The organism is uncultured Winogradskyella sp. (assembly GCF_963975125.1).
Taxonomy (GTDB): domain Bacteria; phylum Bacteroidota; class Bacteroidia; order Flavobacteriales; family Flavobacteriaceae; genus Winogradskyella.
Window position 1 is genome coordinate 1 of record NZ_CAXBGB010000011.1, and the last position, 44,927, is coordinate 44,927.

Annotated in this window: 36 protein-coding genes; 4 read left to right on the top strand and 32 right to left on the bottom strand. The window is 33.7% G+C overall.

The window, feature by feature from the left end:
* The coding region (locus AAC053_RS02935; protein WP_339752585.1) for a mechanosensitive ion channel domain-containing protein at positions 1–647 on the top strand (647 nt) is incomplete at its 5' end.
* On the opposite strand, the gene tsaB is transcribed toward AAC053_RS02935, so the two are convergent.
* The 15 genes from tsaB to cyoE form a co-directional block, all read right to left on the bottom strand.
* Positions 644–1,315, bottom strand: coding sequence for a tRNA (adenosine(37)-N6)-threonylcarbamoyltransferase complex dimerization subunit type 1 TsaB (tsaB, locus tag AAC053_RS02940; RefSeq protein ID WP_339752588.1), 672 nt, complete (start codon positions 1,313–1,315; stop codon positions 644–646). The genes AAC053_RS02935 and tsaB overlap by 4 nt on opposite strands.
* Before the next feature lie 18 nt (positions 1,316–1,333).
* A complete protein-coding gene (locus AAC053_RS02945) occupies positions 1,334–2,635 on the bottom strand; it encodes an efflux RND transporter periplasmic adaptor subunit (protein ID WP_339752591.1) in 1,302 nt (433 codons plus the stop codon).
* Positions 2,636–2,637: 2 nt separating this feature from the next.
* Positions 2,638–3,960, bottom strand: a complete 1,323-nt coding sequence (locus AAC053_RS02950) for a TolC family protein (protein WP_339752594.1) — start codon at positions 3,958–3,960, stop codon at positions 2,638–2,640.
* Between the two features lie 48 nt (positions 3,961–4,008).
* Positions 4,009–5,172 (bottom strand): HlyD family efflux transporter periplasmic adaptor subunit, encoded by a 1,164-nt coding sequence (locus tag AAC053_RS02955; RefSeq protein ID WP_339752596.1) that lies wholly within the window; start codon positions 5,170–5,172, stop codon positions 4,009–4,011.
* Positions 5,173–5,201: 29 nt separating this feature from the next.
* Positions 5,202–6,461 carry an ABC transporter permease gene (locus tag AAC053_RS02960; protein ID WP_339752599.1) on the bottom strand — a complete coding sequence of 420 codons (1,260 nt, stop codon included), beginning with the start codon at positions 6,459–6,461 and terminating at the stop codon, positions 5,202–5,204.
* 1 nt (position 6,462) lies between these two features.
* On the bottom strand, positions 6,463–7,707 hold the full coding sequence (locus AAC053_RS02965; RefSeq protein ID WP_339752602.1) for an ABC transporter permease: 1,245 nt from the start codon (positions 7,705–7,707) through the stop codon (positions 6,463–6,465).
* Positions 7,700–8,401, bottom strand: a complete 702-nt coding sequence (locus AAC053_RS02970) for an ABC transporter ATP-binding protein (protein ID WP_339752605.1) — start codon at positions 8,399–8,401, stop codon at positions 7,700–7,702. The genes AAC053_RS02965 and AAC053_RS02970 overlap by 8 nt, the downstream gene beginning before the upstream one ends.
* A gap of 115 nt (positions 8,402–8,516) precedes the next feature.
* Complete coding sequence (locus AAC053_RS02975) at positions 8,517–8,759, bottom strand: hypothetical protein (protein WP_339752608.1); 243 nt, start codon at positions 8,757–8,759, stop codon at positions 8,517–8,519.
* Positions 8,760–8,761: 2 nt separating this feature from the next.
* The gene (locus AAC053_RS02980) at positions 8,762–9,307 is read right to left on the bottom strand and encodes a DUF420 domain-containing protein (RefSeq protein ID WP_339752610.1); all 546 of its coding nucleotides are present in this window, start codon (positions 9,305–9,307) and stop codon (positions 8,762–8,764) included.
* A 70-nt stretch (positions 9,308–9,377) separates the two neighbouring features.
* On the bottom strand, positions 9,378–10,142 hold the full coding sequence (locus AAC053_RS02985; RefSeq protein WP_339752612.1) for an SCO family protein: 765 nt from the start codon (positions 10,140–10,142) through the stop codon (positions 9,378–9,380).
* Positions 10,135–10,854, bottom strand: a complete 720-nt coding sequence (locus tag AAC053_RS02990; protein WP_339752613.1) for a hypothetical protein — start codon at positions 10,852–10,854, stop codon at positions 10,135–10,137. Before AAC053_RS02990 ends, AAC053_RS02985 begins: the two co-directional genes overlap by 8 nt.
* A gap of 156 nt (positions 10,855–11,010) precedes the next feature.
* Positions 11,011–11,457 (bottom strand): cytochrome C oxidase subunit IV family protein, encoded by a 447-nt coding sequence (locus tag AAC053_RS02995; protein ID WP_339752615.1) that lies wholly within the window; start codon positions 11,455–11,457, stop codon positions 11,011–11,013.
* Between the two features lie 19 nt (positions 11,458–11,476).
* Positions 11,477–12,478, bottom strand: coding sequence for a cytochrome c oxidase subunit 3 (locus AAC053_RS03000; RefSeq protein ID WP_339752616.1), 1,002 nt, complete (start codon positions 12,476–12,478; stop codon positions 11,477–11,479).
* A gap of 36 nt (positions 12,479–12,514) precedes the next feature.
* Positions 12,515–13,114, bottom strand: coding sequence for a cytochrome c oxidase subunit 3 (locus tag AAC053_RS03005; protein WP_339752617.1), 600 nt, complete (start codon positions 13,112–13,114; stop codon positions 12,515–12,517).
* Complete coding sequence (gene cyoE, locus AAC053_RS03010) at positions 13,115–13,990, bottom strand: heme o synthase (RefSeq protein WP_339752672.1); 876 nt, start codon at positions 13,988–13,990, stop codon at positions 13,115–13,117.
* A gap of 168 nt (positions 13,991–14,158) precedes the next feature.
* Between cyoE and AAC053_RS03015 the strand changes: the two genes are divergently transcribed.
* Positions 14,159–14,371, top strand: a complete 213-nt coding sequence (locus tag AAC053_RS03015; protein ID WP_339752619.1) for a hypothetical protein — start codon at positions 14,159–14,161, stop codon at positions 14,369–14,371.
* A complete protein-coding gene (locus tag AAC053_RS03020; RefSeq protein WP_339752622.1) occupies positions 14,353–15,039 on the top strand; it encodes an MBL fold metallo-hydrolase in 687 nt (228 codons plus the stop codon). Before AAC053_RS03015 ends, AAC053_RS03020 begins: the two co-directional genes overlap by 19 nt.
* A gap of 3 nt (positions 15,040–15,042) precedes the next feature.
* Here AAC053_RS03020 and AAC053_RS03025 read toward each other — a convergent pair whose 3' ends face one another.
* The 8 genes from AAC053_RS03025 to AAC053_RS03060 form a co-directional block, all read right to left on the bottom strand.
* Positions 15,043–17,148: a gliding motility protein RemB gene (locus tag AAC053_RS03025; protein ID WP_339752625.1), complete on the bottom strand. Its 2,106-nt coding sequence runs from the start codon at positions 17,146–17,148 to the stop codon at positions 15,043–15,045.
* A gap of 107 nt (positions 17,149–17,255) precedes the next feature.
* Positions 17,256–18,047 (bottom strand): energy transducer TonB, encoded by a 792-nt coding sequence (locus AAC053_RS03030; RefSeq protein ID WP_339752627.1) that lies wholly within the window; start codon positions 18,045–18,047, stop codon positions 17,256–17,258.
* A 116-nt stretch (positions 18,048–18,163) separates the two neighbouring features.
* A complete protein-coding gene (locus AAC053_RS03035; RefSeq protein ID WP_339752629.1) occupies positions 18,164–18,892 on the bottom strand; it encodes an energy transducer TonB in 729 nt (242 codons plus the stop codon).
* Between the two features lie 65 nt (positions 18,893–18,957).
* A complete protein-coding gene (locus AAC053_RS03040; RefSeq protein WP_339752630.1) occupies positions 18,958–19,302 on the bottom strand; it encodes a VanZ family protein in 345 nt (114 codons plus the stop codon).
* Between the two features lie 10 nt (positions 19,303–19,312).
* Entirely contained in the window at positions 19,313–19,693 is a 381-nt protein-coding gene (gcvH, locus tag AAC053_RS03045) for a glycine cleavage system protein GcvH (RefSeq protein WP_339752631.1), read from the bottom strand.
* Positions 19,694–19,753: 60 nt separating this feature from the next.
* The gene (gene sprA / locus AAC053_RS03050) at positions 19,754–27,073 is read right to left on the bottom strand and encodes a cell surface protein SprA (RefSeq protein WP_339752632.1); all 7,320 of its coding nucleotides are present in this window, start codon (positions 27,071–27,073) and stop codon (positions 19,754–19,756) included.
* Positions 27,073–27,654 (bottom strand): Holliday junction branch migration protein RuvA, encoded by a 582-nt coding sequence (gene ruvA, locus AAC053_RS03055; RefSeq protein WP_339752634.1) that lies wholly within the window; start codon positions 27,652–27,654, stop codon positions 27,073–27,075. The genes sprA and ruvA overlap by 1 nt, the downstream gene beginning before the upstream one ends.
* Before the next feature lie 77 nt (positions 27,655–27,731).
* The gene (locus AAC053_RS03060; RefSeq protein ID WP_339752638.1) at positions 27,732–30,014 is read right to left on the bottom strand and encodes an NADP-dependent malic enzyme; all 2,283 of its coding nucleotides are present in this window, start codon (positions 30,012–30,014) and stop codon (positions 27,732–27,734) included.
* A 109-nt stretch (positions 30,015–30,123) separates the two neighbouring features.
* On the opposite strand from AAC053_RS03060, the gene AAC053_RS03065 reads away from it, so the two are divergent.
* Positions 30,124–32,493 carry a DUF5686 family protein gene (locus tag AAC053_RS03065; protein ID WP_339752641.1) on the top strand — a complete coding sequence of 790 codons (2,370 nt, stop codon included), beginning with the start codon at positions 30,124–30,126 and terminating at the stop codon, positions 32,491–32,493.
* Positions 32,494–32,497: 4 nt separating this feature from the next.
* Here AAC053_RS03065 and queG read toward each other — a convergent pair whose 3' ends face one another.
* The 9 genes from queG to AAC053_RS03110 form a co-directional block, all read right to left on the bottom strand.
* On the bottom strand, positions 32,498–33,424 hold the full coding sequence (gene queG, locus AAC053_RS03070) for a tRNA epoxyqueuosine(34) reductase QueG (protein WP_339752644.1): 927 nt from the start codon (positions 33,422–33,424) through the stop codon (positions 32,498–32,500).
* 39 nt (positions 33,425–33,463) lie between these two features.
* Positions 33,464–34,486 carry a Holliday junction branch migration DNA helicase RuvB gene (gene ruvB / locus AAC053_RS03075; protein WP_339752648.1) on the bottom strand — a complete coding sequence of 341 codons (1,023 nt, stop codon included), beginning with the start codon at positions 34,484–34,486 and terminating at the stop codon, positions 33,464–33,466.
* Positions 34,487–34,675: 189 nt separating this feature from the next.
* Positions 34,676–36,469, bottom strand: a complete 1,794-nt coding sequence (locus AAC053_RS03080; protein ID WP_339752651.1) for a cbb3-type cytochrome c oxidase subunit I — start codon at positions 36,467–36,469, stop codon at positions 34,676–34,678.
* Positions 36,470–36,506: 37 nt separating this feature from the next.
* Positions 36,507–37,571, bottom strand: a complete 1,065-nt coding sequence (locus AAC053_RS03085; protein WP_339752654.1) for a cytochrome c oxidase subunit II — start codon at positions 37,569–37,571, stop codon at positions 36,507–36,509.
* Positions 37,572–37,595: 24 nt separating this feature from the next.
* Complete coding sequence (locus AAC053_RS03090) at positions 37,596–38,939, bottom strand: quinol:cytochrome C oxidoreductase (RefSeq protein ID WP_339752657.1); 1,344 nt, start codon at positions 38,937–38,939, stop codon at positions 37,596–37,598.
* 22 nt (positions 38,940–38,961) lie between these two features.
* Positions 38,962–39,522 (bottom strand): cytochrome c, encoded by a 561-nt coding sequence (locus AAC053_RS03095; protein WP_339752660.1) that lies wholly within the window; start codon positions 39,520–39,522, stop codon positions 38,962–38,964.
* A gap of 1 nt (position 39,523) precedes the next feature.
* Positions 39,524–40,060 (bottom strand): DUF3341 domain-containing protein, encoded by a 537-nt coding sequence (locus tag AAC053_RS03100; protein ID WP_339752663.1) that lies wholly within the window; start codon positions 40,058–40,060, stop codon positions 39,524–39,526.
* Between the two features lie 8 nt (positions 40,061–40,068).
* Positions 40,069–41,811, bottom strand: a complete 1,743-nt coding sequence (gene nrfD, locus AAC053_RS03105) for an NrfD/PsrC family molybdoenzyme membrane anchor subunit (protein ID WP_339752666.1) — start codon at positions 41,809–41,811, stop codon at positions 40,069–40,071.
* Positions 41,812–41,839: 28 nt separating this feature from the next.
* Positions 41,840–44,927 (bottom strand): TAT-variant-translocated molybdopterin oxidoreductase (locus AAC053_RS03110; RefSeq protein WP_339752669.1); only part of this gene is annotated, 3,088 nt, incomplete at its 5' end.

Genomic DNA, 44,927 nt, shown 5'->3' on the forward strand with positions numbered 1-44,927 from the left:
AAAAGTTTTTATTAAATCTTGTTAATTGGATTTTAAAAATTGTTTTAATTGTAGTTGTGTTAGGTACTGTAGGTATTGAAACAACCTCATTTGCTGCTATTCTTGCCGCAGCAGGTTTGGCTATTGGACTAGCGCTACAAGGCTCTTTAGGGAATTTTGCAGGCGGAGTCTTACTTATGATTTTCAAACCAATTAAAATTGGAGATCTTATTGAAGCACAAGGAGAATTAGGTGTTGTAAAAGAGATTGAAATTTTTACCACTAAGCTATTAACTCCTACAAACAAGGAGGTTATAATACCAAATGGAGCTTTATCTAATGGAAACATCGTTAACTATAGCACAGAAGGAAAACTGCGAGTGGACTTAACTTTTGGAGTTGGTTATGATTCTGATATAAAACAAACAAAAGACGTTTTAATGACTGTTTTGACATCTAACGCAAAAATTTTAAATGATCCTGCTCCAACTGTAAATGTTTCAGAATTGGCAGACAGCTCTGTAAACTTTGCTGTAAGACCTTGGTGCACTGTTGCAGATTATTGGGATGTTTATTTTGAAACCCACGAAAATGTGAAGAACGCGTTAGATGCAGCTGGAATAGAAATTCCTTACCCTCACGCAGTCGAAATACAAAAAAAAGGCTAAACCTTCTTTTTTAAGGCTATAAAATCCTTTAAATAATAAGGTTCAAAATAAGCGACATCTTCGATGTCGCTTATTTTATGTTTTAATTCTGACAATAAAGCCATTTCGTTTGCAGATGGCAATTTACCTTCTATAAAAAAGGCATTTGGATGCTGTATTAGACTTTTTGTTTTTTCTACACCACTACCAATAAAATATACTTTACTGCTTTTTAATAGATTTCTATAACTTACTTCGGTTAAAATTTCTGCTTTAATCTCTCTGTGCAACTCTAATTTAGAGTTATATATAGCTGAATATACTTCCATACGTCTAGCATCAAGCATTGGTATTATATAGCCTTCTTCAATTTTTATTTGATAGGCTAAACTCTCTAAAGTATCTACAGCAATTAAAGGTTTATTTAATGCAACGCATAAGCCTTTTGCTGAAGACACACCAATACGTAAACCTGTATAAGAACCAGGCCCTTTGCTCACTGCAACAGCATCAATCTCAGTAGGATTTAATTTTGAAACTGTAAAAACCTCATCGATAAACAGATGTAAAGTTTCAGCATGAGAATACCCAGAGCTATTATCTTCTTTTAAAACTAAAGTCTCTCCATCTTTAGATAGAGAGACTGAACAATTTGTAGTTGCTGTTTCGATATTGAGCACTAATGCCATTAGCAATTATGTATTAGACTATTCTTCTTTGTCTGAAGGTTCTGTTTTTTTATTTTTTTCTTCTATAAGGTCGCCTGGTTTAAGTGTCTTAGAGACCATATTATAAGGACCTGTTATAATTTTATCATCTTTACTTAGTCCTGAAATAATTTCAATATTAGTATCATCTTGAATGCCTGTTTCTACCACTCTTAACTTAGCCTTACCGTTTTCATTTACAAAAACACATTCAAACTTTTTTTCCTCTTTTGGTAAATCATTTTCTTCAATTTCAGACGTCTTACCATAAGGCTTTTTCGTTGAACTTGTATCTGTTTTAATGACAATTGCACTTATTGGAACCGAAATTGCATCTTTGCGTGTTTTTGTAATAATATCTACTGTAGCCGTCATTCCTGGTCTAAAAGGGGAATAGGTTTCAGGTTTTCCTTCTGTTAGGTCCTTATAAGACTCTTCTAAAATTCTAACTTTTACTTTAAAATTGGTAACCTGATCTGCTGCTAAATTTCCGGCGGCTGAATTTGCAATCTCAGTAACAACACCACTAAACTCCTTCTTTAAATAAGCATCTACCTCAACAATTGTTGTATCTCCTATATTAACTTTTACAATATCGTTTTCATTTACGTCAACTTCAACCTCCATATTATTAAGATTAGCAACACGCAAAATTTCAGTACCAGCCATTTGCTGTGTCCCAACAACACGCTCACCCAATTCTACACTTAAAAGCGAAATTGTTCCGCTCATTGGTGCGTATATAGTTGTTCTGTTTAAATTATCTTTTGCTTCGTTAACTGTAGCGGCTGCACTTTGCACACTATAATAAGCAGAACTTTTACCTGCAACTGCTGTTTCGTAAGTTGCAATTGAACGGTCCCAATCGGATTTAGAAATAACACCTTTATTAAATAGAGACTTATTTCTATCGTAATCTGCTTTTGCTTGTTTTAAACTTGCTTCTGCCTGCTCTAAACCTGCTCTAAAATTTTGATAAGACGCTTGAGATCTACTAACAGCCGATTGAATTAAATCTGGATTTACTCTAACAAGTAAGTCTCCTTTCTTAACTTCCTGACCTTCTTTAAATGGTAATTCTAAAATTTCTCCTGAAACTTCAGATGATATTTTCACTTCTACTTCTGGTTGAATTTTACCTGTAGCAGATACGGTTTCAACAATATCTTTTAGAGTGACTTCCTTAACAGTAACTTCTTTAAAATTTCCTTTTTTACCAAACCACCCCATTTTAGAGCCTGCAACTAAAACGATAAGTGCAAGAATGACAACTCCTATAATAATTTTTACTGTTTTGCTCATAATTAAAACTTTAATTCAGTTGCAGGAATTCCGAAATATAATTCGAGAACCTTTAGCTTAAAAATATAATCGTATTTAGCACGATTTAATTCAATATTTGCATTATCAAATCTGAGTTTTGATTGACTAAAATCAAAGGCATTTGTTAACCCAACATCGTAACGATCCTTAGCATAATCGTATGCCAACTCTTGCGATTCTAATGCTATATTTGCTGCTTCAAAAGATTTTAGAGCTCCTTTAGCATCAACATAAGCCTGATATACTGTAGATTCTAAATTTAATTCTTCTTGCTCTAATTGAAACTTAGAGCGTTCAAGGTTAATTTTATTTCGTTGCACATTTCCTCTTACAGAAAAACCATTTAATATTGGAATATTAAGACTCAATCCATAACCAATACCATCATTTAAATAAATTTGTTCATTAAAAGGTATTGTATTCCCATCTGTATAACGCGTATCGTATCCTAAAAAGGCTCTAAGTGTTGGCCAATAAGATCCATTTGCAAGTTGCACATCCTTTTCTGCTAAAGCTACGTTTTGTTCTGCTATTTTAATCTCCGATCTATTTGCTTTAGCACTTTCAATTATCTCAGTTACTGACTTACCAGAAATTCCTTCATCTACAATATCATAACCTTCATCTTCAATATTAAAATTCTCGTAATCTTTAATAAGAAGTAATTGTGCGAGACTAATTAATGAAATCTGAATTGTATTTTCTGCATTTACGATAGCTTGTTTTTCACTCGCATCCGTTGCCTGTATTTCTAACAGATCACCTCTTGGTAAAGCACCTGCCTCCACTAATTTATTAGTCCGTTCTATTTGTTCTAATGTTACGTTGTTTTGAGATATTAAAACCTCTAAATTTGCCTTACCTAATATGACTTGAATATATCCATTTGCCACAAAAAGTGATATATCGTCTTTCATTTTTGACAAATTATAATTTGCCGCCAATTTTGAAATCTCTGCTCGTTGAACTTGTCTAATATTTCTTAAACCATCAAATAAGTTATATCCAATATTTACATTACCAGATGCCGATAAAAATGTTGTAGTAGATGTGTTTCCTGTTGTAGGATCGAAACTTAAACCCGTATTCTTAGATACACTTCCACCAGCACTTATTGTTGGTAAAAAACCACCAACTGCTGTAAGTTTTTCTACATCTGTAAGTTGTACATTTAATTCACTTTGCTTAACGGAAATATTATTCTCCAATGCATATTCAACGCACTCCTTGAGCGTCCATTTTTTGTTTTGACCTTGCATTAAAAACCCAAAAAGTAATAATGCTATGATGATTGATTTTTTCATAATGCTTATATGTCTCTATAAATCTCTATGTGTTACACTAAATTTTAATTAATTACGCCCTCCGTATTTTGGTAGGCCTTGCAATTGATTCCAAACTTTAATTTCATCCGTTTTTGAAATACCATTTTTTACTTCAACAAAGATACCATTGCTTAAACCTAATTCTACATTACGTCTTTCAAATTTCTGGTCTCCAATAGCCACTTCAACAAAAGGTTTTTTGGTTTTAGGATCGTATTGAACTAAAGCTTCTTTTATCGCTAAAACATTATCTACCCTATCTAAAATAATTGAAGCGTTTGCGCTTAATCCTGCTCTAATAAAAGTAGAGTCAATATTCTTTAAAGATCCTTTTATTTCAAATTGAATAGCGCCATTTTCAGCAACTCCCTTTGGAGCTATATAATCTAATATCGCATCGAACTTTAAATTTTCAATCGCTCCAACAGTTATTTCTAGTGGTAAACCTTCTTTTATTTTACCAACTTCACTTTCGTCAATTTTTCCTTCAAATATCATTTTTTTGATATCTGCTAAGGATGCAATAGAGGTTCCTTCATTAAAATTATTAGCCTCAATAACCTGATTTCCTTCTTTAATTGGGACATCTAATACCATACCGGATACTGTTGCTCTTACTTGAGTTTGCGCAATGTTTCCTAAACCAGACGTCGTACCTGTTTTAATAATATCATAGTTTTGACGAGATTGTGTCACATCAATTCTAGATTGTTCAACACTTTGCTTTGCTTGTAAATAGGTGTTATTTACTTGGTCGAACTCGTTCGCGGCAATTACTCCCTTGTCAAAGAGATCTTTTTGACGATCATAAATAGCCTTTTGAGTCTTAAAATTAATCTCAGCTGTTTGTAATGCATTTTGGTTAGATGCAATATTATTTTTCGCACTAGTTAGAGAAGACACATTGGGAATAACTCTAATTTTCGCAATTAAATCGCCGGATTTCACATATTCACCTGCTTCAATAAATACTTCTTCAATAACACCAGAAATATTAGGTTTAATTAATATTTCTTCTTTTGGGACAATACTTCCCGTAGCCATAGTCTTTAGGACGATATTCTGATTTGATGCCATCTCAGTGGAATATGTAATTGGGTCCTCTTGGTTTTTCTGCCAAAGATAAATTAATGCCGTTGTAAAAGTTGCCACAATAACTAAAAGTATAATAACTGTAGTTGTACGTTTCATTAGTTGATACTTGTTTTAGTAATATTTATTTATTCAATTCTTAATGCGTCTACGGGTTTCATTTTAGTAGCACTATTTGCAGGAATTAATCCTGCTAACAGCCCCGAAACCACTAAAATTGTAAGTGCAATAAACACAACCTGCATTCCAACGCTTGGGTTGGCAAAATTTTCAACAGGACCGTTATTCTCTAAAATATAATTTGCTAACCAAATTATTCCTCCAGCAAATGCTACACCTGTCATACCTGATAGTATTGTTAGAATCAAACTTTCCTGAAGTATTTGACCTTTTATATTCCAAGGTGTTGCGCCAAGAGCTCTTCGAACTCCTATCTCTTTAGTTCGTTCTTTTACTACAATAAGCATAATATTACTTATGCCTATTATTCCTGATAATAATATGAGAGCACCAACAAAGTATCCTATCATTGTTAGGATTGAAAAAAGACCTTCCACCTTAGCAAATCGCTCTGAAAGATCTCTATGTCCAAATGCGCGTTCATCATTTGGATCAACCGTGTGCCTTGTTCTTAAAAAACTAAATACGCGTTCTTTAACCTCAGTTATACTAAAGACATCGTGGGCAGTAATGGCCATCCAACTCACACGGTCTCCAAAATTAAAGGCCTGGCTAAATGTTGTAAATGGGATATAAATAGTATTCGCTTCTTCCTCTTTATCTCCTTGGCTATTTGGATTTTTGAATGTCCCAACAACCATAAAATTAACACCATTAATTTTTATATAAGATCCTATAACATCTTCTTCTTTATCATAAAGTCCTCTAACAACATCTATACCTATAACACAAATTTTTCGTTTTGCATTAATGTCTGAGTAGCTAATAAAACGACCTTGAAGAATATCCATAGGTAACTGATTAATAAATTCTGGATAATCACCGTAAATTTGAAATGCTCCTATTTTAGTACCTCGAGTTACATTATTGGCACCACGATATCCACCGAGAGAGTTACGAGGTGAGACGTATTTTAACTCTGGGAATTCCGCTTTTATGGCTTCAACATCGTCTAATTTATAATTAAATCGCCTTCCTTTTGGAAGACCTTTATATGGTATTGAAGTTCGTTGGGCCCAAGTGAACATAGAATTAGTCGCAAAATTACTAAAACCAGCTTCAACACCATTTTTTAATCCATTAGTTAGCGCTAATAAAAGCACTAAGATAGTAATACCCCAAAACACACCAAAAGCAGTCAAAAAAGTCCTAAACTTATTTGCTGTAAGTGCTTCTAATATTTCGTTCCAACGATCTTTATTAAACATCTTATTCGTCTCTTAATGCTACTATAGGTTTGATTTTTGCTGCACGATATGCTGGTATAAACCCAGCGAGTGTACCTGTAGCCACTAGTATAAAAACTGTAGTTAGCGCTGTGTTAAAATCTACTTGAGGATATTTAATGAAATCATTTTCAATAGTTGGCCCAACAATTTCTAATAATCCTAATCCAACTATTAAACCAAATAGTCCCGAAAACATAGTTACAAAAATAGATTCCTGAAGTATCATCCAAATTATTGAAAGAGGCTCGGCGCCTAAGGCTTTTCTAATACCTATCTCCTTAGTACGCTCTTTAACAATAATAATCATGATATTACCAACACCAACAACACCTGCTATAATAGTCCCAATACCTACAAACCAAAATACCGCTTTTAAAATATCTATCAATGAGTATATCTTTATAGCCTCCTCTAAAGAATTATCTATACGTACAGCTGCTCTATCATCTGGAGCAATGATATGTTTTTGTTTGATGTCATTCTCTATAGCTGTGACCAAGGCATTAGATATTTTCAAGGCTTCATCTAGGTTATCGGACATTGCAACTGTAAAAGTCATATCTCTAATATTATCACCACCATTAAAAGCAATTTGAGCTGAAGAAATAGGAATATAAACACTACCCTCTTCTCGCTCACCTCCTGGATCTGTATAAACACCTATAACTTTAAAATTGATTCCAAAGACAGATACAAGTTCTCCTACAGGGTTTTTTCCTTTGAATAATTCTTTCTTAGCTTTATTACCAACAACTATTACTTTTCTCGACTCTTCTATATCTCCGTGATTAATAAAGCGGCCTTCTAGCATTTCTGCATTTTCAATAAACTGAAAATCCGGATAAACCCCTCTTATACTGTAATTCCCTGATTCATTTTTATAATTCATAAGACCGCCCCAAATAGAATAACCGGCAGATTTATATTCTAAATAGTCATCATAAGTATTAGATATAGTGAAAAAATCTTCGTTTTTAAGTTGAATTCGTCTATTAGGATTTAAACCTTTATAACCTTTGGTTGTACTTCGTGTTCTTATACTAATTCGGTTAGTCGCATCACCTGAAAATTGTTCAGTCACACCATTTTGTATCCCTGAACTAAAACCTAGAAGTACCACTAAAATAAAAATACCTGAAGCCACAGAAACTCCAGTAAGAATTGTTCTAAGTTTATTTTTCTTTAATGTGTCAAATATTTCTTGCCAGCGCTCTATATCAAACATTTTGTTTGGCTCTAACTTGTTCTACTTTACTATCATCTATAATCACACCATCTTTAAGATTAACGATGCGTTTAGTCATTTGAGCAATATCTGTCTCATGAGTAACAATAAGTATCGTTTTACCTTCATCATTAATGCCCTGTATTAATTCCATCACCTCATGGGAGGTAACAGAATCTAAAGCTCCTGTAGGCTCGTCAGCCAATAGCACCTTTGGATCACTAGCTAAGGCTCTTGCAATAGCCACTCTTTGCTTTTGACCTCCAGACAATTCACTCGGTAAGTGTTGAGACCATTGTGTTAGACCAACTTTTTCTAAATAATGCTTAGCTTTTTCTATGCGCTCTTTACGTTTTAATCCTTGATAATATAAGGGCATAGCAACATTATCTAAGGCAGACTTATAATTTATTAAATTGAAGGACTGAAAAATGAATCCCAAAAATTTATTTCTGTATTGTGCAGCAATTTTTTCGTTTAGGTTTTTAATAGGTACACCATCGAGAATATATTGCCCTTCATCTGGCTCATCTAACATCCCTAATATGTTTAGTAATGTTGACTTACCAGAGCCCGAAGACCCCATTATAGATACAAGCTCACCTTCTTTTACATTAAAGTTAATACCCTTTAAAACATGAAGAGAATTGCTTCCCATTTGGTAAGATTTATGTAAATCTTTTATTTGAATCATAAGGCCGAAGGTTAGCGAATGCAATTTTAAGTAAATTCGTGTGATTTTTATGCCAACAATTTGTTAAGACTTCCTTTTAAATTGGTATGATAAAGACTATTGAATTGAAAAAATGTTACAGGGTTTCGTCTGTATTTTCATTCTTTTTTGGATTGCTATATTTTCTGTAAATAAAATAGCCAATTGCAGCTACCAAAATATAGGGAACTGCCATTAAGAAAAGAATACCATCATTGATGCCTTCTGCTGCAGATTGACTCTCTTCACTCTCAAGTACAGCTCTACACATTGCACATTGCGCATTTGTATTTAAAAAAAAGAAAAGCGACAAAAATAAAAAGGCGGTTTTTTGTTTCATTTTTAAGCGTAATATGGCGATATTAAAATATAAACAATAACTCCTGTTACTGCTACATATAACCAAATCGGAAATGTGATTCTAGCAATTTTTTTATGGCGTTCTATATTATTGGTTATAGCTCTAACATAAGTAATAAGAACAAATGGAATGATAACAATTGAAAGTACTATATGTGTTAATAGTATAAAATAATAAATGTACTTAATAAAACCTTCTCCACCGAATTTAGTAGAATCGCTCGTCGTGTGATAAGCAATATACATCAGTAAGAAAGCTATAGATAACGCAATGGCAAACTTCATTAAACGTTTGTGCAATTTTCGATTTTTATTTTTAATTGCTACAACAGCAAAAATCAAAACCACAGCTGTTAACCCGTTTACTGCTGCGTAAATTGGTGGTAAAAAAGTTAATGGCGTTACATTAAAACCTAATGTTTTTAAATTAACACCAAATAGAGCAGCAACTACAACTGGTATAGTAATTGAAAGTGCTACTATCCATTTATTATATTTCTTTTCTTTTTCTCTATTTACTGAATCCATATGGCTTTCTTTTGATTCTGAAACAACATTTCGACAGGGATCTGTGCGAGAATTCGGAATGACAAAAATTCTACTCTTTCAATAATTTAGCAATATCTTCTTTTAGAATTGTAATTTCCTGAGGAATACCATCTTCATCAATACCATCTGCTTCAGAAATCAATCCGTTATAAAATATTAAAGGATTAGAGAAAGCGTCTCTTCTAGAACGTATAAAACCTTCTTTATCTATTAATGCAAAATTGCCCGAATGCTCAAATCCTCCATCGACAGTTTCATCTTTGGCCGTATATAAATTAAAGCCTTCATTAGCCAATTTATATATGGCGCCTTCATTTCCCGTCATTAAATGCCAATTTGGATTATTGATACCATATTTTTCTGCATAAGCTTTTAAAACTTCTGGTGTGTCAATACCTGGTGTTATAGTAAAAGAAGCAACGCCAAAGTTTTTAAGGTCTTTAAATTGATTTTGAATTTCGACTAAGTTTCTATTCATTATTGGACAAATAGAAGGGCAGGTTGTGAAGAAAAATTCTACGACATAGACTTTACCTAAGTAATCTTCGTTTGTAATGGTTTTACCATCTTGGTTAGTGAAACTAAACGTTGGCACTTTTTTAGGTTGGCCATTTATTTCTAAAAATACCAAATCACTTTTATTGGTATTTTTACCTTCTCCTTTTTCAGATATTGAGACATCTTTACTTCTACTTTCGTCTCTAATGATATCATCTTTATTTACACGATCAATAATTTTCGGAATAAATATTATTCCGAAAACTAAAATGATAAATGCAATTCCTATGTACGAATAATTTATTTTCTTACTCATCACTTTGTTTTAAATCTTTTTCTCTTCTTGTATTAGAATCTTCAAATTTCCCTTTTCGCTTTTGGCGATATTCTGTAAATAAAATACGCATATCGTCACTCATCATATTCTTAATTTCTGCAACTTCAATTGTATTATAGGAATAAACACTAAAAGTAGGCTTATTGGTTTCAACTTCTTTTTCATCTCTACCATCTATTCTTCCGCGTTGATTTAAGTCTTTATCTATAATGAATACGTTGTCTACAGATAATTCCTCATCTAGTGCAACTTTAGACATTAAGTCATTGTAAAGCATCTTTATCTCACCTTCTGTACCAAAAGCATAGTGCCAGAATTTTAAGTCTTCGTAGGTGTTTATTTCTTTCTTCAATTCTTTTATGTCTTCTTCTGTACCTTCAGGAACCACTATTACAATTTGAAATTTTTTGAACCCTTTAAACTTATCATACACCAACTCTTTAAGATTTGAAGCCGCAATAGATTTTGTTAATGGTGACTTGCCTAAAAATCCTAAAACGGTGATGTGGTCTTCTAATAAAATAGTATCTCTTCTATCTGAATAAAAATTCTCTATATCTGAGACCTTTTTATTTACAATATTCAAAGGTTCATAATTATGCTTTGCGGGATAAAGCATTAATAAAAAAGCAACTGGTAAAAAGAATAAAATACCTAAGACAATATTTCGTTTTGTGTTACTTGTTTTCATGTTTTAGAACTAAAAAGCCAATCTCTAAAAGGGCTGTATTTTGGATTTGAACCCATTTTTTTTCCAAATGTACATTATGAACTTTCATAATGTAAAAATAAAAAAGGTGGTTTATAAAAACCACCTTTTAATATTATTTAACGCATTTGCATGCGTTTAAAAGTCTCTTTTGATTAGTGCATCGTCCGAATTGTAAACTTCAAACACATAACCACCTTCTTGTAATAAGATGAAGATTAAATAACCGATAAGGAAAACTGCTGTCCATACAACCATTTTTCTTAAACTGCCTGTTTCATCTCTCATGTGCATAAAGTCCCAAGTGATATAGTAAGCCTTTACAATTGTTAATACAATGAAGATTAAATTTAAAGACTTCATGTAAATAATTGGTGAGAAAAGGATATTTCCTAATGTTGCTAAGAAACCTCCTTCAAAAGGTGTCATCAATGGTGTTATTAATGCATCTGGCTTATAGATTCCAAGTACAACCTCTAGCAAGGTAACAAGAGTTAGGAAAACTAAGATTCCCCAAATTTTACTAGTGTTAGACTTAAATTTAACTAAGCCTCTAAATATTTCTAATTTATGTTCGTGTGCCATAATTTAATCTTAATTTCTTTTATACTAAGTAAAAGAACGTGAATACAAATACCCAAACTAAATCGACAAAGTGCCAATATAATCCTACTTTTTCAACCATTTCATAACTTCCTCTTCGCTCGTATGTACCTAGAATAACATTAAAGAAAATAATAATGTTAATTACTACACCAGAGAATACGTGAAATCCGTGAAATCCTGTAATAAAGAAGAAGAAATCAGCGAATAAAGCTGTTCCGTATTCATTAACATGAAGATTCGCACCTTTTACAACTAACTTGCCATTTTCTTTTATTTGCTTTAGAGATTCCCCTCTAGACAATATTGTCTTTTCGCCGTTTTCATCAATGATTTGAGTTCTAACCAAGATATTATCGTTAGCAGCCAAACCCTTGTATATTTCATTAACTGTGTAAGGTGGTAATGCACCTTCGTCTTCAAACCAAAGTCCATTTTTACGTTCGTGCTGAACTCTCTCTCCTGACTGAACAGCTGCAAAATCATCTATTGAAATACGCTTAAATTTCTCAACTCCATCAATAGTTACATTTTCACCAAATTGAAGAATATTTCCTCCTTTAGTTTGTACAGCACCATAATCACCTTGAATAAAAGTTGCCCATTCCCATGCTTGAGAGCCTACAAAAATTGCTCCTCCAATAATGGTTAAGAACATATATATAGTCACTTTTGCTTTATTCATGTGATGACCTGCATCTACAGCTAACACCATAGTTACAGATGACATAATAAGAATAAAAGTCATAAATGCTACATATATCATGGGTAACTCCTGACCATGCAAAAATGGCACGTGAGTAAATACCTCATCGGCAATTGGCCATTCTTTTATAAACTTGAATCTTGAAAAACCATAAGCTGCCAAGAAACCTGAAAATGTTAATGCATCTGATACAATGAAGAACCACATCATCATCTTTCCGTAACTTGCCTTAAGAGGTCTATTGCCTCCTCCCCAAGCTTTTCCTTCTGTACCAGTACTTTCTACTGTAGAATCCATAGAATTTATTTAAATTTTAAGATTGGACAAAAATAATCAAATTATATATCTAAAAAAATATAAAAACAAAAAGAGCACAAGCCAAAGTACATCTACAAAATGCCAGAAATTAGCTGCGAGTTCTAAACCCAGCATATTGTTGGCATTATACTTTTGTTTAAAATGATTATAAATTACGACAATCAAGCATATCAACCCAGCAATGACGTGTCCTATATGCAATACTACTATAATATAGATATATGACATTGTAATATTACTTGTTGGTCCTGTAAAATTATAACCTGCTTCTATGATTTGTCTAAACCCTTCTAACTGATTAAAGACAAACACAATTCCAAGAGCTAAAGTCACCATCAGCCAAACGGTTACCATTTTTAGGTTGTTCTGTTTTAATGCGCGCTTAGCCAATATAAATGTGAGGCTACTTAATAGAATAACAAAAAGACTTATTAGAAATGCATTTGGCAATTCATAATTACTTAACCAATCTTCATTTAGTCGCTGTTTACTACTTACAATAAAAGCACTGATTAAGCCTGCAAAAGACATTATTAATGCGCCAATACCGAACCACAATATCATCTTTTTAGATCTTGCTCTTTTCTCCTCTTGTGTTCCTTGTGTTAAATCCATTTATCTCAAAAATTTATCTGCAACATATATAATCTGCAACATGGTAATATAAAATACAGAAGACAGCATTAATTGTTTAGCAGTTTTTGGTGTACGATCTTTAAATAATTTAAAGGCGTACGCCAACATTATCATACCTAGTATAAACACCAAAATAGCACCAACTATAGACAATCTTAAATCTCCTGTAAATCCAAATACCGGAATTACTGATGCCAAAATCGTCCAAACGCTATACATTATAATTTGTACTGCAGTTCCTTTATCTGGCTTGCCAGTAGGCAGCATAAAGAAGCCTCCTTTTTTATAATCTTCAAATAAGAACCAACCAATAGCCCAAAAATGTGGAAACTGCCAAAAAAATTGAATAGCGAATAACGTTCCAGGTTCTATACCAAAATCATTTCGAGCAGCGACCCAACCTAACATAAATGGAATTGCACCAGGCAAGGCACCAACAAATACTGCTAATGGTGTTTTAGTCTTTAATGGTGTATAAACGCAAGTGTATAAAAATATTGAAATAGCGCCCCACATTGCAGTTTTTGGGTTGATGATGTATAACGTTATTAATCCTAAAACGGTAAATGATGTTGCAATTATAAATGCTGTATTTACAGTCATTCGACCAGCTGGTATTGGTCTATTCTTTGTGCGATGCATTAAAGCGTCTAAATCGCGTTCAATAATTTGATTATAAGCATTAGAAGCACCTACCATAAAGTAACCTCCAAAAGCTAATAAAATTAATGTTGTAAAGCTTATGGTTTCTGCTCCAAGAAGATAACCAGCAATAGAAGAAAACACCACACTAAGGGACAATCCCATCTTAGTGATTTCTTTAAAATCTGTTATCACAGAAGCAGTTGATACCATAGATTTTGTGCTGCTCAAACTGTACGTTTTTAGTTCTATTCTTAGCGAGTGCAAAGATAGTTTGAAAATTAATTCTAACCAACGTAAAGCCTTAGTTTTAATTTAACACCAAGCCTTACTTGTAAGTTTGTTTATTTTTATAAGACTAAAAGCACTTAAATCTTCACTATGAAAACGATAAAACATCTTCCAATCCTTATATTATTCATTTCAACATCAATCTATGCGCAACGCTTTGACAAGGTTGAAATTAAAACCACAAAACTATCTGAGCATACTTATATGCTTGAAGGTGCTGGCGGAAATATTGGTGTCTCTGTAGGCGATGACGGTGTCTTTGTTATTGATGATAGTTTGCACCATTGTCTAAAAAAATTCTAACAGCAATAAAATCATTTAGCAATAAACCTCTAAGATTTTTAGTAAACACACATTATCATGGTGATCATTCTGGTGGAAATGAAAATATGACTAAAGCTGGCGCTACCATTATTGCTCACGACAATGTAAAGAAACGTCTTGAAGCCAAACAACGTGACGGAAGCTTTAATCCCAAAGAAGCCCTCCCTGTAATAACATTTAATGATAAACTTAATATTACTATAAATGATGAAACTATTGCTGTGTTCCATGTAGCCAATGCGCATACAGATGGCGACGCTTTATTGTATTTTACAAAAAGTAATGTCTTACATACAGGAGATACTTACTTTAATGGTCGTTATCCCTATATTGATATAAATTCTGGTGGAACTGTAAACGGCTATATTGAAGCTGTAAAACGCGGTTTAATGGTTATTGATGAAGACACACAGATTATTCCTGGGCATGGCAAATTATCTAATAAAGAAGACTATAAAAGATTTTTGAAAATGCTTGAAGCTTTGAGAACTAATATTCAAAAAGAAATAGACGAAGGAAAAACTGAGGATGAAGTCAAAGCAAATACTAGTCTCACTAAAACTTATGACGATTTAGGTTTCGGTACTGGTTTTATCAATAGCGAAAAAATTAGACTTACTTTTTATAAAAGTTTAAGAGAAGAGTAATTCCTAAAAATCATTATACCAATTAAATATATCTGTTCGTACACCTATACTAAACCATAGCGTATTAGAATTAGTCGTTGAAGCTGTAATAGCCTCAGGATTAAAATCTCTGTAAATGATGTTTGTAAACAATTTTAAGTTGGTTGCTGGGTTAAGCAGAAAACCAGCTTGTATTTCTGTCATAAAACTATTGACTTTATTTCCTTGACCAATTCTTATCCCAGTATCACTCACCCGATTATCTTCATCTGCAAAAATATTACCTCCATAATTAAGACTATCTTCTGCTGTATTAAAATCAAAACCACGCTCACCAATTATAAATTTAGCGTCTGCGAACCAACGTTTATAGTTATAACGACCAATTAAAACCATTTCTCTAAAATTCGATCCCCAAAGATGTGCCATAGGCTGATTAAAGTTCGCGTAATTTAAAATGATAGAATTATGTGAATAAGTATATGGTCGTACCTGATTATATTCTGCCTGCAATAACAAATTATCTACCTTAAAAGCATTAAAATATTTAGCACCTAATTGAAAGCCGAATTTATTTTTCCAGCTTTTATCTCCACCAGTGACATCACTTAATGAAAATTCATCAACAATAAATTGACCGTATAAATTCACTTTATTGTTCCATTTGTACTTAGAACTTAAGCCTAATATAGCATTCCCAGCATCCTGACCTGTTTGAAATTCTATAGCTCTAAAAAAGATAATCGGATTTAAATAATTGACATCAAAACCTCTACCATTAGTATCTGCCCACATCACGGATTCAAATAAACCTATATTTAGACGTTTAGATACATTCCAACTTAGATAATGGTTAGCCATGTATTTAGTTAAAAATGCGCCACCTTCAACTACGTCATCTCTTACATCTTTTAGCCACATCCATGTACTAGTGTATTTTATTTTCCAAAAAGTGGCATTCAACTTTAAAAATGGATAAGGACTTGCCACATCACTTTGCAATAAAGAGCGGTAACCATCACCAATAAAGTTTTTACCATGACCAAATTGAATATTTAAAAAGTCTGCAGGAGTATAAGATAGATAGGCTTCTGCAACAGGATAATCATAAGAGTTTTCTTTAAAGCGCTTTGCGATACCTCGCCCAGGAATAATTGCAGGATCTGGTCCAAAGGCCTTTAGGCTCTCTGCATATTGATTAAAATAATCTGCAAATCGTCCTTGGCTTTCATAAACCGAAGCTGTTAAATTAAAACGCTTTCCTAAACCCGCTTGTATAAAAAGTCCTCTTGTATTATTCCATGTAGAACCAGAATCGGTTTCTGAATCTCTACCTACTTGTAAATCTAAAATAGGATCTACTGTAAACCAATAGTCTTCTGCCTGAACTTCAACTAAATGCTCATTGTACAATTTTCTTCCTAACCAAGAATCGGTTTCTTTAGCCAAACTTTCTTTTTCTGCTTTAATATCGTAATATCTAGCAACATCGCTATACAAAAATGGCTTAGCTGCAGTATGGCTGTTAGTGCCAATCGCATTCATTTCATCATCAAAACGCGCGTAATAAGAATGTGTAAATGGCACATTTAGTTGACTGTTATATTCTAACTTTTCATAAGGTTTCAATTCATCTGCAATGGCGTCAAACTCATTTGATAATGTCGCATTGAGACTATCTCTTTCTGTAAGTTGTACTTCTGTTGTTTTATCCGATGTTTTTACAGGCTCGGTAAGTGGTATCTCAATACTAATACTATACTGAACAAATGTTGCGTTACCGTTATAAGTTGCAGGTTTTATTTTTGGTAGTAATTTAAATACGCGTTTACTCTCTTCTTTTAATTCTTCATATATAGCATCTGCATAAATCACTTTAAACTCACCTTCTTTGTTGACTTCGAATAATACCCGAACATCACCTTTATACGCTTCATCAATAGCGATCTGAGGCACTTTAAAATTTTTATAGATAAAACTATTGAGCGTATAATTAAAACACGATTTTATGTGATCTACAACTTCCGTTTTGCACTCACTAAAGACAGGAGGTTTCTCATAGGTTGATAATGTTTGAGTAAAACCAAAAGAAGAAATTAATAGAATAGCAATACAAATAATGCGCTTCATAAACGGCTAAATTTTAATGGCCGAAAGATACTTATTTTTTTTAGTAAGACTAAAACCGTTATTGAAACAATAACGGCTTAATTATTTTTCTTTAAAGATTACTTATATTAATCTCTAGCATCATACACAATAGGAAGTGTGTAAATTACACCAACTGGCACATTACGTTGCAAACCAGGTTCCATCTTAGGTATTTTGTTAATAACACGTTTCGCTTCGTTTTCTAAAGCATGGTGTGGTCCTCTAATTTTAACATCGACAACATTACCATTTTCGTTTATAGTAAATTGTGTAGTTATTTTTTGTTTACCATAAATGCCATACTTAGAACCAATATCTGTATTAAACTTTCTATTAATTAGTTTTGCAATTTTTTCGGACATACATTTTTTTCGCATGTCGTTTGTTTTAAACCTTTCACATCCTGGATAAACTGGTGCTTTTTCAATTCTTGCAAAAGGTACAGGCGCCAAATCAACAGGTATTTCAATAACCTCTATAGAAGCTACGTCAACAGGTTCTGTTTGAGGAGCGGGAGCATCTGGTGTGTTAATAATTTTTTCTACAATGAGATGATCGTCTTCAACGACTTTTAATACATCTTTTACATCTATGCTCGGCAAGGGCTCTGGATCTTTTGGCTTAATGACTTCTTCAATAAAAGGTGGAGCATAGTCAATAACAATTGTTTCTGCAGTAACAGTATCATCGATAACTGTGATTTTTTTGTCTTGAAACTGCATTTCAAAAAGTGCGTAGGTGCCTAATAAACAAAGTATCAATCCTATTTGGAAATAAAGGATTGAGTTTTTTTGTAAATTTGCATCATGCTTGTGTGGTTTCTTTGCTTCGGTAGTGCTCTGACTAGCAATACCGAAGTCTTTTTTAGAATTTTTCATAATACGTATTATTTAAAATGTTAATATTATGAGAAAGTCGCAATAAGCATACCAAAACGAAAATCCCGTCCAATTAATTTTGAACGGGATTTTTATAATTAAAAAATATACTTTATCTAATCTTGTACTTGAAATACAATTGGGATAGAGAAAGGCATTACTACAGCCTTTCCTCTTTGTCTTCCTGGTTTCATTTTGGGTAATAAACCTATAACACGCTTTGCTTCTTTCTCTAGACCAGGATGTGGACCACGAGCATTAATACTTGTGATATTACCAGATTTATCTACTTTAAACGCAACAAAAATTCGTTTTTTACCAGGAGGCAATCCTAAATCACTAGCCAAATCGGTATTAAATTTCTTATTGATAAATTTATTCACCTTTTCATTCATACATGCTTTCTTGGCTGTATTTCCTTTTTTCTTTTCACAACCAGGAAATACTGCTACATTTTCAATCACTGAGAATGGCACTTCTATATCTTCCTCTACTTCTTCAACCTCTACTTCCTCTACTTCAACAATTTCTGTATCCATTTCTGTTTCAGTAGATTCTATAACTGTTTCTTCTACTTCTTCTTCATCTTCTACAACTTCAATAATCTCTGGAGCTGCTGGTGGTGGAGGTGGTGGAGGTGGTGGAGTAATAATTTGTTCTGTAATCGGTATTTCTTCGTCTAACTCGTCGTCTAAATTAAGGGAGTCTAATGCAATATCACTTTTATTGTGCGTCTTATAGTTAATAGACAAATAAGTAACTGCTAGCATTAATGCAAGACCAACTGCAAAGTATATTGAGCTATTGCGACTTACATCTGATTTTGGATTCTTCTTAGGTTCCATATTATTATATTTATTATAACGTCGCTAATTTAACTAAATAATAGTAAAAAAAACAAGGCTTTTTGTTATTTTAAATTATATCTGCTTATTTGTGTTGCAATTAATGTGCCAAGTATTACGCCTAAACAATTTGCTATTAAATCGTATGTATCGTAAGTTCTATTTGGGTTTAGTTTATGTTGCATTACTTCTAAAACCACACCAAACAAAATTAGGCATAAGAATACAATTACCAGATTTCTCTTTTTTTTCTTAGGCTTAAGGTAGGTTATCCAGAGAAAACCAAGACCTAAATAGGCAATAAAGTGATAGATTTTATCATCGAATGATGACCCTAAACTGGGTACACCATTCAAATTAATTAAGCTAGCAATAACCAATGCAATTGTATAAACTATGGCTATTGGCAATAGCAGTTTTCTAAGCACTTATAAGCGCTTTATAATCGTCTGCTGATAACAAATCGTCCGCTTGGGATGCATCAGAGAATTTTAATTTTATCATCCAACCATCTCCATAAGGATCTGTGTTTACTTTTTCAGGCTCATCTTCTAGACCTTCATTAAATTCTACAATCTCACCAGATAATGGTAAATATAAATCTGAAACCGTTTTAACAGCTTCAACCGTACCAAAAACTTCTTCGATATCTAAGGATTCGTCTAATGTATCTACTTCTACGTAAACAATATCACCAAGTTCTCCTTGTGCAAAATCTGTAATACCTACTGTAGCGATATCACCTTCAATTTTAATCCATTCGTGATCTTTGGTGTACTTTAATTCTGATGGTATATTCATTTTTATTGTTGTATAATATTAATGAAACAAAAGTAATTTTTTAATTGCTTCAATTCAAAATTAATTTCCGAAATTATAACGTATAGTAATTCCAGACCGTAAAGAGGTTTGTGGGAACGATGTAGAAATAGCAAAATCTGAAAAGGTATAATCGAAATAGAAAATAGCCGTTAAATTCTTACTAAACGCATAATCTGCTGTGTATTTAAATCCCCAAATTGTTTGACCAGCCGTAATTTGATTATTTTCTAGGTCTAAGTATCTAATAATGGTCTTGTTATCTCTTACAGAAATATCTGCTCGCATATTTAAGTCACTTACAATAATTTGTTTAGGACCAGCAAGTTCTGATCTAATTCTTAGGTCTTTTATTCTATATCCTAAACCAAGTGTATATTCTTTTCCTTGTATTTCGGTCATTAAATTATTATCAAAACTTAGGGACAACAGTCTATCTGTTTTAATTTCTGCTAAGACCTTAATTGAATTTTTCATTTCAAAGTCTAAACGAACTAAAGGACTAAACTGCTCTTCTAAGTTAATATTGCTGTACAGTGTTTGATTTTTATAATTACCCGCTTGATCTAAGGCGTCATCTGACTGATTACCATATTCCTCCCCTCTTATACCAGGAGTATAATCTAAATTAGTTCTAAACTGGTTAATTGTATATCTAGACCTGTAACCATGCTGAATAGAAAAACGTCTAAATGTTTTCTTAAACCATGGGATTTTCATTAAACCTGTATATTTTAAAGTCCAGTTTGGTATTGGCACATCTCTAAAAGCATTTGTACTTACTTTATCTGGGTTAGAGCCTTGATATGCAGATAAGAACGCAGGTAATAATACGCGTTGACTGTTTTTACCGAAACCTTCTGGATACCCATCTGCATCTACATTAAAAGGTGCAGCTCCATAAAATTCTCTCGCCAATCTATTTGCAATCACTAATCTATTTGACCTAAAATCATCGAATACAGCCGATTGATTTTCGTCACTTTTACTAAAGGCTGTTTTAATGAGGGCTGTTGAAATATTAAAGTTACCAAATGAATTAGTAATTAAATCTTCATATTCATCGCTCAATCCATCATTATCAATATCAATAGCTCTAAAGTTTTCAGTTATATTGTTGGCATAGGTTCTATTACCAATAAGGTCAATTTTTAAATCGCGCATCGGTTCAACATTAATCGAATAATCTAATGTTGTATTTTTAACTTCTGTATATTGTTGATTAAGATCTGGAAATAATGTTAACCACCCACTTTCTGCTGTTAAATCTCTAATGTTTCGTTGGCTTCCAAATGTATACCCAACGGTTGGTCTTAAAGTCCCTATAAAACCTGGAGTTGGCAAATAACCTGGCAAGAAAGTCCCATTATTCTCAGTATAACCAAACTGAATGCGCTTAACCATCGTTACCACATCAATCAATGTATTATAAGCCTTTTTACCTGTACTTAATTTATTAGGATCTGCCTGCCCATCCTTAGCAACTGAAGTGTCTGGTGTACCTGTACGTCGCTTTGCAGGTGCAGTTCTACCTCGTCCTCTACCTCTTGGGTTACCCTTTCTCACTAAACCTAATGTTTTGTATAAGGTTTCCATGTTAAGGGTTGTATTAATGTTATGTGTGTTTGAATTCTGAATGGAGTTTCCTAAATTATAAGTATTGAAAACACCAGGATTATCTGAATCTTCAACTTCTAAACCCGTATTTAAATCTGAACCTTTTTGCCATTGAAAAGCTCCATTATATGCATAAGTGGTTCTTAAGAAGCTTAAGGCAGGTATTTTGTAGAGTGGCAATTCATAATTAACTTGAAGCTGTTGTGTCTGAAAATTTGGATCACCAAAATCAAAGAAGCCATCCCATACATTGAGTTCTGGATCTTGTCTTCCATTAATACGATCATCTATAAAATAATTACGGACTATATTGGTATTGGCTGCTGTAAAATTTAAACTTAAGGCATCAGTTAGGTTATAATTTATTACATATTGAAAGTCGAATGTATAATTCCTTCTAAATAATTCTTCAATACCAATATTACTACCAGCTAATTCAACTTCTCTAAATTTCTGTTTGCTAAACTGTCTGTTAATATCTGTATTTATGGAGAAGCTAGAAGGCAATAAGTTAAGATTGAAGTCTTTTAAAATCTTCCAGTATTTGCCAGTAAACAGCGAATCATTCTTTTTAAATGGTTCTATCTTTACTGGTTCAAAAGAATAATTATAGTTTACACCAGCTCTAATATTTTGATCGAGCGCATTTTCGATTTCAAAATTGCGATGCTCGACTTTATTGTAGGAATAATTAAATGTTAAGTTTTCAACATCATAAAAACGTTTTTTAGAATCTCCTGTTCTTTGTTTTCTAACACCAATAAAATTAATGCTTTTTCTCTTGGTATAATCTTCAGATTGTGTTCTTATGCGTTCTTCTTCTTCACCAGACTCTGCAGCATCTAATCGAGAATCTAATGTGAGATCATTATAAAATTGATCGTACTTTGGAGTTACCAATTCTTCACTCTGTGAATAATTAAATGGAATTTGTACTCCCCATTTTTTTGGCAATAATTGCCCTAATTGCATATTTGTAACTACATCATATTGCTGCACATCTTCTAAACTTCGCTCATTAGGCCCTTGCTCAATACCTCCAAAACCTATTGTGCTTCTTCGACCTGTAGCATTAATATCTGCAAAATCTGCAATATTAGAATCCATACTTACAACTGCTGCCCAACCACCTTCATTTTCTAAGTCTGACATTCTTAATTCATTATACCAAACCTCACCACATGCATCCATTGTTGTAGAACCAGAGTTCTTCACACCGACCATTAACACTCTAATATTACCAAAATTTGGATTTCCTTTTACTGCTATACGTTGTTGCTTAGCACTAATTAACACATCATCAAATGGCACATCTCCATCGACTAATGGTGTTTCATTTAATTGTCCGTCAAGCACATTATAGTACGTAGGTTCTTCATCACCTAATGTTCCTGCAGAAATGCCTAATGCTTTAATCTTCTGTAAAAATTCGAGAGGAATATTTATTTCATTCTCATCTGGCCAAATTTGCTCTTCTATTGTACCTTCTGCAAAATCAGTTGGCAATAATGGTACTTCTATTTGGTAAAAATTTTGTGTAAAATCATTACCCATTCTAATAAAAGCAACTAATTCACCTGGATCTAAAGTGGATCCTTCTTGAGCTTCTGCATGTAAAAACATTCGAAGTTTTTTATACTGACGCATATCTACATTAATATTCTTAAACACACCACGAGAATCTGTTGGTTCTAAATCACAGACTTGTAACACTAAAGACTGCTCATTTTGTCTAACAATAGTATTGTTGTTATTTAGCTCTTCTCGTCGTACTCCTGGTGGAATCACATAATCACCATCATTTTCTTGAACACCAACAATAGCTACATTAAATTCTGCATTTGTACTGTTATTTGTTGCGTCACTATCTAAATCTAAAGTATAGCGTCTCCAATCACTACGTACTAAATCTAAAGACGCAAATCGAAGTACAGTGTTTTCAGTAAATTCTCTTAAATATAAACGAGCAAAACGTACCGAACGAATATCACTTATTCCTCCAACGGCATTAGTTGGTTCGTTTATTGGCAATCTATATTGGTACCAAGTAACCTCTCTTTGATCACCGTTTGGTAAAGTTACATTTCTTACCTTAACATCATTAATCTGAGGGTTATCAATGTTAAGATTGGCCGGATTCATATCTACTTCATACTCATAATAACTATCAATAGTATTCATTGTATTATCTCGGTTGATATCTTCAACATCTGGCTGTGTGGTTGACCCTCTATTGGTATCTGTAAATATATCTGGTGTATTTCCTTGTTGACCGTTGTACCATTTATAACGTTCAAAAATATCACCATCTGTATTTAAGTAATATGTATAGTTATCCCTTGCAGGATCTTCGCCAAAATTGTTAGCTCCGAAAACTTGAGTTAGCATTTGGCTTTCTTCAGCATCATCATAGCCATCATAACCTACATCTTGATTCGCCCTTTCTGCTCCTGTAGTTGCAAACGTATAAATTAAAGACTGATTTTGAGGCACTATATAAGGACTCTGTAATGTTGGTAGTTGTTGTTGAATTGTAGTGATATCACCATCTTCTGGTAATCCATTTTCATATTGTTTTTTGCCATCCTTTAGTACGTCCTCAGAAATGTTACCTAAATTAATAGTTAACTTTCCACCTGAGTTTGATGGATTATCTAAAAACGGATCTTGAATCCAAAACTCAATATATTCTACATTAGCTTGTTCAAAATCTGTTGAAGTAATTTGCCTCGTAATCCCTGCCCAACTTTGATTAGGGTTAAGTATATTGTCCACTTCATTAGGATCAAAATTATAAGGTCCACGTTCCGTTGGGTAATACGATAAATCTAGCGTATTAATTACTGACGTTTGCCCTTGTACAATATCAACCTGAGGAAATATTTCTTCTATAAATACACGTCTGGTATATAAATCTGAAACATCATCATCTGTAATACCATCTGGTCTTTGATTACTGTAAAAAATAGGATCAATAGTGTACCAGTTTAAAAATGCTCTACCATAACCATTATCAATACCATTAGCATCAGTACCAGGAATAGTATTTGGTAATTCTTTAGGACGACTAGATAAAGACCAAGACAAAGGGCTTAATAAGTCTATTGATCCTTGTGTGCCTTCAAAATCATCGATATAAGCTGTGGCTTCGCCATTAAAATCTGTACCCTTTGGTGCTCCAGGTAATAAGTAAGCAAACTCACCTCTAAGGGAAAGGTTAGAAGGCACATCTGTATCTACATTAGGAAGTTTATTTGCTAATCGCGTTAAAAACGGTACTTCAGTAGAATAGTTTCCATTAAGCCCGAATATCGTATTGTTTATTGGCTCACTATTAAAATTAGCCTTTTGTGTAATTGGTCGTTCGTTTAAATTTAACAATGTTGCACCTAAAACAAAGTTGTCATTAAATTGGTGCTCAACATTTATACCTGTAAAGCGTCTGGTTTGCTGTCCGAAAACCGCATTGTTTTCTACAGAAACATCTATTGGAGTATTTGATGCTTTTAAAGCTTCGTCTAATATTTCAACACGTCCTAATTGATAATTTACCGTATAATCCACGCCTTCTACAAGCAAACGTCCACCAGCAGTAACTCTTACTGAACCTCTAGGTACATTAAATGCTCCTATAGGTATTCCGCCATCACCTCCGCTACTTTTAAAACGTCCTTTGATTTGAAACTTATTTTTTTCGACCTCATCTAGAGCTTGCGTCTTAGTAGATTTATAAAGTAAATCGTAAACGTATTTTTCTTGATTTAAATTGGTGTAGGTATCTTGTTCGTAATCGATGTCATTATTATTTGGGTTGCCATCATCATCTAAAACATCGAACAAATAACGCCCAAAAGGTTCTGCTTTTGTAAAAATAATTTTACCGTTTTGCGATAGTACTGTTTGACCTTCAACATAATCAAAGAAACCATCTCCTCCTTCTTGAGGGTCATTGTTGAAATTTAATCGGTCTAAATGGAAAAGTCTAATTAATGGTGTTTCATTAATCACAGTATCATCTCCAGAAAATGGAGTGTTATTATCAAAAGGAGGAAACGCTGTTCCTTCTACTGGTCTTATATAGTTTAATGCGGAAGCTTCTGTATAAAAAATGTTCAGTCTAAAGTCTTCTTGACCTAATTGAAACGCTCCAGTATCGTAGATGTTTTTCATCATTAAATCCCAAATTGGTTGATCTACAGACGTCACTGCACTTTTCAACATTTTTAAGACTAAACTTTGATTGTTTACAACCAAATTTCCGTTTAAACCATCGCTAAACTGAGTAGCCTCAACACCATCGTTTGCAAATTCACCAACCTGAAAAACTTCACCACCAATCGTATATTGAAAGGCAACTGCTAATACTTCATCATTAAGTAATCTTTGATTTAAGGATATATATCCTAAATCTGAATTTAAAACATATTCTTGTCCTTCTTGTAACTTTCTTGCGGCTTCTAATTTACCATAATCAAAACCTTCGTTTACTGGGACGTTAATTCCTGATTCGACATTAGTTATATTTCTAACTGCATCTGCTAACAAGGAACCTGCACCACCAATATTTGTTGGGTCGAAATCGTTGTTTTTATTATTTGGAAGTGCTCCTGGATTATTTACAAAACCACCTGGCAAGGGTTGTAAACCAATATTTTCTGCTTCAGACTCACCTAAATCTTGAAATGCAACAATATTTCTAACGTTTTCTGTTTGATTATTTCTATTGGTAACCCAAACTTCTACTCTAGTAATTTTAAGCCCTTGGTTGTCTATAAATGGGTATTGCAATAATGCTTTATCATAATTATCTCTAAAGTATTGTGCTAAATAGAAGTGCCTGTTTTCATCATAGTCTCTGGCAAAGAATTCGAACTCTTCAACAGTTCCGCCACCTTGAGCTGTAACTGATCTCGATTGAGATTGTTGCTCTGAGAATACAGCTGTTACTCTAGTCTTTCCAAATTGTAATTCTGTTTTAACACCAAAAAGACTCTGAGCTCCTGTGATTAAAGAACTGTTTAATGGCATATTAACATTACCAACTTCTATCTTACGAACAATATCATCTTCGGTTGGAGTGTACTCTAATTTTACAAGCTGTTGAAAATCGAAAGTGGCTTCAGTGTCATAATTTGCAGTTACCTGTAGTCTAGTACCAACTTTACCAAGTAAGCTTAGGCTTATTCTTTGGTCAAAATCAAATGTAAAATTGGTTCTATTTCTTGGCGAAAAAGAGGGATTGTCTTGTTTAGAGAATAATACGCCTAAATCGACTTCGACAGAACCTTGAGGAATAACATTTATGGTATTACCACCAAAAATAGTTTCGAATAACCCTGAATTTACATAAAACTCTGGCAATAAATTCTTTCGATCTTCTTCTGAGCCTTCTTTTTGGCCAGCTGCGGCATCAGCCATTCGTTTGTAATACTCCTTTAACTTTTCTTGTAAAACTAGTTTTTGAAATTCTTCTGGAGTTAGAATTAATGGATAATTAGTATTGAAATTCCCTATTTTTTCGGTGTAGATATAACGGTCTAAAATAGGGTCGTAAGTGTATTTTGAAACAATACTAATTGGGTTTGGCATGTTGAGCTTTCCAAAAGCAAAGGTTGTTTTTGTTGTATCTTGTTCTTGTTCCGTTTCTTGAGCAAAGACAGATGTACTTATTAGCATCATAAGTGCTAATAGGTAATAAAAACTGAATGAGTTAAGTTGAGTATAGCTAGTTTTGTTCAATTGCATTATAAGTTTTTTAGAGCTTCTTTAATAATTTGCTCTACAAAGGCATCTGGTTGGGCTTGTAAAATTCTATCAACCACTTTTTCTGATTGTTTTTTGTTAAATCCTAAAACATCTAAAGCAGATAACGCTTCATCTTTATGTGTATTGTTTGGTATTAAAGAAAGTTCGTCTATACCATAGACTTTTAACACTTTGTCTTTTAAATCTATAATAACTCGCTGTGCTGTTTTTAATCCAATACCTTTTATACTTTGAATTAAAGCCACATCTCCAATAGCAATTCCTTCTTTAACTTGTTCTGGAGTTAATGAAGATAACATAGTACGTGCAATATTAGCGCCTATACCACTTACAGAAATAAGTAACTTAAATATTTCGCGTTCTGTTTTAGAAGAAAAACCATAAAGGCTATTCGAATCTTCTCTTACTTGAAGATACGTATATAGCTTTATATTTTCTCGATTAGGAATTTGCGAAAATGTATGAAGTGAAATATTAATAAAATATCCTACACCATTGCAATCTATAACAACATCAGTCGGATTTTTTTCAACAAGTTTGCCCTCTATGTGTGTAATCATTTATTGCCAAAGGTTAAAAAACCAAATGTAATAAAATTATTTACATTACAAAGACAAGATAAAGACTAAGAAACCAACTATTTCTGCTGTCTTTTCTCTCGTTGTTGAGCATCGATAACCGAAATTGCCGTCATATTTACAATTTCATCAACACTAGCTCCTAATTGTAAAATATGCACTGGTTTTGCCATACCCATCATAATCGGGCCAATAGATTCCGCTTTATTAAGCTCTTTCAGTAACTTGTATGTAATATTTGCAGAGTCTAAACTTGGAAAAACAAGGGTATTCACTTTTTTACCCGCTAATTTAGAAAATGGAAAAATATCTTGAAGCATTTTTGAATTTAGGGCAAAGTCTGTTTGCAACTCTCCATCTACAATCATTTCTGGATATGCTTTATGGAGATATGCAACAGCATCTCTCACTTTTTCTGCACGTGGATTATCTGAAGATCCAAAATTTGAATATGAAATCATAGCCGTTACTGGTTCAATTCCAAACATTTTAGCAACTCTATAAGTCATTCGAGCAATCTTCGCTAAATCCTTTGCATTAGGATCAATATTTATTGATGTATCACTAAAAAACATTGGACCACGCTGTGTCATCATTATATTAGTTGTAGCAACTCTAGAAATCCCATTAGCCATACCAATTAACTCTAGCATAGGTTTTACTACAGAAGGATAATTACGAGAATACCCAGTAATTAGAGCATCTGCATCACCTTCATTTACCATCATTGCCGCATAATAATTACGCTCTCTCATTTTTTTTTCTGCAGAATAGATGGTAACTCCTTGTCGTTTGTGTTTTTTCCAATACGCTTTTGCATAACGGTTTTTACGTTCGGTCTCTTGGTCTGATTTTGGATCTATAATAGGAATCTCTGCATCGAATTCTATCTCTTCCATTAAACTAATTATAGCTTCTCTTCTTCCTAAAAGAATTGGATGTGCAACACCTTCATCATAGGCGATTTGGGCTGCTTTAAGTACATCGAGTTGATCGGCTTCAGCAAAAACAACACGTTTAGGGTTAGTCTTAGCTCTACTTAAGAGCATACGTACTAATTTATTATCTGAACCTAAACGTTCTAGTAAAGAATTTCTATAACGATCCCAATCTTCTATCGGCTCTTTTGCCACACCACTTTCCATTGCTGCTTTTGCCACAGCAGGTGGGATTTCAGCAATTAATCTTGGATCGAATGGTTTTGGAATAATATAGTCTTTACCAAAAGTAAGACGTGTTTCTGCATAAGCAATATTCACTTGTTCTGGCACTGGCTCTTTGGCTAAATTAGACAATGCCTTAACGGCAGCCATTTTCATTGCTTCATTAATCTTTGTCGCTCTAACATCTAAAGCACCTCTAAAAATAAAAGGAAATCCTAATACATTATTAACTTGGTTAGGATGGTCACTACGACCAGTTGCCATTATAATATCATCTCTAGTATCTACAGCAAGCTGATATTTTATCTCAGGATTAGGGTTCGCAAGGGCAAATACAATCGGGTTTGCATCCATTGATTTAAGCATTTTTGGTGTTACGATATCTGGTTGTGATAAACCAATAAACACATCTGCATTCTCCATTGCTTCGTCTAAAGTCTCAATCTTTCTGTCTGTCGCAAATTCTGCTTTTTGAGACGTAAGATCATCTCTATCATTTCTAATAACGCCTCTACTATCTAGCATTACAATATTATCGCGTTTAGCACCAAATGCCTGATATAATCGTGTACAAGAAATTGCAGCTGCACCAGCACCACTCACCACAATTTTCACTTCTTCAATGTTTTTTTTAGCAATTTCTATTGCATTCAATAATGCAGCAGCAGAAATAATTGCCGTGCCGTGCTGGTCATCGTGCATTACAGGTATATCTAACTCTTCCTTTAATCTGCGTTCTATTTCAAAAGCCTCAGGAGCTTTAATATCTTCGAGATTAATGCCACCAAATGTTGGGGCAATATTTTTTACTGTTTCTATAAAAGCATCAACATCTTCAGTACCTATCTCAATATCAAATACATCAATATCAGCGAATATTTTGAAGAGCAATCCTTTCCCTTCCATTACTGGCTTAGAAGCTTCAGGACCAATATTTCCCAATCCTAAAACAGCTGTACCATTAGAAATTACAGCAACTAAATTTCCTTTTGCTGTATATTTATAAACGTTTTCAACATCTTTTTCAATCTCTAAGCAAGGTTCTGCTACACCTGGAGAATAGGCCAGAGATAAATCGCGTTGAGATGCATACTTTTTAGTAGGTACAACTTTTATTTTACCAGGTGTAGGTTTGGCATGATATACTAATGCTTCAATGCGCTTATTTTGTTTACTCATTATCTAAATGGATTAAGCCGCAAAGATACGCAATGAAATTTGGTCTTTAAAGTCTAATAGTTTCTGAAAATATCCGTTAATTAGCTATACTATCAGCCAATTACTATTAATGAAAAAAATTATTTTATTAGTTCTACTTATTTCAAGTTTTAAAACTATTGCACAAAACACTAAAAAAATCATCTTGATTGATGAAGATACCAAAAAAGTAATTCCCTTTGCTAATATTGTTTTCAATAGCAAGGATTACAAAGGAACTTCTACAGATATTGATGGTGTTTTTTATGTTACTTCTAACATAGAAAACATAACCATAAGCTATATTGGTTATGAAACGAGGGTTTTAAAAGTTAGTAACATAAAGACTCAATTTATAAAGTTGAAACAAAAAACTAGCGAGCTTGATGAGGTAGTTATTAATAATTCTGAAAATCGGGCACATCGCATTATTAGAAACGCTGTCTCCAATAAAGACATTAACAATCCCGAAAATTTAAAATCTTTTACCTATAAATCTTATGACAAAATTATAGTGACTAGCGGAAAGCAAAAAAAAGAAAAAGATTCTTTAATGGAAGCTATAGAAAAAGTAATGAAAGGGTCTTATTTTTTCATTACCGAAACCATTGCCAAACACAAATATTTAAAACCGAGATTTTCTGAAGATAGTGTTATAGCCACAAAATCCTCAGGTTTTAAAAATCCGAATTTTGCTTTGTTGGCAAATAGCTTTCAGCCATTCTCTTTTTACGAAGAACATATTTCTCTTTTTGAAACTAATTATCTAAATCCTATTTCTAAAGGAAGTACCAAAAAATACAAATTCAGATTAAAAGAGAAATATGTTAAAGGTGAGGACACGGTTTTTGTCATTGCTTTTGAACCAAAAACAAACAGAAATTTTGAAGGCTTAAAAGGGTTACTTCAAATTAACTCTAACAAATATGCTGTGCAAAGTGTGGATGCCACAACGTTTAATTCTGGAACGTTAGATGTTACCATTCAACAGAAATACAACTTTATTGAAAACAAATATTGGTTCCCAGAACAGCTTAATTTTGAAATTACTGTTGGTGCTGGTTTAGGGAGTCTTAAATATGTTGGAAAAAGTTATTTATCTGAAATTACTCCAAATGCTGATTTAAATAAAAAAGATTTCCCTTTTGTTTCTACTACTTTACCAGAAGGTGCTAGTACAAAAGATGCTACTTTTTGGAATTTAAATAGACGTGACACTTTAGAAATAAATGAAAAGCGAACCTATGTATTTATCGACAGTATCAGTGAAAAAATAAAATTAGAGAAGCTTTTTGATTTATTCCCAAGTTTAGTGAAAGGCCGTATTCCTCTTAAATATATAGATATTGATATTACTAAACTGGCGAACTTTAATCGTTTTGAAGGCAATCGATTAGGATTGGGATTCTTTACAAACGATGATATTTTTGAGCACGTTTCTATTGGTGGTTATGCAGGTTATGGTTTTAGAGACAACACATGGAAATATGGTGGAGAATTACAAATTGATGTTCCTGGTAAAAAAGACATTTCTATAAGTTTAAAATATACAAAAGATCTACGAGAAACAGGTGCATACTCCGGAAACAGAATAAACAATCCGTTTAGTCAAAGAACTTGGATCGCTAACCAAATGGATGCTATAGAATCATACAGTATAGATACTAATATGAAACTATTTAGAAACTTAAATTGGTCTCTAGGATTTAATACTGCTGATATTACACCACTTTACGACTACCAATTTAACACTAATAACATCGCAATCACTAATTACACAAATACAGAATTTAATGTAGGTATTGGATACCATGTAAATGAGAAATTGGTAAATATGTTTGGCCTTACAACAAGAGTGCCTAATGACGCTCCTATTTTTAATCTCATTTATTCTAGAGGTCTAAAAGGGGCTATTAATGGTGATTTTAGTTATAACAAATTACGTTTTACCTTAGATCATAGTTTTATAACCAAAGGACTTGGCCGAACGACTTATCGATTAGATTTGGGTTATATTGATAGATCGATTCCATATGGATTATTGTTTACTGGAGAAGGTAGTTTTGATAAGAAAATACCGTTTGTGATGCAGAATTATTTTCAAACTTCAACACCTTACGAGTTTCTTTCAGATAAGTATGCACATTTATTTGCGACGCATAATTTCGGGAGATTACTTAACAATAAAGGCTATTTTCAACCTGATATTTTACTCCATAATAATCTTGGAATAGGAAATTTAGACGATTCTTTTCGCCATCAAAACATTGAGTTTAAAACTAAAGAAGAATTATTTTTAGAAACAGGTTTAGAGCTTCAAAATCTTATTAAAATACCTATTGGCGAATTAGGTTTTTTTGGTATTGGTGTTGGTGCTTTTTATCGCTATGGTTATCACAATCTCGAAAAATCTAGTGATAATTTTGCTTTTAAATATTCTCTTGGGTTTAGTTTTAAGTAAAAGACTAATCCTTCAAAAACCCAATATTACGTTCCAAACCAGAAAATTTAGTCCGCTTCACAGCCGATTTCTGAAACACTTTTTTAAAGGTATCTTCTGTAATTTCTTCCCAATCCTTTTTGGTCATATCCAATAATTCTGGATGTGGATTAAATAAAGGTTCATTGTGTGATTTTGAAAACCGATTCCATGGGCAAACATCTTGGCAGATATCGCAACCAAACATCCAATCATCCAATCTGTCTTTAAATTCTGTTGGCAAATTATCTTTAAGTTCTATTGTGAAGTATGAGATACATTTGCTTCCATCGACAACATAAGGTTCTGTAATGGCTTCTGTTGGGCAAGCATCTATACAAGCGGTGCAAGTGCCACAATGATCTGTTGTTGCATGGTCGTATTCTAATTCTAAATCAATGATTAATTCGGCAATAAAATAGAAAGAGCCTATTTGTTGTGTTAATAGATTACTGTGTTTACCAATCCAACCTAAACCAGATTTTGCTGCCCAAGCCTTATCTAAAACTGGCGCAGAATCTACAAAGGCACGTCCTTCGACGTCTCCAATTTCATTTTGAATAAAATGTAATAACGATTTCAATTTGTCTTTAATTACAAAATGATAATCGGTTCCGTAAGCATACTTAGAAATCTTATACGAATCTTCGTTTTGAATTTTCGAAGGATAATAATTCAATAATAAAGAGACTACACTTTTAGAACCTTCGACTAGTAAAGTTGGGTCCAAACGCTTATCGAAATGGTTTTCCATATAACGCATTTCGCCATTCATATTCTTATTAAGCCAATCCTCTAATCTAGGCGCTTCATCTTCTAAGAATTCAGTTTTACTAATACCACAAGACAAAAAACCGAGGCGTTTGGCTTCGGTTTTGATGAGTTCTGTGTATTTGGTTTTGTTATTTATCATCATATGAGATTCTGAAACGAGTTTAGAATGACAATCAAATTAAAATAAGCCGCCTTGCGTTGGTCCTTTAGCTTTTCCTAAATGCTGATAGGCAAGTTCAGTAACTTCACGACCACGTGGTGTGCGCATTATGAAGCCTTCCTGTATTAAAAAAGGTTCGTAAACTTCTTCAATAGTTTCTGTACTCTCACTAACTGCCGTTGCAATAGTGCTGACACCAACAGGACCACCTTTAAACTTTTCGATAATAGTCCTTAAGATTTTGTTATCCATTTCGTCTAAGCCATGTGCATCTACATTCAATGCTTCTAAAGCAAACTTAGCAATCTTTATGTCAATTTTGCCATCGCCTTTTATTTGAGCAAAATCTCTAACACGTCTCAACAAAGCATTAGCAATTCTAGGTGTTCCTCTACTTCTTCCTGCTATTTCAATAGCTGCCTCCATAGAAGTTGGCATATTTAAAATTGATGCACTTCGCTGTACTATAGTGGTTAATAAATCGGTTTTATAATATTGTAAACGACTTTGAATTCCGAAACGTGCACGCATTGGTGCTGTTAACAATCCAGATCGTGTTGTGGCACCAACTAAAGTAAAAGGGTTTAAATTAATCTGTACTGTTCTGGCATTTGGACCAGATTCAATCATAATGTCTATTTTGTAATCTTCCATTGCTGAGTATAGATACTCCTCTACAATAGGGCTTAACCGATGAATCTCATCAATAAAAAGCACATCACGATCCTCAAGGTTTGTTAGTAAGCCTGCTAAATCTCCTGGTTTATCTAAAACAGGGCCTGAAGTTACTTTAATACCAACATCTAACTCATTTGCTAATATATGAGCTAAAGTCGTCTTTCCTAAACCCGGAGGTCCATGAAACAACGTGTGATCCAATGCTTCTTCTCTAAGATTAGCTGCCTGAACAAAAATCAATAAATTTTCTAATACCTGTTCTTGTCCTGTAAAATCATCAAACGTTAAGGGTCTTAATTTCTTTTCAACATCAAGTTCTTCGGGACTGAAATTATCGTTGGATGGATCTAGGTTTTCGTTCATGGTCAGTTCCCATGAAACTGGGAATCTCTTTTAAGTTATCTTTTAATTCTCAAATATAAAGAAAAAGACCTTTAGAAAGATTGAACTATCCAAAGGTCTTTTTATATTTATTAAGAGATTCCTGCATTACTCATGAATTCTTATCTAATAATATTGAATTCGAGAATCTTTTATTTCGCAGGTATTTGTTTAATGTTGCAATTCCTCTTCTCCTTCTTTCATTGGCACATTTTGAGGTACAAAATCTTCGTCATGTCCTGGCTTACTATAATCGTAAGACCAACGGTACACATGAGGAATTTCACCTGGCCAATTACCATGTATGTGTTTTATAGGTGCTGTCCATTCTAAAGTATTAGATCTCCATGGGTTCTGTACCGTTTTCTTTCCGAAGAAAATACTACTGAAGAAATTATATAAGAATACCAGTTGAAAAATACCTCCAACGATAGCAAATATTGTAATAACAACATTGGCATTAGCTGTATCATCAAATAATGGAAAATTAGAATTAGTGTAGTAACGTCGTGGTAAGCCAGCCATACCTATAAAGTGCATTGGGAAGAATACTCCATAAGCACATATAGCTGTTACCCAGAAATGTAAATAGCCTAAGTTTTTATTTAACATACGACCAAACATTTTAGGGAACCAATGATAAATTCCTGCAAACATTCCATAAAGTGCAGATATACCCATTACTAAGTGGAAGTGAGCGACAACGAAATATGTATCGTGTACATTTATATCTAATGCACTATCACCTAAAATTATCCCTGTTAAACCACCTGTAATGAATGTAGAAACTAATCCTATTGAAAACAGCATAGCTGGATTCATTTGTAGATTACCTTTCCATAGTGTAGTAATATAGTTAAATGCTTTTACAGCTGAAGGAATAGCAATCAATAAGGTTGTAAATGTAAATACAGAACCTAAGAATGGATTCATACCAGAAATAAACATATGATGACCCCAAACAATTGTAGATAAAAATGCTATTGCTAAAATTGAAGCAATCATAGCACGGTAGCCGAAAATGGGTTTACGTGAGTTAGTAGCAATAATCTCAGAGGTTATACCTAATGCTGGTAATAATACAATATATACTTCAGGATGTCCTAAGAACCAGAATAAATGCTCGAACAATACAGGAGAACCACCTTGATAATGTAATACTTCTCCTTGAATAAATATATCTGATAAGAAAAATGACGTACCAAAACTTCTATCCATTATTAATAATAACGCTGCAGATAATAATACTGGAAAGGAAACAACACCAATTATAGCAGTAACAAAGAACGCCCAAATTGTTAATGGTAATCTTGTCATTGACATACCTTTTGTACGTAAATTAATTACAGTAACAATATAGTTTAATGATCCCAGTAATGATGATGCAATGAAAATTGCCATAGATACTAACCATAAGGTCATACCCATACCTGAACCTCCTTGCGCCATAGGTAAGGCTGATAATGGAGGGTAAATTGTCCAACCTGCTGCAGCTGGACCAGCTTCTACAAATAATGAAATAATCATTATTACACTAGAAAGAAAGAATAACCAATAGGATATCATATTAAGAAACCCAGAAGCCATATCTCTTGCTCCAATTTGCAATGGAATTAATAAGTTACTAAATGTACCACTTAAGCCAGCTGTTAAAACAAAGAACACCATTATGGTTCCGTGTATGGTAACTAGGGCTAGATATATATCAGCATCCATAACACCATCTGGTGCCCATTTACCTAATAAGGCTTCAAACAATACATTTGGCTCTTCTGGCCATGCAATTTGCATACGGAACATTATTGACATTAAAACACCAATAACACCCATAATAGTACCTGTTATAAGGTACTGTTTTGCAATCATTTTATGATCTTGGCTAAATATATATTTAGTTACAAAAGTCTCTTTGTGATGATGTACGTCGTGATCGTCGTGACCGTGTGTATCTGCTGTTGCTGACATAATCTCTTTATCTATTGCTTAAAAATGATTTTTAATTTTAGTTTAATGAATTTGCAAATATTTTTTGCTCACTCATCCAAGCGTCGTATTCTTCTTGTGTTTCTACAATAATCTTCATTTGCATATTGTAGTGCGATTTTCCACAAATTTTATTACATAATAATAAGTAATCGAATTCGTATGGCTCTAAAGCTTCTTCACCTTTCGCTGCTAAAGCCTTACTCTTTTCAGTTCTGATTGTATTGATATTATAAACTTTATCAATCATATCAGGATTCTGACGCATATCTGCTGTAGTAATCGTTGGTGTAAAACCGAATTGTGTTACCATACCTGGTACGCAGTTCATCTGAGCTCTAAAGTGCGGCATATATGCTGAGTGCAATACATCTTGAGAACGCATTTTGAATAATACGGGTTGACCTACTGGTAAATGCAATTCTGATACAATGACATCATCTTGTGCATTTGGGTCATCTTCTGCTATACCTAAAATATTAGCTCTATCTAAATCAATTAGTCTTACATTAGCCTTACCAAGTACGTTATCATTACCACTATATCGCACTTTCCAGTTAAACTGTTGTGCGTATAATTCAATAATCAAGGGATCTTCCTCTTCATTAACATTCATAATGTCATTCCAAGTGAATAAACCCCAAATAATTAAACCCGCTAAAACAATTACAGGAATAATAGTCCATATCGCTTCTAATAAATTATTATCTGCGTAAAACAAGGCTTTTCTTCCCTTTTCACCTTTATATTTAAAAGCGAAATAGTGTAGCAAAAATTGAGTTATAGTTTGCACTATAAAAATGATAATCATTGAAATTATCATAAGGTTATCTATATCAGGCCCATGCGCCGATGCCGCATTAGACACTAATGGTAAATCACCTAGATACCAAAAACTAGCTATAGTTATGGCATAGATGAATACTAAGAATCCCATCATTAAGTAGCCATTTAGCCTGTTGTCATTATCATCCGCAATTTGCGTATTTGATGAACCAACTTGAGCCAAATCAAAAATCTTTACCATTTGCCATAAGGCAACAGCAACAAAGAGTACAATTATAATAGTTAATAAAGCAGTCATTATCGTTTCTGTTCTTATTTAAAATTAATAATGGAAATGTTCACTTTCCTTAATAAATGGATTTCCTTTTGCCAGTAATGGGTATTTGCCAAGTGCTTTAAACACAATAAGTATAAATACCCCTCCAAATAGTAATACTGCGCCTATTTCTGGAACACCTATAAACCATCTATCACCAACTGTTCCAGGCATAATCATATTGAAAATATCTACATAGTGACCACATAGAATTACAATACCTGCCATAACAACAAACCAAGGAATACGTTTGTAATCACTATTCATTAATAATAATAGCGGGAATATAAAGTTCATTGCTACCATACCAAAGAATGGTAAATTATAATCTTCAATACGTGTTACGAAGTAAGTTACTTCTTCTGGTATATTTGAATACCAGATTAACATGAATTGTGAAAACCATAGGTAGGCCCAGAAAATACTGAAACCAAACATAAATTTAGCTAAATCGTGAATATGGCTATCATTTACATATTCTAATAAGCCTTTAGATTTTAAGTAAATCGCAATCATCGCAATCACAGTTATACCACAAACAAGCATACCTGATAATACATACCATCCAAATAAAGTACTAAACCAGTGAGGATCTACACTCATTATCCAATCCCAAGACATTATTGATTCTGTATAGATGAAGAATACTAAGAATGCTGCAGAAATTCTGAAGTTCTTTTTAAAGTTTCTATTGTCGTTTACATCGGCATTATCTTGCGCAACCGAAAACTTTCTAGAAAAATATCTATATAAAGACCAACCTCCTAAGAAGATAATACCTCTTATAAAAAACCATGGTTTGTTTAACCAACTCTCTTTACCTTGAATTAGAGCATCATGAGCTAGAACATCTGGATCTAACCAAACAAATAAATGCTTATCTGCTAAAAATGCAATAGCTAAAACTATTAATCCACCAGGAAATACATAAGTCGTAATACCTTCCATTACTCTAAATAATACAGGCGACCAACCAGCTTGAGATGCGTGTTGAACGGCATAAAAGGCTAATACACCTAAGGCAATCATAAAGAAAAAGAATGCTGCTACATATAATGCAGACCATGGTCTATTATGTATTTTATGTAGTTCATGTTCTTCATGAGTCATTTTATGTCCATCTTCAACATTACCTTCTTCACCATGACTTTCTTCAACCTGAGCAGCAGATTCACCATGAGCTTCAACTGCATGCGCGTCACCATGATCGACTTCATTAGCAAGAAACTCAGTTATGTTGTCTTCATTATAGCTCTGAGAGTCTATAAAGCCATAACCAACACCTAATGATCCTATGACAATTAAGATGATAGCCCCTATTTTTAATCGATTTGAAATTTTATATTCCATTTATATAATCTTTATCTAAATCTTATTTTTCTAAATCAGTTTTTAGCTTTTCAACATAAGCTACAACTTGCCAACGTTCAGTTTCGTTCAATTGGTTAACATAAGAACCCATAGTATTCTTACCGTAATATATAACATGGTAAATACTACCTGCTGTGATTGCTCTACCTGCATCATCATAGCCAGGAACTCCTAATATTTTTTCGCGCTGAACCAATTTACCCTGACCATCACCTTTAGTGCCATGACAAATACCACAATAAATATCATATAGTATTTTACCTTCAGTAAAATTAACTTGTTTAGAATCTAAAGGATTATTCAATGTTGTCTTAGCATATTCATAACCTTCCATTGTGTTCTTAATTTCGAATGGCAAAGGCTGATTTCTAGGAATTGTTCCTTCTGCAGGAATTTGTGCTTCAACACCACTTGCGAATGCATCAGATTCTTGATAAGCCTCATAACCAACAGACTCGTACATATCTGGCATATACTGGTAGTTTGGTCTTGAGTTCTTTTGACAAGAAACAAAACTTACTAGCAAAATAAGTACTACAGATATTTTAAGTATAGCTTTCATATTAATGTTCATCTTCTTTATCAATAATATTAATCTCAACTGCACCAGTTTCCTTTAAAAGAGATGCTAATGATTCTTCATTGTTGTGCACAGCTACTTGCATTAAAAAATGGTCATCAGTAGTTCTTGGATCAGGGTTTTCAGCTTTTTTAAATGGCCACATTCTACTGCGCATATAAAACGTCATAACCATTAAGTGTGCTGCAAAAAACACGGTCAACTCAAACATAATAGGCACAAAAGCTGGGCAATTTTCCAAATAACTAAAGCTTGGCTTTCCACCTATGTCTTGAGGCCAATCTTCTATCATCATATAGTACATCATCCAAATAGCTATAATCAACCCAAAACAGCCATATATAAAAGACGTTATGGCTATACGTGTTGGTGCTAGTCCCATAGCTTTGTCTAGCCCATGAACTGGAAACGGTGTGTAAATTTCTTCGATATGATGTTTTTCTGCCTTAACCTTTTTAACGGCTGACATTAACACATCATCATCTGTATAAATAGCATGAATTACTTTTGAAGCTTCCATAGACTATATTAGTTGTTTAATAATATTTTAGCTTGCCCTGACCAATCATCACGTTCTGCTCTTCCTGGGAAAGAACCTGTAATTGAATCTAACAAGTCATATTCTTTTTTGGTCATCTTACTAACCTGAAGAAATGAGTAAACACCTATACTGTTTAGTACTTCTTCCATTTTAGGCCCTATACCATTGATAATTTTTAAATCGTCTGCTGTTTGTGTCGCTGTATTAAAAGCACCAATGCTACCTAAGAGGTCATTTACTTTAACAGAATTATCTCCCGAATGCTCCTCAGTATTAGTAGGTATTGTTACATTGGCAGAAATCGAATTTGATGTTCTAACATCTGCTCCTGTACCTACTAAACTATCACCACGTTCTCTAATTTTCTTATAACGCTCACCTGAAGATTTCAATATTGTTTTTACTTCTGCTTGGGCAATTACTGGGAATGTACGAGCATACAATAAGAATAACACAAAGAAGAAACCTATAGTTCCAATAAAGATACCTATATCAACAAATGTTGGTGAGAACATTGTCCAAGATGATGGTAAGTAATCTCTATGCAACGATGTTACAATAATTACGAAACGTTCAAACCACATACCAATATTTACAATAATTGAAATAAAGAATGAGAACATGATACTTGTTCTTAATTTCTTAAACCACATAAATTGTGGAGAGAGCACGTTACAAGTCATCATAGACCAATAAGCCCACCAGTAAGGACCTGTTGCCCTGTTTAAAAATGCGTACTGCTCATATTCTACACCAGAATACCAAGCAATAAATAACTCAGAGATATATGCCACACCAACTATAGATCCTGTAATCATGATTACAATGTTCATTAATTCTATGTGCTGCACTGTAATATAATCTTCAAGGTTACATACTTTTCTCATAATAATAAGAAGCGTGTTTACCATTGCAAATCCTGAGAATACTGCACCAGCAACGAAGTAAGGTGGGAATATCGTTGTATGCCAACCTGGAATTACCGATGTTGCGAAATCAAACGATACAATAGTATGTACAGAAAGTACTAAAGGTGTTGCCAAACCTGCAAGTACCAAAGACACTTCTTCAAAACGTTGCCAATCTTTTGCTCTACCGGACCAACCGAAGCTTAATAAAGAATAGATTTTCTTTTGAAAAGGCTTAACCGCTCTATCTCTAATCATAGCAAAATCTGGTAATAAACCTGTCCACCAGAATACCATTGAAACCGATAAATACGTAGAAATAGCGAATACATCCCAAAGCAATGGTGAATTAAAGTTTACCCATAACGACCCAAATTGGTTAGGAATAGGTAATACCCAATACGCCAACCATGGACGACCCATGTGAATTATTGGAAACAAACCTGCTTGGATTACAGAAAAAATGGTCATTGCTTCCGCTGAGCGGTTAATTGCCATTCTCCATTTTTGACGGAAGAGTAGTAGTACTGCAGAAATCAGTGTTCCTGCATGACCAATACCAACCCACCATACGAAGTTAGTAATATCCCAAGCCCATTCTACGGTTTTGTTTAGACCCCAAGTTCCAATACCTGTAGATACAGTATAAATAATACAACCTATTCCCCAAAGGAATGCGACCAAAGCAATACTGAAAACAATCCACCATGCTCTATTGGCTTTACCTTCTACGGGTTTAGCGACATCAACAGTAACATCGTGATACGATTTTTCTCCGGTTACTAAAGGTCTTCTAATAGGTGCTTCGTAATGAGACGCCATAATTATATAATTGTTTCTTAAATTTAATTTATGCTTTTGATGTGTTTCTCACTTTTGTTTGATAAATAACGTTAGGTTTAGTGCCAACGCTCTCTAACAAGTGATACATACGATCATCTTCTTTTAATGCTGCAATCTTACTGTCTTTGTCATTAACATCTCCAAACACCATAGCTCCGTTTCCACATGCTGCAGAACAGGCCGTTTCAAATTCTCCATCTTTAATTTCTCTACCATCTCGCTTTGCATCCAAAATAGTTTTTTGTGTCTTTTGAATACACATAGAACATTTTTCCATCACACCACGAGAACGAACAGTAACATCTGGGTTTAATACCATACGGCCTAAATCGTCATTCATGTAGTAATCAAACTCATCATTCTTATTGTATAAGAACCAGTTAAAACGACGTACTTTATAAGGGCAGTTATTTGCACAGTATCTTGTACCTACACAACGGTTATATATCATTTGACTTTGACCTTGACGACCGTGCACAGGTGCGCCAACAGGGCAAACTGTTTCGCAAGGTGCATGGTTACAGTGCTGGCACATTACAGGTTGAAATGCAACTTGTGGATTGCTTGCTCCATGCTCCATTTCCCTTAATGCTTGTTTTTGTCCTGTAAACCAACCTTCAGCATTTTCTTTCTTTTCGTTATCCCCTTCAAATGTATCTTCTGAAGAATAATATCTATCAATACGCAACCAATGCATATCTCTACTTCGTCTGATTTCAGACTTACCAACAACTGGTACGTTATTTTCTGCGTGACATGCAATGACACAAGATCCACAACCTGTACAAGCATTTAAATCAATTGATAAATTGAAATGGTGACCAATTGAACGGTCAAACTCATCCCATAAATCTACATCTGGAGATGTTATTGGGGTTTCCACATGATTTAAGGATACTTCTGGAACTTTATTCCAAACACGTTTACCCTTTGTGTTAAATATCTCTAAACTTGTTTCTTTAATGATATCTCCACGACCCATCAGAGTATTATGCAATTGGACACATGCAAATTCGTGTTCACCAGATGCTTTTTCAATATTAACGCTCTGTGCTGTATTGAAATTTTGGTATAATGGATAAGCATTAACACCAGTTTGCATTTCTATTTTTTGACCTGCAGTTCTACCATAACCAAATGCCATACCGACAGAACCTTTAGCCTGTCCTGGTTGAATAATTACTGGCACATTAGAAACTGTGACATCATTAACCGTGACATTTGCATAACTACCATTAAGACCTCCATTAGCAACATTTTTATGTACAAAGCCCATAGCATCAGCATCAGCATTAGATACTGTAAGGTAATTATCCCAAGATGTTCTTGTTATAGGATCAGGGAATTCTTGTAACCAAGGATTATTTGCTTGTTGACCATCACCTAAACCAACTTTAGTATAAAGTGATAATTCCATAGCACTGCCTTTAACAGATGCTGCTAAATCTCTTGCAGCATTTCCACTCGGCGTTTTAACTTCTTCTTCTGTATTTAATGAAGCAGAAGCTTCTGTAGTTACTGTGTTTGATGCTATAAAAACACCATCTTGAACAGCTTCATTAAATGAAGAACCATTGAGAATATCAGCAGTCCAAACCGATTTAAGATAATCTCTATATGATGTGCCATTTCCATTCCATGCTAAAAGCACTTCTTGAAATTGTTTTGTATCAAATAATGGTCGAATAGTTGGTTGCATCATTGAATAATGACCAGACTTCATTTCTACATCACCCCAAGATTCTAGGTAGTGAGGTGCTGCTGCTATATATTGACAATTTGTTGACGTCTCATCTTGTTTCATTGAGAACGCAATAGATAAATCTGTTTTCGCTAAACCTTCAGCAAAATCATTAGCGTTTGGCAATGAATATATTGGGTTAACACCATTCATAATAATAGCTCCAACTTTACCTGCCTTCATATCAGAAACTAATTGCATGACTGCATTATCGTTTCCTTGTCTTGTTTTTATTGTAGTCTTAGGATCAAATGCTTTACTATTTAAGTATTCATTTAATTCTAAAACAACAGCTTGTGCATTTACATCTTGAATGCCAGTAACTACAACTGCATTACTGCCTGCTAAACTTAATTCTTTAGCTGCAGCCTTAATTGCTTTATCTAATCCTTCAGGAAGATTTACATCACCTACCGAATTCCCAGTAACGTAGCTATATAATTTAGCTAATGCTAATTTTTGCTCACTTGGCTTTAACGGTACACGCATATCCGCATTTGCTCCGGATAACGACATATTAGATTCAAACTGTATATGTCTAGACATTTTTCCATGATCCGGAACCCGTTTAGTTGAGTAGCCCGAATCAAATCCTCCACCATGCCAATCTCCTAAGAAGTCTGCACCAACAGAAACAATAGTCATTGCTTTAGAGAAATCATAATTAGCAAGACCTCTTGAGCCGTATTTGGCTTGATAAGCATCTAAGCCAGCTGATTCTGAAATAGCATCATAAGTTACATGACGCACATTACCATACTTTTCTTTAAACTCTGCAATTAATTTATGTGTAGATGGACTTGCTAAAGTTTGTGTTAAGAATACAACTTCCTTGCCGTCTTTTAGTCCATTTAATTTAGAAGTCGTTTCAGACATAAATGTATCCCAAGAAATAGCTGTCTCACCTTTCATTGGCGATTTAACCCTAAGACTATCATACAGCCCTAAAACTGAAGCATTTACTCTAGCGTTTGCAATACCATTAGCACCAGCATCAGTATTGTTTTCAATCTTAATTGGCCTTCCTTCTCTAGTCTTCACTAAAACACTAGCAAAATCAAAACCATCTGCAATTGTTGTTGCATAATAGTTGGCCACACCAGGAACAATCTCTGTTGGTTGCACTACATAAGGAATTGATTTAATTACCGGCCCTTCACAAGCTGCTAAAGACGCAGCTGCTGTACTAAAACCAACGTATTTTAAGAAATCACGACGCGATGTAGATGAAGATTCTAATACTTCTTTATCTCCTAAAAATTCATCTGTTGGAATTTCTTCCACAAATTCATTTTGTTGTAGCGTCTCAACAATAGAGCTATTTTCGTTTAGCTCTTCAACACTTTTCCAGTAT

What these genes read in the sequence shown, in the direction of transcription:
- ruvA (WP_339752634.1), bottom strand. Translation starts at nt 27,654, where the DNA reads ATGATTACACACATAGAGGGCAAACTTGTTGAAAAAAATCCGACTGAT.
- AAC053_RS03035 (WP_339752629.1), bottom strand. Translation starts at nt 18,892, where the DNA reads ATGGAACCTAAGAAGAATCCAAAATCAGATGTAAGTCGCAATAGCTCA.
- AAC053_RS02975 (WP_339752608.1), bottom strand. Translation starts at nt 8,759, where the DNA reads ATGAAACAAAAAACCGCCTTTTTATTTTTGTCGCTTTTCTTTTTTTTA.
- gcvH (WP_339752631.1), bottom strand. Translation starts at nt 19,693, where the DNA reads ATGAATATACCATCAGAATTAAAGTACACCAAAGATCACGAATGGATT.
- AAC053_RS02950 (WP_339752594.1), bottom strand. Translation starts at nt 3,960, where the DNA reads ATGAAAAAATCAATCATCATAGCATTATTACTTTTTGGGTTTTTAATG.
- nrfD (WP_339752666.1), bottom strand. Translation starts at nt 41,811, where the DNA reads ATGGCGTCTCATTACGAAGCACCTATTAGAAGACCTTTAGTAACCGGA.
- AAC053_RS03030 (WP_339752627.1), bottom strand. Translation starts at nt 18,047, where the DNA reads ATGAAAAATTCTAAAAAAGACTTCGGTATTGCTAGTCAGAGCACTACC.
- AAC053_RS03005 (WP_339752617.1), bottom strand. Translation starts at nt 13,114, where the DNA reads ATGGATTTAACACAAGGAACACAAGAGGAGAAAAGAGCAAGATCTAAA.
- AAC053_RS02985 (WP_339752612.1), bottom strand. Translation starts at nt 10,142, where the DNA reads ATGAGTAAGAAAATAAATTATTCGTACATAGGAATTGCATTTATCATT.
- AAC053_RS02995 (WP_339752615.1), bottom strand. Translation starts at nt 11,457, where the DNA reads ATGGCACACGAACATAAATTAGAAATATTTAGAGGCTTAGTTAAATTT.
- AAC053_RS02960 (WP_339752599.1), bottom strand. Translation starts at nt 6,461, where the DNA reads ATGTTTAATAAAGATCGTTGGAACGAAATATTAGAAGCACTTACAGCA.
- AAC053_RS03000 (WP_339752616.1), bottom strand. Translation starts at nt 12,478, where the DNA reads ATGGATTCTACAGTAGAAAGTACTGGTACAGAAGGAAAAGCTTGGGGA.
- AAC053_RS03015 (WP_339752619.1), top strand. Translation starts at nt 14,159, where the DNA reads ATGAAAACGATAAAACATCTTCCAATCCTTATATTATTCATTTCAACA.
- AAC053_RS02970 (WP_339752605.1), bottom strand. Translation starts at nt 8,401, where the DNA reads ATGATTCAAATAAAAGATTTACATAAATCTTACCAAATGGGAAGCAAT.
- sprA (WP_339752632.1), bottom strand. Translation starts at nt 27,073, where the DNA reads ATGCAATTGAACAAAACTAGCTATACTCAACTTAACTCATTCAGTTTT.
- queG (WP_339752644.1), bottom strand. Translation starts at nt 33,424, where the DNA reads ATGATAAATAACAAAACCAAATACACAGAACTCATCAAAACCGAAGCC.
- AAC053_RS02955 (WP_339752596.1), bottom strand. Translation starts at nt 5,172, where the DNA reads ATGAAACGTACAACTACAGTTATTATACTTTTAGTTATTGTGGCAACT.
- AAC053_RS02945 (WP_339752591.1), bottom strand. Translation starts at nt 2,635, where the DNA reads ATGAGCAAAACAGTAAAAATTATTATAGGAGTTGTCATTCTTGCACTT.
- AAC053_RS03065 (WP_339752641.1), top strand. Translation starts at nt 30,124, where the DNA reads ATGAAAAAAATTATTTTATTAGTTCTACTTATTTCAAGTTTTAAAACT.
- AAC053_RS03095 (WP_339752660.1), bottom strand. Translation starts at nt 39,522, where the DNA reads ATGAAAGCTATACTTAAAATATCTGTAGTACTTATTTTGCTAGTAAGT.
- AAC053_RS03100 (WP_339752663.1), bottom strand. Translation starts at nt 40,060, where the DNA reads ATGGAAGCTTCAAAAGTAATTCATGCTATTTATACAGATGATGATGTG.
- AAC053_RS03025 (WP_339752625.1), bottom strand. Translation starts at nt 17,148, where the DNA reads ATGAAGCGCATTATTTGTATTGCTATTCTATTAATTTCTTCTTTTGGT.
- AAC053_RS03090 (WP_339752657.1), bottom strand. Translation starts at nt 38,939, where the DNA reads ATGGAATATAAAATTTCAAATCGATTAAAAATAGGGGCTATCATCTTA.
- AAC053_RS03080 (WP_339752651.1), bottom strand. Translation starts at nt 36,469, where the DNA reads ATGTCAGCAACAGCAGATACACACGGTCACGACGATCACGACGTACAT.
- tsaB (WP_339752588.1), bottom strand. Translation starts at nt 1,315, where the DNA reads ATGGCATTAGTGCTCAATATCGAAACAGCAACTACAAATTGTTCAGTC.
- AAC053_RS02965 (WP_339752602.1), bottom strand. Translation starts at nt 7,707, where the DNA reads ATGTTTGATATAGAGCGCTGGCAAGAAATATTTGACACATTAAAGAAA.
- AAC053_RS02980 (WP_339752610.1), bottom strand. Translation starts at nt 9,307, where the DNA reads ATGGATTCAGTAAATAGAGAAAAAGAAAAGAAATATAATAAATGGATA.
- ruvB (WP_339752648.1), bottom strand. Translation starts at nt 34,486, where the DNA reads ATGAACGAAAACCTAGATCCATCCAACGATAATTTCAGTCCCGAAGAA.
- cyoE (WP_339752672.1), bottom strand. Translation starts at nt 13,990, where the DNA reads ATGGTATCAACTGCTTCTGTGATAACAGATTTTAAAGAAATCACTAAG.
- AAC053_RS03085 (WP_339752654.1), bottom strand. Translation starts at nt 37,571, where the DNA reads ATGACTGCTTTATTAACTATTATAATTGTACTCTTTGTTGCTGTTGCC.
- AAC053_RS02990 (WP_339752613.1), bottom strand. Translation starts at nt 10,854, where the DNA reads ATGAAAACAAGTAACACAAAACGAAATATTGTCTTAGGTATTTTATTC.
- AAC053_RS03060 (WP_339752638.1), bottom strand. Translation starts at nt 30,014, where the DNA reads ATGAGTAAACAAAATAAGCGCATTGAAGCATTAGTATATCATGCCAAA.